The organism is Phenylobacterium sp., assembly GCF_041919955.1.
Taxonomy (GTDB): Bacteria; Pseudomonadota; Alphaproteobacteria; order Caulobacterales; family Caulobacteraceae; genus Phenylobacterium.
In genome coordinates this window covers 1-52,668 of sequence record NZ_JAYRSU010000012.1, presented here as the reverse complement: position 1 = coordinate 52,668, position 52,668 = coordinate 1, and the positions used below count along the sequence as shown (strand labels likewise).

Here is a 52,668-nt window from a genome sequence, read left to right as displayed (position 1 = left end):
TGTGGCCGCCGAGCGCGCGCGGGCGCTGTTCGCGCCGGTGGGAGCGGTGGTCGAGGTGGCCGACGAGGACCTGATGCACGCGGCGACCGGAGTGTCCGGATCGGCGCCGGCCTATCTCTACGCTTTCGTCGAGGCGCTGGAGGCGGCGGGGGCGGCGGCCGGCCTGCCGGCGGAAGACGCCGCGCGGCTGGCGCGATCGACCATTGTCGGGGCCGCGGCGCTGCTGGCCCAGAGCGGCGAGGAGCCGGCCGAACTGCGCCGCCAGGTCACCTCGCCGGGCGGCACGACCCAGGCGGCGCTGGAGGTGCTGATGGGCGAGGGCGGGTTCCCCGAGTTGCTGCGCGATGCGGTGGCCGCCGCAGCGCGGCGGTCGAGGGAACTGGGGGGGTAGGGCTCTCCAGATCCTCCCGCTTCGGGGGAGCATCTTTTGACGCCGTCTAGCTGGTCTTCTTCCAGGTCTGGGCCTGGCAGACCACCGCCACGCAGCCCTCGACCTTGAGCGTGCCGTCGGGATTGGCGGTGATCTTCGAGCCGTAGGTCTTGCCCGAGTTCGGATCGTAGATCTTGCCGCCGGTCCACTTGCCGGGGCCTGACGACTTGAAGTCGCGGATCATCAGCAGGCCCAGGACCGGGCGGCCGCGCAGCGATTCGTCGGGATTGTTGGCGTCCTTCGCCGCGGCGTTCTTCAGCCAGGCGATCTGGCCGCACATCCTGGCCTTGTCGGCGGCGCAGGGGGCGACACGGACCTTGGCGGTCCCAGCCTGGACCATCCAGAGGCCCTCGACAGGGTCGGCGGCGAGAGCTGGCGTGGACAGCAGGGCGAGCGCGGCGGCGGCCGCGGCGGCGCGTGTGATCGGCATGAATGGTCCTCCCGGAGCGCGAGCAAGACGCGTGAATACCGAGACTGGATGAACCGCGCTATCCAGGCAATCTCACGACCGCACGCAGGCCGCCCAGCGGCGAGCGGTCGAGGACGATGTCGCCGCCGTGGCTGCGGGCCACGTCGCGGGCGATGGCCAGGCCCAGGCCGACGCCCTTTTCGTTTTGGTTGCGGGCCTCGTCCAGACGGTTGAAGGCCTTGAAGGCGTCCTCGTAGCGGTCCTGAGGAATGCCGGGGCCGTCGTCGTCGACCACGATCTCAACGCCGCCGCCAGGGCGCGGCGTAGCCGCGACATTGACCTGCTCGCCATAGGCGGCGGCGTTCATCACCAGGTTGGAGAGGGCGCGCTTCAGCGCGTTGGGCCGCACCGCGGCCATCAGGTCGGGCGCGACATGGACCGCCACGGTCGCGCCGGCGCGGACGGCGCCTTCGCTGACCTCCTCGATGAGGTCCTTGAGGTGCACGGTCTCGACGGCCTCGCCGCCCTCGCCGCGGGCGAAGGCGAGGTATTCGTCGATCATGTGCTCCATTTCCGACAGGTCGCGCTTCATGTCGGCCGTGCGCGGCCCAGGGTCGGCGAGGGCCAGTTCCAGCTTTAGGCGGGTGAGGGGCGTGCGCAGGTCGTGGCTGACGCTGGCCAGCAGGGCGGTGCGCTGGTCGATGTGGCGCTGGATGCGCGACTTCATGGCCAGGAAGGCGTGTGCCGCCTGACGCACCTCGCGCGCGCCGCTGGGCTTGAAGGCCGGCATGTCGACGCCCTTGCCGAAGGCGTCGGCGGCGGCGGCCAGGCGCTCGATGGTGCGGGTCTGGTTGCGGATGAAGAGGATGGCGATCGCGGTCAGCAGGATTGTGGCCATGGCCATCCACAGCACGAAGATGTGGCCCTGGGTCGCGAAGGCGCGGTCGCGCGGGGCGAGGATGCGGATCACCCCCTGATCGACCTTCACGCGGATGTCGACATAGGCGGGGTAGCGGGTTGTGTCGAACCAATAGGGGACGTCCAGCCGCTGGGACAGCGCCCGGTCGATGGAGCGATCGACCACGGCGAAGGCGTTGGTCCGCCGCCGCTCGGGCAGGCTGCGGCCTGGCTGCAGGGCGATGGAGAGATTGAGCGACTTCTCGGCCCGCTCTGCGATCCGGACCATGGTCGCCTCGCGCGGGTCGTCCTGATAGCTCTCGACCGCCCATGCGACCTCGCCGGCCAGACCGTCGGAGAGGCGGCTGGTCACGGTCTGCCAGTGGGCGTCGAAGAAGATCCAGGTGACCGCGATCTGCATCAGCGCCACCGGCAGGACGATGATCAGCAGCGAGCGGCCGAACAGCGAGGTCGGCAGGCTGCGCTTGATCAGCCTCTGCGCCAGGCGCGGTTCGAGGCGGCGGGGGAGTTTCATGACGTAGATCCTCCCCCGCTGGGGGAGGTGGATCGATGACAAGTGGGGGGAGGGGAGGAAAGGACGTGAGCGTTCGTCATCAATCGGGCGCCAGGAGGTAGCCGACGCCGCGGACTGTCTGCAGATATCGCGGCGTCTTGGGATCGCTCTCGATCTTACGGCGCAGGCGGGTGACTTGCACGTCGACGGCCCGGCCGGAGGGGTCGACCGTCTCACGGGCCAACTCAAGGCGATCGACCGGCTCGTGCGGGCTGCGGGCGAGGCGCTTGAGCAGCGCGACCTCGGCCTCGGTCAGGCGGACCGGGACGCCGTCCCGGCTGAGTTCGCCGCGCTCGAGATCGAAGCTGCACGCACCGAGCGAGAGGGCCTTGCCCCCGGCCGCCGCGGGCCGCGCGTCGGCGCGGCGAAGGATCGCCTCGATACGCAGCAGCAGCTCCTCGGGCTCGAAGGGCTTGGCCAGGTAGTCGTCGGCGCCGAGCTTCAGGCCTTCGATGCGGTCCTCGGCCAGGCCGCGGGCGGTGAGCATGAGCACCGGGGTGCGGCCGGCTGCGCCTTTCTTCTCGCGCAGCCAGCGGGTGAGCGAGAAGCCGTCCTCGCCCGGCATCATCACGTCGAAGACGGCCAGGTCGAAGTCGATAGTGTCGAGCAGGCTGCGGGCGGCCGCGCCGCCGGGCGCTCCGGTGACGCGGAAGCCATGGCGCGAGAGGTACTGCTTGAGCAGGTCGCGGATGCGATCGTCGTCATCCACCACCAGCAGGTGACGATCGGCACTCTCCACTGCGGCCATCAGGCGCCTCCGCTCTTGGTCCGTCCGCCGGCCAGGGCCGACAGGATGCGCCTGGAGCCGGCGACGCCGTCCAGGCCGCCCATCCGATAAGACCGGGCGACGAGGGCGCGCAAGCGCTCGGATATGGCGCCCTCGAAGGCCTGGCCCGCCTCGGTCAGGGTGGCGGCGCGGCGGCGGCCGTCGAGATCGCCGGCGACCTTGGCGACCAGGCCGCGCGCCTCGAGGTCGGCCAGGACCTTGCTGGCGGCCTGTTTCGAGAGGCTGGTGAGGTGGGCCAGCTCCTGCACCCCGACCCCTGGCCGGCGCTTGAGCAGAAAGGCCGCGCGCCAGTGCGAGCGGCCCAGGCCGAGCCCCTCCTGGGCGGCCAAGCCCGCGTCCACCGCCTCCCAGACGGCCGCTTCGGCGAGCAGCAGAAGTTCCAGTCCGGCGTCGAGTTCATCCTCGCGCAGGATCAGCCGGGGATCGGCGGCGCTCATTACAATCGGAAACCCATTTTGTTTGACGCGGGGCCTGCGGGGGGCTGTAAGGGGGCCCTATTGAAAGGAGGACTTTCCCTCATGTCCCTAGTGCCCTTCGACGACCGCGACGGATGGATTTGGCTGGACGGCCAATTCGTGCCCTGGCGCGAGGCGAAAGTGCACGTACTGACCCACGGCCTCCACTACGCCTCGGCGGTGTTCGAGGGCGAGCGGATGTATGGGGGGGAGATCTACAAGCTGACCGAGCATACCGAGCGTCTGTTCAAGTCGGCGGAGATCCTGGACTTCGAAATTCCGTTCACGGTGGCCGAGATCGACCAGGCCTGCAAGGACACCTGCGCCAAGAACGGCCTGACCGACGCCTATATCCGCCCGATCGCCTGGCGCGGGTCGGAGATGATCGGCGTCTCTGCCCAGAACACCAAGATCCACGTGGCGATCGCGGTCTGGGACTGGCCGAGCTATTTCAGCCCCGAGGAGCGCGCCAAGGGCATCCGCATGTGCTGGGCCAAGTACAAGCGCCCCTCGCCCGAGACCGAGCCGGTGCACGCCAAGGCGACCGGTCTCTACATGATCTGCACCATCTCCAAGCACGCGGCGGAGAAGGACGGCTACACCGACGCGATGATGCTCGACTATCGCGGCTACATCGCCGAGAGCACCGGCTCGAACGTGTTCTTCGTGAAGGACGGGGCGCTGCACACCCCCACTCCGGACTGCTTCCTGAACGGCATCACCCGCCAGTCGGTGATTGCGCTGGCCAAGTCCAAGGGCATCGAGGTGGTCGAGCGCCACATCAAGCCGGAGGAACTGGCAGGCTTCACCGAGTGCTTCGTGGTCGGCACCGCCGCGGAGGTGACACCGGTCGGCCAGATCGGCGAGTACAGGTTCACGCCGGGCGCGCTGTCGCTGGGCCTGGCGGACGACTATGCCCGGATGGTGCGCCGCGAGCTGACTCCGGCCTGACCTGGCGGGTGATCGAGGTAAGGAAAACGCCGCCCGGAGCGATCCGGGCGGCATTTTTCTTGGTCTTGGGATGGCGATGGGGGGATCCGCCCTCCCGCCTCGTCGCCGGACGTCGCTTCTTGCGCTCCCCCGCAGCAGCGCCGGTCCGTGAACGAGGATACGAATCCCCCCGCGCCGTCGCCCCCCAAGCGTCGACGAGGCGGCATGCTGCCAAACGCGAGGGGGCCGGTCCAGGGGGCGGTATGGGAAATGACCCGGCGGCGTAAGGCCGCGCCGTCGTTTTGCGCGGACGGCGCGGCCTTTGCCGTCAAATCAACCAGGTGTCGGGGCGCGGATAGGCTTCGCCCTGGGACAGGTAGATCAGGCCGACCACGCAGCGGATGGCGAACCACACCCCGACCGCGCCCCACAGGAAGAGGAACAGCATCAGGAAGGGAATGCCGACCAGCACGATCGACAGGATGGCGCTGATCCCGATCAGGACGCCCAGGCCCAGGAACACAGCCAGGCCGATCCAGAAGGTGCGGATCAGGAAGGTGTAGTGACTGCGCATGACCGGGCCGGCCGTGTCGCGGTTCATGTGCGCGATGACCAGACCGACCAGAATGGTCAGGCCGTTGACGAGCCCCAGCAGATAGAGGCCGTAGACCACCGCGGGCAGCGTGCGGTCTTCGCTCGTCACGACGGAGGGGTTGGTTTCGCTCAATTCAGTCTCCCAAGAGGAAAGTTCTGAACGAAATGTGGCCCCGTCGCGCGCAATTGCCAGTTTAATTCGCGTTCATGAATGCCGGCCGGGGTGGGTTCAGCCGCGGACCACCGTAATCTCGACGCCGGCGGCGGCGGCGTGGGGCGCCAAGGCCTGAGGCTTTTCCACCCGCACGCGGGCGCGGGTGACGCGCGGATCGGCGAGGCACGCGCGGGCCAGGCGCTCGGCGAAGTCCTCGACCAGCAGGATATGGCCCTCGGCGGCGATGGCGCGGGCGGCTTCCCCGACGCTCTCGTAGTTGACCGTGTCGGCCAGGCGTGTGGCGCCAGAGATCGGCACGTCGAGCTCGACGTCGACGACCAGCGGCTGTCCCTTGCCCTTTTCGTGGGCATAGACGCCGATCTGCGCCTCGACCTTCAGGCCGGTGACGAAGATCTTGGTCATGACCACGCGCCCTTGCGGTTCGGGCGAAGGGGCCTGCGGCGAGTTGTCTTGCAGGGAGGGAAGAACCAAGGGCGCTCCGTTCCGGCGGAAGGCTGTGTCAGGCCAGATGCTGGCCCGCATCGACGGCGATCATCTGGCCCGTCACTGACCTTGCGTCAATCAGATAGCGCAGAGCGTGGCCGATCTCGGCCGGGTCGACCGCTCTTTTAAGCAGGGTGGTCGAAACTTCGTCGTCGAAATCGCCGCCGTCCTGATGGATCGAGGGCAGGGTGGGGCCAGGACCTATGCCGTTGACGCGGATGCGGGGGGCCAGTTCCTGGGCCAGCATCTGGGTGGCGGTCCAGAGCGCGCTCTTGGAGAGCGAATAGCTGAAGAAGTCGGGAGCCGGCGCGAAGACCCGCTGGTCGAGGATGTTGACGATCAGGCCCATGCGGTCGGCGGGCAGTCGCCGGGCGAAGGCCTGGGCCAGGACCAAGGGCGCGCGCAGGTTGGTCTCCAGATGCGCATCCCAGGAGGCGCGGTTCATGGAGGCGAAGCTGTCGTCCTCGAAGACCGACGCGCTGTTGACCAGCAGGGTGACGGGGCCGAGTTCGCTCTCGGCGTCGCCGATCAGGGGCGCGGTGGCGCCTTCGTCGCGCAGATCGCAGGCGTGAATCGAAGCCTTGCGGCCGCGGGCGCGGACGTCCGCCGCGGCGGCCTGGGCGTCGTCGTCGACCTGGCGGACGTGGATGGCGACGTCGTAGCCGGCTTCGGCCGCCGCCAGGGTCAGGGCCCGGCCGATCCGGCGCGAACCGCCGGTGACGAGCGCAGCCCCGCGGGTGGTCGCAGCCAAGACGGCTTAGTCGATCCGGCCGAACTCGAAGAAGTTCAGCGCGCCGATGACGACGATGAAGGCGAGGATGGTCAGGATCGCGGTCATGAAAAGCTCCGGCTTTGTGCGACCGGCTTTAGAGCGGGCGGGGATGGACCGCAAGGGCTGAGGGAACCGCCCGCGGTTTCAGGCTTTGCTTTGTCGGGGCGTCGCCCTGGGGCTTCGCCCGACGGCAGGAGCACAAAGATGATCAAAGACCAGGAGTCCTTCGAGGCGGCCCTTCAGCGGGTCGCGGACCTTCTGGAGCACCCGCCGGCCCACGGAACGGCCGAGGACGAAGAGTTCGGCAAACTGCTGCACGACATCGAGCTCTTCCATCCGACGATCCTGACGGCGCCGCCGGAATCGGACTTCGCGCGGCTGGGCCAGGAGGCGAAAGCCCTGATGTCCCGGGCCAACGACTTCCAGGCCAGGCGCGAGGCGCGCGAGAAGCAGGAAAAGTGGACCAGCTTCCCCGAAGACGGCCAGGGCATCGGCCCGACCACCGGGGTATAGACTCTCCTTGAACATCGGCGTTCGGGCGGGCCATGGTCGCGGTCAAAGAAAAGCCCGCCCGAGGAAACGCCATGCCGCTGTCGCCCATCGCGCCCGGCGACCTGACCAAGGTCGCCATCGGAATCGACCGTCCGGAGGACGTGGTGGTGGGGCGCGACGGCCGGGTCTTCGCCTCCGATCACCAGTGCGCGGTGGCCGAAATCCTCCCGGACGGATCGTTCACGCGGATGGGACCGCAGGGCGGCGCCCCCAACGGGATCAACATGGATCGCCAGGGACGGGTGCTGATCGCCAATTTCGGCATCTACGACCGTCAGGACGGGCCGTTGCAGCGGTTCGACCCGGCCAGCGGCGCGCACGAGACGTTGCTGAGCGAGGTCGGCGGGCGCCGGCTGACCAGCGCCAACTATCCGGTGGTGGACAGCGCGGGGAACATCTGGTGCGCCAACTCCACCCACGCCGAGACTTGGCCGCAGGCCTTGGACGGGCGCCCCGACGGCTTCATCTTCGTGCTGCGCCCCGACGGATCGAGCGCGGTGGTGGCGGAGGGCCTGAGGTTTCCCAACGGCCTGGCCCTCTCGGCGGACGAGCGCTACCTCTACTGTGCGCAGACCAGCGGCGCCGACGTGGTCCGCTTCCCGATCCACGAGGGCGGGACCCTGGGCGCAGGCGGCCGCTATGGGCCGGTGCTGGGCAAACTGCAGGCGCCGGGCGGCGAGCCGGTCGCCAAGGCCGACCTCGGCTATACGGACGGAATCGGGTTGGACGCCGAGGGCAATCTCTGGGTCTGCCTGCCGGGCGCCGACAAGATCGTGGCGATCACGCCCGAGCTCGAGGTGGTGACGGTGCTGCACGACCCGACCGGCGAGATCGTCAACCACCCGACCAACGTCACCTGGGGCGGGAGCGACCTGAAGGACCTCTATATCGGCTCGATCCGCGCCGGATACGTGCTGAAGGGGCGTAGTCCCGTCGCCGGCCAGCCGCATGTGCATCAGGCGGGCTGACGGGGATGCTTGCGACGATAGATTTATGATGTAAATAATCCGCCAGGCCCGTTGGGGACTAGGTTTCGACGGGTTGAACGGCTTTGGGGGCTTCCCCAGTTATCGTTGATCACTAAAATGCTTGTTTGAAGCCGTCGGGGATCTCGTCGGCGCGCCAAGAACCTAAACGAACGCCTCCGGGAGGACGCCATGCGCGAGTACCTGCAGTTCTATATCGACGGTCAATGGGTCGACCCGGTCGAGTCCAAGACGCTCGACGTCATCAACCCGGCGACCGAGCAGGTCGCGGGCAAGATTTCGCTCGGCGGCGCCGCCGACGTGGACAAGGCCGTCAAGGCCGCCCGGAAGGCCTTCGCCAGCTGGTCGCAGACCAGCCGCGAAGAGCGCCTGGACGTGCTGAATCGCATCCTGGCCGAGTACCAGAAGCGCTTCGGCGACCTGGCGACGGCCGTCAGCGAGGAAATGGGCGCCCCGGCCTCGCTGGCTCAACGCGCGCAGGTCCCGATCGGCATGGGCCACCTGGGCACCGCCGCCGCCATCCTCAAGGACTTCAAGTTCGAGGAAGATCGCGGCCCGACCAAGATCGTCAAGGAACCGATCGGCGTCTGCGGCTTCATCACCCCTTGGAACTGGCCGCTGAACCAGATCGTCTGCAAGGTGGCGCCGGCTATCGCGACCGGCTGCACCATGGTGCTGAAGCCGTCGGAAGTGGCGCCGTTCTCGGGCCATATCTTTGCTGAGATCATGCATGCGGCGGGCGTGCCGGCCGGTGTGTTCAACCTGGTCCACGGCGATGGGATCGGCGTCGGCGTGCCGCTGTCGAGCCACCCGGAAGTGGACATGGTCTCGTTCACCGGCTCGACCCGCGCCGGCATCGAGGTGGCCAAGAACGCGGCGCCGACCGTCAAGCGCGTGTCGCAGGAACTGGGCGGCAAGAGCCCGAACATCGTGCTGGACGACGACGTGCTGTCGAAGAGCGTCGCGGCCGGCGTGAAGACGGTGATGGTCAACTCCGGCCAGTCCTGCAACGCTCCGACCCGCATGCTGGTGCCCAGCAAGCGCATGGACGAGGCGATCGCCGCGGCCAAGGAAGCGGCCGCCCAGGTCACGGTCGGCGACCCGAACGGCAACGCCCAACTTGGTCCGGTTGTCTCCGAGGTGCAGTTCAACAAGATCCAGAAGCTGATCCAGGCCGGCATCGACGAGGGCGCGACCCTGGTGGCCGGCGGCGTCGGCAAGCCGGAAGGCCTGGAAACCGGCTACTACGTCAAGCCGACCGTCTTCGCGAACGTCACCAACGACATGACCATCGCCAAGGAAGAGATCTTCGGCCCGGTGCTGTCGATCCTCGGCTACGAGACCCTCGAGCAGGCGATCGAGGTCGGCAACGACACCGAGTACGGCCTGGCCGCCTACGTCAACGGCGCGGACCTGGCCAAGGCCCGCGAAGTGGCCTCCAAGCTGCGCGCCGGCCAGGTGTCGATCAACGGCGGCGGCGGCGACCTGACTGCGCCGTTCGGCGGCTACAAGATGAGCGGCAACGGGCGCGAGTGGGGCGACTACGGCTTCCACGAGTTCCTGGAGACCAAGGCCGTCCTGGGCTACGCGCCGAAGGAAGCGGCCGAGTAAGGCCGCCGAAAAGGCAATGACTGAGCGGGCCGGCAGGGGATGCTCTGCCGGCCCGTTTGCTTAAGCGACATACGCCGCCCGCGGGCGGTGAAGGGCCGCAACGCCGGCCCAAGGGAGGAGGAAGACCCATGCTGGACCCGAACTTCAAGGCGATGATCGACGCGACCGCCGAGCAGGCCGCCAATGCGCCGCCGCTGGACGCCGTGCCGCCGGCCATGATCCGCATGGGCTACCAGATGCAGCGCAAGGCGGCCGATCAGAGCCCGCCCCAGGACGTCGCCGCCAAGGACCTTGAGGTCGCCGGCGCGGCGGGTCCCATTCCCGCGCGGCTCTATACGCCCGCGGACGCCAAGACCCCGAGCGGGGGCCTCGTCTATTTTCACGGCGGCGGCTTCACCATCGGCGACCTTGAGACCCATGACGGCCATTGCCGGCGGCTGGCCGCGCTGGCGGGGGTGCGGGTGCTGGCCGTCGATTACCGGTTGGCGCCGGAGCATCCGTTCCCGGCCGGGCACGACGACGCCCTGACGGCGACCAAGTGGGCCTTCGACCATGCGGGCGAGCTGGGAATCGATCCGACGCGGATCGCGGTCGGCGGCGACTCGGCCGGCGGCAACCTGGCGGCCTCGGTCTCCATCGACCTGAAGGGCGACCCCAAGCGGAAGATCGCCTTCCAGCTGCTGCTCTATCCGGGCATCTGGCCGGAAGAGGAGACGGCCTCGCGCAAGGCGCTGGACGGCCCCATCCTGACCAAGGCCGCGATCGCCTGGTTCGACAAGTCTCTGGCTGCGCTTGGCCACGCGCAGGAGGCCCGCGCCTTCCTCGGCAAGGCCAGGCTGTCGGCCGGCCTGCCGCCGGCCCTGGTGGTGACGGCCGGGTTCGACCCGCTGAAGGACGAGGGGCGCGACTATGCCGCGCGGCTGACCGCGGCGGGCAATTCGGCGACCCATGTCGAGTACGCCGGACTGGTGCACGACTTCTACATCATGCCGGACGTCTCGCCGGCCGTGCACGACGCGGTGAAGGAAACCGCCGCGGCGCTGAAGGCGGCCATCGGCTGAAGTCTTGCGTGTCATCCCGGTTTTCGGCCTGCGGCCGAAACCGGGATGACACCTAGTTGTTCAGCAGCACCTTGCGGATCGCACCGGTGAGCTGGGCGAGTTCGGCGTCGGTCGTGACGTAGGGCGGGGTCAGGTAGACGACCTTGCCCATCGGGCGGATCCAGCAACCGTGCTCGACAAAGGCCATGCAGAGCGGGCCGCTCTCGACCGGGTGGTCGAACTCGACGACGCCGATGGCGCCCAGGGTGCGGACGTCGACGACCCCTGGCGCAGCGCGGCAGGGGGCGAGACCTTCAGCGAGGGCGGCGTTGATGCGGGCGACGTCGGCCTTCCAGGCGCCGGTCTCGAAGAGGTCGAGGCTGGCGTTCGCGGCCGCGCAGGCCAGGGGATTGGCCATATAGGTCGGACCGTGCATCAGGGCCGCGCCCGCGTCGTCCGACCAGAAGGCCTGGAAGACCGGGGTGCGGGCGATGGCGGCCGAGAGCGGCAGGGTGCCGCCGGTCAGGGCCTTGGACAGGGTGACGATGTCGGGCGTGACGCCCGAGCCCTCGCAGGCGAAGAGGTCGCCCGTGCGGCCGAAGCCGACGAAGATTTCGTCGAAGACCAGCAGCACGTCGTGCTTGTCGCAGAGCCGGCGCAGGGTGCGCAGCACCTCGTCGGAGTGGAACAGCATGCCGCCCGCGCCCTGCACGCGCGGCTCGACGATCACGGCGGCGATATCGCCGGCCTTCTCGCCCAGCAGCGCGTCGAGGGCGGCTTCGGAGGCGGCGTCGGTCGGCAGGTCGGTGACGATCTGGGCCGGCATGACCCCGGCGAACAGACTGTGCATGCCTTCGTCAGGATCGCAGATGGTCATCGTGGCCAGGGTGTCGCCGTGATAGCCGCCTTTGAAGCTGAGGAAGCGAGTGCGCCCCGCAACGCCGCGGTTGATCCAGTATTGCAGCGCCATCTTCATGGCGATTTCGACCGAGACAGAGCCGCTTTCGGCGAAGAACACGTGGTCCAGGTCGCCGGGTAGCAAGGCCGCCAGGCGCTGGGCCAGGCGATAGGCCGGCTCGTGCGCCAGGCCGCCGAACATCACGTGCGGCATGAGCTCGAGCTGGCGTTGGACGCCGGCGCGGATGTGGGGGTGGTTGTAGCCGTGGCAGGCTGTCCACCACGAGGCGATCCCGTCCACCAGTTCGCGGCCGTCCTCCAGCACGATGCTGGCGCCTTGGGTCTTGGCTACCGCCATGGGAGCCGGCGCAGTCTTCATCTGGCAGTAGGGGCGCCAGACGTTGCAGGCCCCTTGTGAAAGCCAGTCGGGCGTGGAGAAAGCCGGTGTCGGAATTGTCATGACGGGCGGCTTTAACGGAACGGCGGCCTCGTGCATACCGCACGCCGTGTCAGATAGTCTCACCGCGTTCGCCCAAGGCAAACTCGCCGCGCTGGAGGCCAAGAGCCTCAAGCGCACCCTGGTTCCGACCCAGCGCCTGGACGGGCTGTGGGTGGAGCGGAATGGGCGGCGGCTGCTGTCGTTCTCGTGCAACGACTACCTGAACCTCTCGCACCATCCGGCGGTGAAGGCCGCGGCGGTGGCTGCGGTGGAGGAGCATGGCGCGGGCTCGGGCGCCTCGCGACTGGTGACCGGCGACAATCCGATCTTCGGCCTGCTGGAGGCCAAGCTGGCGGCCCTCAAAGGCGCCGAAGCGGCCTGCGTGTTCGGCTCAGGCTACCTGGCCAACAGCGGCGTCATCCCGACCTTCGTCGGCGAGCGCGACCTGGTCCTGGTCGACGATCTGGCCCACGCGTGCATCTGGTCGGGCGCGCAGCTGTCGCGGGCCAGGATCGTGGCCTTCCGCCACAACGACCTGGCCGACCTGGCGCAGAAGCTGGCCCTGCACCGGGGTGAGGCCGAGCGGGCGCTGATCGCCACGGACGGGGTGTTCTCGATGGACGGCGACGTGGCGCCGCTGGACCAGATCAGCGCCCTGGCCCAGGCGCACGACGCCTGGCTGCTGGTGGACGACGCCCATGGGCTGGGCGTGGTCGGCGAGGGGCGCGGGACCGCGGCGATGTTCCCAGGCGCGAAGGTCGACCTGGCCATGGGCACCTTCTCCAAGGCGCTGGGCGGCTACGGCGCCTATGTCTGCGCCAGCAAGGCCGTGATCGACTTCATCAAGACCCGCACGCGCACGGTGGTCTACACGACCGGCCTGCCGCCGGCCAACGCCGCCGCCGCCGCCGCGGCCCTGGACGTCATCGCCGCCGAGCCCGAGCGGGTGACCGCGGTGCTGGCCAAGGCGCGGCGCTTCACCCGGGCGCTGAACCTGCCCGAGGCGACCAGCGCGGTGGTTCCGATCGTGCTGGGCGAGGCCGAACGCACCCTGGCCGCCGCCAGGGCGCTGGAGGACCAGGGCTTCCTGGTGGTGGCGATCCGTCCGCCGACGGTGCCGGCCGGCACGGCGCGGCTGCGGGTGGCGTTCACCGCGGGGCACCCCGACGCGGAGATCGATCGTCTGGCGGCGGCGGTGCGCCCGCTGATGGGCGGCTGATGCGCGCGCTGTTCGTTTCCGGCGCCCATACCGATGTCGGCAAGACCTGGGCCGCCTGCGCCCTGCTGCGGGCGGCGCGGGCCAAGGGGTTGTCCGTCGCGGCCCTGAAGCCGGCGGTCAGCGGCATAGACCCGGGTGACTGGAGCGACAGCGACCCTGGCCGGCTGCTGGACGCCATGGGGCGTGAGCTGACCGACGTGGCGCTGGACGAGATCGCGCCGCTGCGGTTCGCCGCCCCGCTGTCGCCGCCGATGGCCGCGCGGCTGGAGGGCGTGGACCTGCGGATTTCGCGGCTGGTCGCGTTCTGCCGGGCGGGGCTGGCGGCGAGCGACGCCGACCTGATGCTGGTCGAGGGCGCGGGCGGAGTGATGTCGCCCATGGCCGAGGACGGCACCTGTCTGGACCTGATGATGGCGCTGGGCCTGCCGGCGGTGCTGGTCGGCGGCTCGTATCTCGGGGCGATCAGCCACACCCTGACGGCGCTGGAGACCCTGCGCGCCCGCGGCGTTGCGGTGGACGCGGTCATCGTCAGCCAGAGCGCCGACCCGGACGCGCCCGACTTCATCCAGACGGTGGAAAGCGTGGCGCGGTTCGCGGGCGAGGTGCGGGTGGTCGCCGCGGCCAGAGGCGAAAGCGCCTGGGCGTCGGGGCTGGTCTAGATCGCCCCCATCGCTTCCCACATCGCCATGGCCAGGCCGAAGGCGCGCATGTCGCCGGTGGTGGTCGGGGCCATCTTGTTCATGGCGTAGGCGAAGGTGGTGCGGGCGTCCATGTCGATAATCACCAGCGAGCCGCCATAGCCGCCCCAGAAGATGGTGTTGGGATTGGGCAGCGGCATGGCGCCGGCCAGGCCGAAGCCCATGCCGAAGCGCGCGGGCATGCCGAGGATCAGGTCCTGGCCCTCGATCTGGACCTCCAGCGCCTTGCGGCAGCCCGCCTCCGACATGAAGCGCTTGCCCTGGGCGACCCCGCCATTGGCGAGGATGACGTGGACCTGGGCCACCGAGCGGGCGTTCCCCGTGCCCCCGGCGGCGGGAATCTCGGCGCCGCGCCAGGCGCGGGTACGGGTCTCGGCGACGTCGATCGGCGGGTTGCCCGACATGTTCTTCTGCAGCTCGCTCTCGGAGCGGTCGGCGATGGAGGCGCCGGGGGGCGGCGCGATCAGGTCGGCCACCCGATGGTCCTCCGACGCCGGCAGGCCGATGTGGAAGTCCGCGCCCAGGGGGCCAGCGATCTCCTCACGGAAAACCGTGCCCAGCGACTTGCCGGTAATGCGGCGCACGACCTCTCCGACCAGATAGCCCTGGGTCAGGGCGTGGTACCCGCTGGCCGTGCCCGGTTCCCAGAACGGCGCCTGGGCGGCGAGGAGGGAGGTCGCCTTGTCCCAGTCGTAGAGGTCTTCCTTGGTCAGCGGCTCCTTCCAGCCCGACAGGCCGGCCGAGTGGCTCATGAGGTGGCTGACCTTCACGTCCTGCTTTCCGGCGGCGGCGAACTCGGGCCAATAGCGGGCGACCGGGGCGTCGAAGTCGAGCTCGCCGCGGTCGGCGACCAGCAGGGCGGTCAGGGCGGTCATCGTCTTGGTGGTCGAGTAGACGTTGACGATGGTGTCGCGCTCCCACGGACGGCCCTCGTCCTCGTTGGCCCATCCGCCCCAAAGGTCGACGACGGTCTCGCCTTCGAGGGTGGCGCAGAACGAGGCGCCGACATCGGCGCCGCCGGCGAGATTGGCCTCGAACGCCTCGCGCACCTTGCCGAAGCGGTCGTGGGTGAATCCTTCGGCGACGTCCCTAGCCATGCGCTGTCCTCCCGAGCTTTTCGGGCAGCCTACGCCGGAGAGCGAGCCCTAGTCTTGCACTTCGTTGCGCTGGCGCTGGGCGAAGGCGAGCACGCTCATGCCGACCACGGCCGAGAGGATCGAGCCGGCGATGACGCCCATGCGCACCTCGGTCTGGGCAGTAGTGTCATGCGGGTCGAAGGCGAGGCCGCCGATGAAGAGGCTCATGGTGAAGCCCACGCCGCAGAGCAGCGCGACGCCGTAGAGCTCCAGCCACTTTGCGCCGGTCGGGCGGCGGGCGAGCTTGAGGCCGATGACCGCGGCCGAAAAGCCGAACACGCCGATCTGCTTGCCCAGGAAGAGGCCGAGCGCGATGCCCAGCGGCACCGGCGAGAGCAGGGTTCCGAGCGACAGGCCCGCGAAGGAGAAGCCGGCCGCAGCGAAGGCGAAGAGCGGCAGGATCAGATAGGCGACGTACGGGTGCAGGCTTTCCATGAAATGCTTGAGCGGCCCCTCGTGACCCGGCTTGCGCGGGTCGATCGGCACGGTCATGGCCGCGGCCACCCCAGCCAGCGAGGTGTTGACGCCGCTCTTCAGGCAGAAGGCCCAGGCCAGGGCGAAGAAGGCCGCGTAGAAGAGATAGGGCGCGCTCTTCCACTGGGACATCAACGCCATGACGCCGATGCAGGCGGCCGCTCCGCCCAGGGCGTAGAGGTTGACGTCCGAGGTGAAGAGGATGGCGATCAGCGCCACGGCGCCGAGATCGTCGGCGATGGCGAGGGTGAGCAGGAAGATGCGCAGCGACGGCGGCAGGCGCGGTCCGGCCACCGCGAGGGCGGCCAGGGCGAAAGCGATGTCGGTGGCGGTGGGCGTGGGCCAGCCCTGCGGCGCGCCGCCGGCGCCCGCGTTGACCAGCAGGTAAACGCCCGCCGGCGCCACCATCCCGCCGATAGCGGCCAGGACGGGCAGGGCCAGGCGCCTGGGATTGGAAAGCTCGCCGCGCAGGATCTCGTGCTTGATCTCAAGGCCGACGACGAAGAAGAAGATCGCCATCAGGCCTTCCTTGATCCACCGGTAGACCGGCTTCGTCTCGGCGAAGGCCCCGACCTGGATCGTGATCTCGTGCTTGATGAAGGCGAAGTAGTGGTCGGCCCACGGCGAGTTCGCCAGGGCCACGGCCAGCAGGGCCGCGGTGGTCAGGATCACGCCCGAGGCAGTCTCGGTCTTCAGGAAATCGAGGGTCAGTCTGCGCGCCATGGCCTCGGTTAGCATGGGCGGTGCGTGCGAAATACGTCAATCGGACGTTGCTGGCGCCGATGTGATCGCGCATCTGAGAGCCATGCCCGTTTCGCCCGACTACCGCCCCGAGCCGCACGTCCAGGAACTGGGGCCCGACTTCTTCGATCCCGTCGAGCCGGCCGATTTCCCGATGACCTTCCTGCGCTTCCGCAACGATCGCGCGGCGCGGACCCTCGGGCTGGACACTTTGAGCGACGACGAGTGGACGGCGCATTTCGGCCGTTTCGAGCCGCTGACCGGCAACCTGCCCCAACCGTTGGCCATGCGTTATCACGGCCACCAGTTCCGCGTTTACAACCCCGACCTCGGCGATGGCCGCGGGTTCACCTTCGCCCAGATGCGCGAGGCCGGGACGGGCCGCCTGCTGGAGCTCGGGACCAAGGGCTCGGGCCAGACGCCATGGTCGCGTCAGGGCGACGGGCGGCTGACCCTGAAGGGCGGTGTGCGCGAGGTGCTGGCCACCGCCATGCTGGAGGCGCTGGGCGTGCCGACCTCGCGCTCGTTCTCGCTGATCGAGACCGGCGAGCAACTCTATCGCGGGGACGAGCCAAGCCCGACGCGTTCGGCCGTGCTGGTGCGGCTGTCGCACAGCCATATCCGCTTCGGCACCTTCCAGCGCCACGCCTACTTCCAGGAGAAGGACCGGATCGCGCGGCTGATCGACCACGTGATCGCCTACTACTACCCCGAGCTGGCCGACGCGCCCGACCGCCCCGCCGCGCTGCTGGCCGCGGTCGCCGCCAGGGCCGCACGGCTGACGGCGCGGTGGATGGCGGCTGGGTTCGTGCACGGGGTGCTGAACACCGACAACATGAACATCACGGGCGAGAGCTTCGACTACGGGCCCTACCGGTTCCTGCCGCACAACGATCCTAACTTCACGGCCGCCTATTTCGACACCGCCGGGCTCTACAGCTTCGGCCGTCAGCCCGAAACCGTGTTCTGGAACCTGCAGCAACTGGCCGGCTGCCTGGCGCTGGTCACCGAGCAGGACCCGCTGGTCGAGGCGCTGAACGGCTTCGGCCCTGCCTATCGGCGCGAGCTGGCCGGGGCGTTGCTGAACCGCCTGGGGTTGAGGCGCGGCGAGGAGGCGGCCGAGGTCGCCTTCGCCAACGCGCTCTTCCGCGCCATCGCCGAAGGGGGAGACCGGCTGCGCTGGGAACCGTTCTTCTTCGACTGGTTCTGTGGCGACGAGGCCCGCGCGCTGGGCTCGGTGCGCGGCGACATCTATGCGGGCGAGACGTTCACCGCGTTCCGCGAGTTGCTGAAAGGGTTTGAGGCGGAGCGGCCGGGGCGGCTGGCCGACCCCTATTTCGCCGGACCCGAGCCGCAGGAACTGCTCTACGACGAAATCGAGGCCATCTGGGCGCCGATCACCGAGCGCGACGACTGGAGCGCCTTCCACGCCAAGCTGGCGGCGATCGAGGCTGCGCGAGTCGCCTACGCCCTGAGCTAGGCCCTAGGAACTTCGCCGGAGCGGGGCGGGTTGGCTTTCCAGTATCAGAGGAGAGCGACCATGCCCCGAGGGGACAAGTCCAAGTACACCGACAAGCAGGAACGCAAGGCCGACCACATCGCCGAAGGCTACGAGGCCAAAGGCGTGTCCGAGAAGGAGGCCGAGCGGCGGGCCTGGGCCACCGTCAACAAGGATGACGGCGGCGGTAAGGCGCCAGGTGGATCGGGCCGCGGCAAGCGCACCGGCCATCCGGCCGCGCACAAGGGCGGCAAGAAGGGCGGCGAGGCTTCGGCCCATCGATCCGCCGCGGCGCGCTCGGCCTCGGCCAAGAAGGCGGCCGCGACCCGCAAGCGCAACGCCGAGCATCACGCATCGCATTAGCCCGCGGGGCGTGACTTCCGCGAGGCGGCCTGGGCCAGGACGACGCCGGCGAGGGCCATGGCGCCGCCGAGGGCCTGGATAGGGCCGAGGGCCTCGGCGAACAGCAGCCAGCCGAGGATGGCGGCGACCACTGGCTGGATCAGCACCACGACCGAGGCGGTGGCGGGCGGCAAGCGTCCGAGCGCCCAGGCGATCGAACCCTGTCCGGCGACGTGCATGACGCCCAGCCCGACCAGGGCCGCCCAGCCGCCGGGGCCGGAGGGAAAGATCGGCTCGCCCAAGGCCAGGGCCGCGACCAGCAGGGCCGGGGCGCTGGCCAGGCTAGACCAGAACATCACCCGAGTGGCTCCGGTTGAGCGGCGCGCCGCGCTGATGGCCAGGAAGTAGAGCGCGTACCAAAAGGCCGTGGTGAGGGCGAGCGCGTCGCCCAGGGGCGGGTTGGCGCCAGCAGCGTGAGCTCCGCGCCCGACCGCCATCATCCAGGCCCCAGCCACCGCCAGGGCGACTGCGGCGACGAACAGCTTGGCCGGCCGCTGCTTGAGGAAGATCCACGCCGTCGCCGTGACCACCACCGGGGTCAGGTTGGTCAGCACCGTGGCGTTGGCGACCGAGGTGAAGTGGATGCTGTAGTGCCAGAAGCCGAGGTCGCAGGCGAAGGCCAGGCCGGCGGCCAGGGCGAAGCGGTTGGGCGGCCCGACCCCGCCGTCGCTCTTGAGGGCCAGCAGCCCCAGCAGGGGCAGGGCGAAGCCGACGCGCCAGAAGCCGATGGCGGCCGGGCCAGCGTCGGACAGACGCACCAGGATGGGGGCGAGGCCGATGACCGCCGCCCCGAAGACCAGGACCGCCAGGGCGCGGCCGCCAGCGGGATCGCGCGATGCATCACTCAAGGCCCATCTCCGCCTTCAACTGCGCGGGTGTGACGCCGCGGGCGCGCAGGTCGCGCAGGGTTTCGGCCTGATCGCGCTTGGCGAAGCGCCGGCCGTCCGGTCCGGTCAGCAGGCGGTGATGGCGATAGGTCAGCGTCGGCAGGTCGAGCAGGGCCTGGAGCAGGCGCTGGACATGGGTCGCCTCGAAGAGATCCTGGCCGCGGATCACGTGGGTCACGCCCTGCAGGGCGTCGTCGACGACGACGGCCAGGTGATAGGCGACGCCCACATCCTTGCGAGCCAGGACGATGTCGCCGCCCGAGAGGGCCGGGTCGGCGCGGATTTCACCCTGCTCGCCGTTCGGGCCGACGCCTTCTTCTAGAAAGCTGAGAGGGCGGCCAGCCAGGGCGGTCTCGGCGGCGTCGAGCGACAGACGCCAGGCGAAGGGATCGCCGGCGGCGAGGCGGGCGGCTTCCTGTTCGGCGGACAAGGGCGCGCCGCGATAGGCCTCGGCTGCGCCGTGCGGGGCGCTGGCCGCGGCCTGGGCAAGCTCCTTGCGGGTCTTGAAGCAGCGATAGGTGAGATGATCGGCGGTCAGGGCGGCTAGAGCCGCCTGGTAGTCGTCGAGATGGTCGGACTGGCGGCGGACAGGCGTTTCCCACTCGATCCCCAGCCAAGCCAAGTCCTCGTAGATCGCCTCTTCGAACTGGGGCCGGCAGCGGGTGGCGTCGATATCCTCGATGCGCAGGATGAAGCGCCCTGCCGCCGCGCGTGCGGCCGTAAACGCGGTCAGGGCCGAGAAGGCATGGCCGCGGTGCAGGTAGCCGGTCGGGGAGGGGGCGAAGCGGGTGACGAACACCCGAACAGCTTTAGTCGGGCGCGGTGCGCGCGAAAATGCCCATGTGCTCGAAGACGCCGCGCAGGAACGCCTCGTCGCCGCCGAGCGCGTCCTTCAGGTGATCGAACTGCTTGAACGAGAACATCTCCGCCAGGCCGTGGGCGGCGCACCAGGCCGCAGTGGTGGCCAGTTCCAACTCCTGCTCGTCCATGGGCGCGGCGCCGGCCTCGACCAGCGTGTCGCGCACCTGGCAGTAGGCGCTGTCGTTCTCGGCGTGGACGTGTTCGGGCAAGCTGTCCTTGTCGCGCGAGCAGTCGTACATCACCCGGTAGAGCGCCGGGTTGTCGCGGGCGAAGCGGACATAGGCCACGCCCAGCGAAGTCAGCTTGTCGCGCACCGAGGTCTGGCGGGCGCGCGCCTCCGTCATCAGGGCGTTGAGCATGTCCCAGCCCTCGTGCGCGACGGCGTCGAGCAGTTCGCCCTTGTCCTTGAAGTGGTGATAAGGCGCCGCCGGGCTGACCCCGGCCTCGCGCGCGACCGCGCGCAGGGACAGAGCGGTGGGGCCCTCGGTCTCCAGCAGGCGGCGGGCGGCGTCGATCAGCGCGCGGCGCAGGTCGCCGTGGTGATAGGGCCGGTTCTCGGCGGCGGCAGTTTCCTTCATACCGTTCACTCTAAATCTGAATCTGGACGGCGTAAAGATCATCTTGACGGCGTTCAGATCGGTGTTATCTTAGCGCTGTTCAAATAGATAACGCCCTCGCTCCCCCGAGGGTCCAACTTGAAAGGTGTGTGTCATGTCTCTCGCTCGTCTCACCCATTTCGAACGGCTCTTCGACCGCATCGCTCCGGTCGTGCTGATCGCGCTCAGCGTCAGCCTGGCGGCGGCTACGGTTGTGGTTGGCGCGTAACGCCCGACCCTCTCCAGTTTATCGAGCCTTCCTGCGAGGGGCCGGATTTTTCCGGCCCCTTTTCCTTTGCGCGCCCTCTGGATTTCCCAAGAACGTCGATATGCATTTTTGCATGGCGTACATTGTAAAATGAATCTGTACATCGTTCAGATGGCTTGCTATCTAAACATTGTCCAGATGGACGCGGGGCGGCGGAGGGCCGCACCGGACCCACAAAGGAATGACTGACATGACTGCTCTGACCCAACTCGGCCGCTTCTTCGACGCCACCGTCGCCGTGGCTTTCGTCTTCATCAGCCTGAGCCTGGCCGGCGCCACCGCCGTCGTCGGCGCCTGATGTCCGCCCAAGCGCCTCCGTCCGGCGAAAAGTGATCTCCGGACGGAGCCGCCCGGCTTCATTTCATGGAGCTGTCGTGGAAATCGGCCTATAATTCCCCTGCTGCGGGAGTTGGCCCCAAGGTCGATTCGCCGAGCGCTCGGATCGCGAAAGGGGGCCTGTCTTCAGTCTCTACGCGTACGACATAAGAGCCCTGGGGCTCACCCGGAGGACCGGCCATGCAGGTGCTTAGCCGCCCGCCTTCCGGCTGGCCTTGCCTCGTGCTGAACGCCGACTTCCGTCCGCTCAGCTACTATCCCCTGTCGCTTTGGCCGTGGCAGGAGGTGATCAAGGCGGTGTTCCTGGATCGCGTCGACGTGGTGTCGACCTACGACCAGGAAGTCCACTCGCCATCCTTCGCGATGAAGCTGCCCAGCGTGGTCTCGCTGAAGCATTACGTGCCTCAGGACCGTCCGCCGGCCTTCACGCGCTTCAACCTCTTCCTGCGCGACGCCTTCACCTGCCAGTACTGCACCGCACCGGACGATCTGACGTTCGACCACGTGGTGCCGCGCTCGCGCGGCGGGCGCACGACCTGGGAGAACATCGTCACCGCCTGCGCGCGCTGCAACCTGATGAAGGGCGGGCGCACCCCGCACGAGGCGAACATGCACCCGTTCCACAAGCCGCGGCGGCCGACCGCCCACGAGCTGCAGGAGCGCGGTCGCCGTTTCCCGCCGCACCACCTGCACGAAAGCTGGCTCGACTACCTCTACTGGGACATCGAACTGGAGGCTTAGGAACCGGGCGCGCAGGCCGGAAGTTGGCGGCAAGGGGGCCATTGGAGAGCTCCTTATGGCGAACCCGAGAGACACCCTGACCAACGCCGCCGATTCTGCGCCGGGCGTGGACGATGGCCGCGCCGGCGCAAAGGCGCCGCGCATCGACAGCAAACCGGGCGGACGCAAGGCGATCTTCTGGATCGTCGGCCTGGCCCTGGCCGTGCTGATCGTCGTATTCCTGACCAGCCCGAACCGGCTTTCGACGGGATCGCGCACCCAGCTCGAAGAGCGGGCGGGAGAACCGGCGCCGGCCACCGCCTCGCAGACCCAGAACCCGGCCGCGCAGTAGCCGCCGCTATTCCAGGACGAACATGGCCATCAGGCAGACGGCGGCGACCGCTTGCAGCGCCACGATCGTCAGCAGCCAGTTCGCGAAGGGCTGCTTGCGGGTCTTGTGACGGAAGACCTGCTGGGCCGCGACCGCGCCCACCGAGCCGCCCACGGCAGCCAGGGTCAGCAAGGTGCGTTCGGGAATCCGCTCGACGCCGCGCACGGCGCTGGACTTGTCCCAGCCCATGGCCGCGAAGGCGATCAGGTTGATCACCACCAGATAGAGAAGGATCACTCCGGCGCCTGGGCCGGCCGCCACATGGCCCACATGGGCGGGGCGTCGGGCCTCGCGCGCAGCACCTCGACCACCTCGAAGCCATGGCGGCGATAGAGCGGCACGTTGGCCTCGTTGGAGGACTCCAGATACGCGGGCAGGCCGCGGGCGTCGACGCTCGTGAGCCCCGCGGCCAGCAGGCGCGAGCCGACGCCGTGGCCTTGCGCCTCGGGACGCACGCCGAGGAACCACAGATAGGCGTGCGGCTCCTTCGGGTGATGGGCGTCCATCATGGCGCGCAGGGCGGCCATGCGCGGCAGGCGGCGCATGGCGGTGGCGTGCAGCAGGGTCGGCAACGCGCGCAGTTCCTGCAGAAGGGGCGTGGGGCCGAGGCTCTCCGAGGGGAGCCAGATCGCCGCCGCGCCCCCGGTGGCCGGGCGCGTGACCTGGCCATCGGCCAGGCCCATGCCGATCAGCAGGTGGAAGAGCTTGAGGCGGGCGGAGGCATGGCGCCTGTCGTCGCGCAGGAACCAGTTGAAGACCGGATCGGTCGCGAAGGCGGCGGAGAGGTCGTCGGCGACGCGGGAGAGGTCGGCCATCGAGGCGCTCACAGGCGCCTCGGCGGCGCGGCGCAGGGCGACGATCTCTTCGTCGGTCATATCTTCTCGCTGATCCTGATGGCGGCGCGGCAGCCGGCGCGGATGACGGCGGCCAGCAGCGGATAGCCCGGCGCCTCGCGTGCGCCTTCTTCCAGCGCATGGTCGCGGTGGGCGATCTCCTCGTCGCGGAACTTGGTCAACTCGGCGGCGAGCTCTGGCTCGCGGCCTTCCAGTTCGGCGATCTGGCCCGCGTAATGCTGCTCGATCACGTCCTCGACGGCCTCGGTGCAGGCGTGGGCCGCCTTCTCGCCCAACAGGGCGGTGCCGGCGCCGAGCGCGAAGCCGGCGACCCGCCAGAGCGGGGCCATGGCGGTGGGTCGCACCTTGCGCTCGTTGAGCAGCTTGTCGAAGCGGGTGAGGTGGTCGAGCTCGTCGGCCTCCATCTCCGCAAGCTGGCCCGCGATGCGCTCGCGGCCCTTGCCCGCGCGAAGCACGGCGAGTTGGCCGCGATAGATGTGGACCGCGCCCAATTCGCCGGCGTGGTCGACGCGCAGGATCTCGGCCAGCCGCTGGCCGGTCGCGCCCATGCCGGGGCGCGGAGGGAGAGGCTTGCCGCTCATCGGGTGGGTCTCCGTTCGTCGGCGAGCGCCATGAAGCTGAGCACGGTCAGCCCCAGCGACACCAGGGCGTTCCAGCCGGCCATGGACAGGCCGAGGAACACCCAGGCGGCCTTGTCGCAGGCCGGCGGCCTGATCTTGGCGCCCTGCAGCAGATCGGCCATCTGACCGGCGCTGACCGCGCCCGCCCCGCCGCCGGAGCAGGAGGTGGGGCCGGGCCAGAACTTCCACTCGGCGCCGGCATGGTAGACCGCCAGGGCCACGCCAGCGGCGAAGACCAGGCCCAGCGCGCCGTCGAAGGCCCAGCGGAACTTCTCGCCGCCGCGCATGCGCGTGATCAGCATACCGGCCAGGGCCAGGCCCGCGGCGACCCAATAGACCTCTCGCGCCCGCAGGCAGAGGGTGCAGGGGGCCAGGCCGCCGAAGGTCTCGAACGCATGGGCGATGGCCAGCATGGCGAGCGAAGCGACCAGGGCGCAGAGCCGCCAGCGCTGGAGGAAGGGTTTGAGGAACGCGCTCATCGCCGTCGATATGACCTCAAAAGCTGCGCCGTCCCAAGCCTAGGTAAGCATCTTCACGGCGACCACCAGGGCAACCAGGGCAAGGACGCCCAGCGTGCCGTAGAGCGCCATGCGCTTTTCGAACTCGGCCAGCATGGCGGGGCCGAAGTACTTCAGGATCGCCGCCACGGCGAAGAAGCGCAGGCCGCGGGTCAGGACCGAGGCCCAGATGAAGGTGACGAGCGAGAATTGGGCGAGGCCCGCGGTGATGGTCACCAGCTTGTAGGGGATCGGCGTCGCGCCCTTGATCAGGATCACCCACAGGCCCCAGTCGGCGAACCACGCCTCGAACGCGGCCTTGCCGTCCGGATGGCCCATCAGGGTCAGCAGCCACATGCCGACGGGCTCGAGATAGAAGCCGATGGCGTAGCCGAGCAGGCCGCCGATCACCGAGGCGGCGGTGCAGATGCCGGCGTAGACGAAGGCGCGGTCCGGGCGGGCCAGGACCATCGGCGCCAGCATCACGTCCGGCGGGATCGGGAAGAACGAGCTCTCGGCGAAGGACACCACGGCCAGGCTGGCGGGGGCGTGGCGCGAGCCGGCCAAGCCCATCACCCAGTCGTACATCTTGCGAAACATGGCGCCCCGACTTGCGATTTGCGCCTTGCTAGCAGGCGAGAGGGCGCTTGTCTCCGTCCGCGGGCTGGGGCAATGGCATGCCCCATGGACCGGCCCGCGCCGGTCCAGCTTTCTACGAAAAACCCGCGGGCCTGCCCGAACCTTCCACGGAGGAACCATGCGCGTCCTCGCTCTTGCCGCTGCGATCGCTTTGCTCATGACCAATCCCGTCCAAGCCGCGCCGAAATGGGCCATCGTCGTGCACGGAGGCGCCGGCGTGATCGAGCGCAGCCACCTGACGCCCGAGCAGGAGAAGGCCTATCGGGCCGCCATGACCCGGGTGACCGAAGTCGGCGCCAAGGTGCTGAAGGACGGCGGCAGCGCCATGGACGCGATCGAGGCGACCATCCACCTGCTGGAGGACGATCCGCTGTTCAACGCCGGGCGCGGCGCGGTCTTCACCGCCGAGGGCCGCAACGAGCTGGACGCGGCGATGATGGACGGCAAGACCCTGAAAGCCGGTGCGGTGGCGGGCGTGACCCGCACGCGCCACCCGATCTCGCTGGCCCGCGCGGTGATGGAAAAGTCGCCGCACGTGATGCTGATCGGGGCCGGGGCGGACGCGTTCTCGAAGGCCCAGGGTCTGGAGCAGGTCGATCCCAGCTACTTCTTCACCGAGCGCCGTTGGAAGAGCCTGGAGAACTTCGCCAAGGCCAACAACCTGCCCGTTCCGGCCAAGCCCGCCGGCGCGAAGGAGCCGGACCCGGCCGAGGGCCTGGCCCACGACGAGGGCAAGCACGGCACGGTCGGCGTGGTCGCCCTGGACAGCCACGGGAACGTGGCGGCCGGCACCTCGACCGGCGGGACGACCGGCAAGCGCTGGGGCCGCGTGGGCGACAGCCCGATCATCGGCGCCGGCACCTACGCGTCGAACGCCTCGTGCGCGGTCTCGGCGACCGGGACGGGCGAGTACTTCATCCGCCTGACCGTGGCGCGCGACGTCTGCGCCCTGGTCGAGCTGAAGGGCATGAGCCTACAGGCCGCGGCCGACGAGGTGGTGCAGAAGAAGCTGACGGCGCTGGGCGGCGACGGCGGAATCATCGCCGTGGCTCCCGACGGCCAGATCGCCTGGAGCTACAACACCTCGGGCATGTACCGCGCCAGCATGGCCGACGGCCGCCCGCTGAGCGTCGGCATCTACAAGGACGAGCCTTGAGTTGTTCCTCCCCCATCGCGATGGGGGAGGAAATGGAAGTTCCGCGACCGGCGCGATAGACTTGCGCGCATGGCCTATATGGATCCCCAGCTCGACCTGACCGAAGCCGCGCAAGAGGAGCTTGAGCGCGCCTGCGCGCTGAGCCGGCGCGACATGGCCGCCTGCACGCCCTGGGGCGACACCTATGAGGGCTACACGCCCGCCGGCCGCGAGGTGTGCTTCGAGCGCAATTATCTGTGGGTCGGCGAACAGGGCGGAGACATCTGCGTCGAGGTCGTGGTCTATTTCCCCGAGGCCTACGAGCAAGGCGTGCGCGTGACACGCAGCGTGGGCGCGGAGGAATGAATGAAGCTCGCGTCGCTGAAGGGTGGACGTGACGGCCGTCTGGTCGTCGTTTCGCAGGATCTGGCCTGGTATGCGGACGCGGGGAGCATAGCTCCGACATTGCAGGGCGCCCTCGACGACTGGGAGCGCGTCGAGCCGCTGCTGCGCGGCCTGGCCGAAAGTCTCGAGCACGGCTCGATCCCCCGCGAGCGTTTCCACGAACACGAGGCGGCGAGCCCCTTGCCGCGCGCCTATCAGTGGGCGGACGGCTCGGCCTATGTGAACCACGTGGCCCTGGTGCGGAAGGCGCGCGCCGCCGACATGCCGCAGAGCTTCTGGACCGACCCGCTGATGTATCAGGGCGGCTCGGACGGCTTCCTGGCGCCCCGCGATCCGATCCCGCTGGCCGACGAGGGCTTTGGTTGCGACATGGAGGGCGAGATCGCGGTGATCACCGGCGATGTGCCGATGGGCGCGAGCCGCGAGGAAGGCCTGGCCGCGATCCGGCTGGTGATGCTGTGCAACGACGTCTCGCTGCGCAACCTGATCCCCGGCGAACTGGCCAAGAGTTTCGGCTTCTTCCAGTCTAAGCCGGCCTCGGCGTTCTCGCCGGTGGCGGTGACGCCGGACGCTCTGGGCGAGGCCTGGCGCGACGGGCGGCTGCACGGCGCGCTGGACGTGGAACTGAACGGAGCGCCGCTCGGCTGCGCCGACGCCGGGGTCGACATGACCTTCGACTTTGGGACCCTGATTGCGCACGCGGCGCGCACGCGGGCGCTGGGCGCGGGCACGATCGTCGGCTCGGGCACGGTGTCGAACCGCGGGCCGGACGGCGGCCCGGGCAGGACCGTCGCCGAGGGCGGGGTGGGCTATTCCTGCCTGGCCGAACTGCGCACCGTCGAGACCCTGGCCCAGGGCGCCCCGAAGACACCGTTTCTGAAGCGCGGCGACGTGGTGCGCATCGAGATGCGTGACGGACGGCGCCATTCCATCTTCGGGGCCATCGAACAGGAGGTCGCGCCGGCATGACGGGGGCGGGCGAGGCTGCGCAGGACGTCGCCGGCGAGCTGCAGCTCGACGCCTATCTCCCCTATCGGCTGTCGGTCGCCTCCAACGCGGTCAGCGGCCTGATCGCGCGGGCCTACGAGGACCGCTTCGGCCTGTCGGTGCCGCAGTGGCGGCTGGTCTGCGTGCTGGCCGAGGACGGCGGCAGGACCCAGCGCGGCATTGTCGCGCGCACCGGCATGGACAAGGTGACGGTCAGTCGCGCCGCCCGGGGCCTGACCGCCCGGCGCCTGATCGGGCGGACCGCCAACAAGGCAGACGGGCGCTCGCACGTCCTGGCGCTGACCGCCGAGGGGCGGGCGCTGCATGCGCAGATCGCACCTCTGGCGCTGGCTTATGAGGCGGCTCTGATCGCCGGGCTGGCGCCAGGTGAGGTGGCGCAGATGAAGCGGTTGCTCATGCGGCTGCAGGCGGCGGCGGATGCGCTGGCCGGCGGGCAGACGCCGACCGTGAGGATCTAGGGCTAGTGCGCCGTGGCGGGCTTCAGGCCCCAGCGGTGCGAGCCCTCGCCGAAGCGCAGGTGAAAGCCGTAAAGGGCGCGGCGGGCCTCGTCGCGCCAGGTTTCCTCGAACGAGACGATGATGGCGTGTTCGAAGTCCTCGGGGATGTTCTTCACATCGACGCCGACCTCGCGCGCGACATTGGCGATGACGTCGCGGCGATGCGCTTCGCCTCCGAAGTAGACGAGCGTCTCCCGGATTCGCTCGACCAGCATTTCCGTGGTCGGACGCGGCGCCGACCGGCGGCGAGATTTCTTCTGAGCTTGGTCCATTCTAGCCCCCACCCAATGGTGGAACGCTAGGACTTGCGCATTTAGCGGAGAGTTAATCGCCGGGGTTAAAGCGTTTTCAGGCTTTGAGCGCTCAGCCTGCGCCGAGCGCCACGGCCGCGTGGTAGACGACGAACGAGGCGGCGTAGGCGAGCGTCACCATGTAGCCGAACATCACCGCCGGCCAGACCCAGCTGTTGGTCTCGCGCTTCACCACGCCCAGGGTCGGGGCGCACTGGGGCGCGAAGACGTACCAGGCCAGGAACGAAAGGCCGGTGGCCAGCGACCAGTGGCCTGCCAGGGTGGAGGCGAGCGTCCCGACGTTGTTCTCCGCATCGCCGACCGCATAGACGGTGCCCAGGGTGGCGACCGCGACCTCACGGGCGGCCATGCCGGGCACGAGGGCGATCGACATCTGCCAGTTGAAGCCGATCGGGGCGAGCAGCGGCTGGATCGCGTGGCCGATCATGCCGGCGAAGCTGTAGTCGATGGCCGGGCCGGTGGCGCCTTCCGGCGGATAGGGGAAGGTCGACAGCACCCAGATCAGGATCATCAGCGGCAGGATGATCCGCCCGGCGCGGCTGATGAACATCTTGGCGCGGAGGCCGAGATTGCGGACCACGTTCATCGGGTCGGGCAGCTTGTAGGTCGGCAGCTCCATCAGGAACGGCTCGACGGCGCTGCGCCAGAAAACGCGGCGGATGACGAACGAGACGAGCAGGGCGCTCAGGATGCCGCTGGCGTAGAGGCCGAACATCACCAGGCCCTGCAGGCTGAATGCGCCCCCCACCTTGGTGTTGGGGATGAAGGCGCCGATGATCAGGGTGTAGACCGGAATCCGCGCCGAGCAGGTCATCAGCGGCGCGACCAGGATGGTGGTTATGCGGTCGCGTTTGTTGTCGATAACCCGCGTCGACATGATGCCCGGGATCGCGCAGGCGAAGGACGACAGCAGTGGGATGAACGCGCGGCCGTGCAGGCCCGCCCCGCCCATGATCTTGTCCATCAGGAAGGCGGCGCGGGACATGTAGCCCAGGTCTTCCAGCATGATGATGAAGAAGAACAGGATCAGGATCTGCGGCAGGAACACCAGCACGCTGCCGACCCCGGCGATCAGGCCGTCGGAGATCAGGCTGTGCAGCAGCGGGTTTGGAATGTAGTCGCCCACGAAGGCGCCGAGCGCGGCGAAGGCGGCTTCGATCCCGTCCATGGCGGGCGTGGCCCAGGTGAACACCGCCTGGAACATCAGGAACAGCAGGCCGAGCAGGATGACCAGCCCCGCGACCGGATGCAGCAGGACGGAGTCGATGCGGCCGGTCCAGGTGTCCGGATGCTCGGGCGGACGCACATAGGTGCGCACCAGCCGCTGGGCCTCGGCGTGGGCCTTGCGGATCTCGGCGGCGTTCGGCTCGCGCCAGGTGTTCTCGGCGGCCAGATGGCCGGCTTCGATCAGGCCGTCGACCTGTTTGAGCAGTTCCTCGATCCCGCGCTTGCGGGTGGCGACCGTCGTGACGATCGGAGCGCCGATCTCGCGCGAAAGACCCTCAAGGTCGATGCGCAGGCCCTGGCGCTGGGCGATGTCGTACATGTTGAGGGCCAGCACCATAGGGCGGCCGACCTGCTTGAGCTCCATGGCCAGGCGCAGCACCAGACGCAGGTTGGTGGCGTCGGCCACGCAGACGACGATCTCGGGCGGAACCTCGCCGGCCAGGCGGCCGAGCACGGCGTCGCGGGTGACGACCTCGTCGGGACTGCGCGCGCGCAGCGAATAGGTGCCCGGCAGGTCGAGCACGAAGAGATTGCGGCCGGCGGGCGAGACAACGACGCCTTCCTTCCGCTCGACGGTGACGCCGGCGTAGTTGGCGACCTTCTGGCGCGAGCCGGTGAGGGCGTTGAAGAGGGCGGTCTTGCCGGAATTGGGATTGCCGACCAGGGCGACCCTGGCCGGGGAAAGCACTTCACTCATGTCACGCGCGGTCCAGCAGGATGAACACGTCCTCGGCGTCGCGGCGACGCAGGGCGATCCGCATGTCGTCCAGTCGCACGGCGATCGGGTCGCGGCCGATCGCGCCCTCGTGGATCACCTCGATGCGGGCGCCCTCGACGAAGCCGAACTCGAGCAGGCGGCGTTGCAGTTCCTCGACATCGACCCCGTGGGCGCCGGGCTTGCTTTCGGCCCGCACGTCCACCACCACGCCGGCGTCGCCGACCGACGCGTCGCTCAGCCGGACCACGACACCGTCGGCGGGAAGGGCGTCAGTCTCGGGGCGGAGCGACAGGTTGTTCATTCGCGGGACTTCCTGGGAGCACTATTTGCGAACGATTATCAGTTTGAGGAGGCCGCGTCGAGAGCGCGGCCATGCGTAATTTCCCCTAGACAGGCCAGGGCCCGCGAAATACCTGACGCTCTCCACGTGCGGGCGTGGTGAAACTGGTAGACGCGCCGGACTCAAAAGGCGATGTCTTCAGGAAAATGTAATAAAATCAAAGAATTGGGTGATTTTCGGCGTTTCACATGGCTTGCACATGTGGCCGATTTTCGCGGCTGGCTCGGCGGGCGGCCCGATAAGCTCGCTTCAAAGTCCGATGAGTTGGCCTTGCGCGTCGATCATCGGACTTTTGCGCTCGCAAGTCTCTGGACACAAAAGAGTTTGTGCGAGGGGCTGCTTGCACAGTTTGTTGCACATAGCGGCGCTGGTCCGCTGGACGACGTAGGCTTACGCGCTCCGCCCGCCGGGCTGACTGCGCTAGACCTGCCGGCTCGTCGGAGGGCGGGTCGATGACCACGCAGAGCCCATCGGCCGCGGCCGAAAGCCACACGATCATGGACGGGCGCGTGCACGTCTATCGGCGACCCAACAGCCGCTTCTGGCAGTGCTCGGTGTTCCTGGGCGGCCGCAATCACCGCGTCACCACCCGGCAGGACAACATCGTGCTCGCGCTGGAGTTCGCGCGGGACTGGTCGCTGGATCGGTTCGCCGAGGATCGGATCCGGCGGCGCGGTGGCCAGGTCGTGGATAGCGGCGGAGCGTCGGGGCAGGCTGACCCCGAGCGCCGTCCCGCCAGTACGCCGCGCCGCCCCGGCGCGCGAACCTTCCGCGAGGCGGCGAGCGCCTTCGTCGCCGAGTACGAGATCATGACGCTCGGTGAGCGCAACGCCGAACATGTCGCCCAGAAGTCCAGGCACCTGGACCTCTACCTGCTGCCGTTCTTCGGCGATTGCGCCCTGGAGGAGGTGAGCGCCGGACGCATCCAGGACTACCGGGTCCATCGCCTCAAGCCGCCGCCGGGACCTGACGAGCGCGCTCGCGCCCCCAAGGGCCGCAAGCGCGTCTACAAGAAGCCGGCGCGCAGCACCCTGCACAAGGAGCTCGTCACCCTTCGCCAGGTGCTCAAGAGCGCCAACCGCAAGGGCTGGATCTCAGCGCTGCCCGACATGTCGGCGCCCTACAAGGCCTCAGGCAAGATCGCCCATCGCGCCTGGTTTTCGCCCGAGGAGTACAAACGTCTCTACGAGGCGACGCGCGACCGCGCCCGCAATCCGAAGAGCGAGCGCTGGCGCGGCGAGTGCGAGCAGTTGCACGACTATGTGCTCTTCATGGTCAATACCGGCCTGCGCCCCGACGAGGCCTGCCGTCTTGAGTTCCGCGACGTGCAGGTCGTGGTGGATGACGACACCGGCGAGCGCATCCTGGAGATCGAGGTGCGCGGCAAGCGCGGCGTCGGCTTCTGCAAGAGCATGCCGGGCGCGGTGCTCCCGTTTCAGCGGGTGAAGAAGCGCAAGGTCGGGAACCCGACGGAGCTGGTGTTCGGGAAGGTGCAGCGCGAGCTCCTGAACGCGGTGCTCGAGGACCTCGACCTGAAGACCGATCGCGAGGGCAATCCCCGCACCGCCTACAGCCTGCGCCACACCTACATCTGCCTGCGGCTGATGGAGGGCGCCGACATCTATCAGATCGCCAAGAACTGCCGCACCAGCGTGGAGATGATCGAGAAGTTCTACGCCGTCCACATCAAGAGCACCCTGGATGCGGCGGCGATCAACGTGCGCAAGGCTGCCAAACCGCGGAAGGACCCTTCCGCGCAAAAGCCCAGGCGAACGCCTGAGGGCTGACACGCGAACGCGTCTCAACGGCGCGAGGCGCATCGCTCGCCAAGCGGCGCCGAAGGGGCGATCTTCCCGATCGGGAAGAATTGGTCCGAAGCGACTTGTCTGGTGTTGGAATCTTCCCGCTCGGGAAGATGTCCGTACCGTTCACCACTGCTGCTGAATTCGGCGCTGCGCTGACCCGGACCGGAAAGGGGCTGGGGTTACTCGGCGCCAACTCGACCTGGCCATAGGCGGTGGCGAGCGCTTCATCGTCGAGCTGGAGGCAGGAAAGCCGACGGCCAGCTCGGCAAGGCGCTCGCTGCGCCAAGGCGGTGACCCTGCCGATCTTTCACGAAGACCGGCCGGTCGCACGTCATGTTGTCGGACGCGCCGCAATCCGTGCCGTCGGGCGGCGGCGGCGCGCCGCCGCCCGTGCGCACCTAGGTCTGTTCGACGTAGGGTGTGAGGAGCCCGCTGTCTTCGTCGCCGAAGGTCACGAAGCGTCGCGGCGTCAGCGACAGCGCGCCGTAGGTTCCACGGTTCGGCAGGCTCGCATTCCACTCCGACAGGGGGCCGGCGTAGGCGAGCTGGTTCTGCCCCCAGGGACCCTCGCCGTGACCGCCCCAGTCGGCGTCATGGGCGAACTGCGGGCCGGTGAAGTCGGCCGGCAACGGCAGGGTCGCATCGCCCCAACCCAGCGTGAACTCCTGGATCGAGCCGTTCAGCGGTGAACTGCCTGACCCCGTCGCATGGGTGAAGAGGCCGCCCGTCAGGAAACTGGCGATGTCGCCGTCCGAAACCGTCGGGAGCGTGCCCACCGAAGAGCTGACATTGACGTTGTTGTTCCCGCCGCCGGCCCACACCACCGCCAGCTTCTTGGCCGCCGACTGGCTAGTCTGGTCCAGGTCGAGGAAGAAGTGGAGCGTGACCAGCGTGTCCGGCGTCAGCAGTGAGAGCGCGTTGGGGCCGCGGATCTGCTGAGGCGCCGAGGCCGGGCCCAGCAGGATGCGCACGTCGCTGCCGGTCGCCGTGTAGATCCGGAACGAGCCTGTTGAGCCCGACGAGCTCGAGACTAGCGTATCGTTCGGGGCGATCGCGCCGTCGACTTTGAAACGTAGCGATCCGCGCAGTCGCCGGAACGCGCCGGCTCGAAGCGGCGCTGTGCCGCTGTATTGCCGGCTCGCGGCGGTCGGGCCGGAATAGGCGTTGGCTTTCGACGCGGGCGGCGGCGGCAGTTCGCCCGTCCGGTTCGTCGAGGCGGCCGAGCCGATGCTCGGGGCGGCGACGCCGCCCAGGTTTCGCACATAACCGCTACTGGGCGCGGTGTAACCCATGGTCACCGCCTGGGCCGCGCTCACGAGCGGCGTCGGCAGCACCGCCACCAGCGACCGCCCCCAGACGAAAGTGTCGTGGAAGCTGACGGGCTGGCCGCTGAAGGTCGCCGGCACCCAGGAGGTGATCCCGATCGTGGTCCCGGACACGCTGACCACAAAGGTGTCCGGCTCGAGCGCCGGGCTCTCCGCGCGCTGGCCGATGCGAACGCCGCTCGCGCTGGCGACGGTGATGACCGGCAGGTAAGTGTTGGTCGAGCCGGTCGAGCGCGTACCCGAGGCCGTGGTTGAAACCGACCCGAGGCTCACGGCCGATCCGGCGACGCTCACCGAGACGTCGGCCGGGGCGGGTTGCGCCTGAAGGTCCAACGCTTTGTCGAACTCGAACCAGGCGTAGCGCCCGCGCGCTTCTCGGCGGGCCAGCGTCGGCGCCGTCCCATCCAGGTAGGCGGGCGAATAGGCCGGGTAGTAGTCGCGCACGAAGCTGTAGCAATACGGATAGAAATAGGGGTCGGTGTCGTAGTTCCGGCGGACCCAGCGGTTGTGCCAGGTGTCGCACCACTCGAAGAAGCGCGGATTGTTCCAGAGGCGCTCGGCGCCCATCATCCGCGCGACCAGAGCGGCGCTTATGTAGGGATAGGAGTTGGTGCCCTGGTAGGCGATCTCGGCAGTCACCCCGCCATAGCCCTTGTTGCTGGGCTTGGCGGCGTAGCCCGTCGCGTTCTCGCTCCAGTCCGGCCAGCCCTGGGGCTGGGGACGGGTCTGGATCGATTCGAGCGCGTTGCTTTCGATGCGTTCGCGATCGATCGGAAAGACGGTCATGTCGTTGCCGAAGATCGCATTGAGCGTGCCGTCGCACCACTTCAGCAGCTTGCGGCGCTCGACGACGTCGGCCGCATTGCGCAGCAGGCGCGCGGCGTAGACGAGCGTCGGCTTGAGCCACTGATGGGCGCCGCCGAAGCTGAAGCTGGGGCCGGACCACCGACGGCCGGCCTCGGTGGCGTCATAGAGGTCCAGGCCGATCTGGATCAGCTTGTAGGCGACGGCCTTGCGGTCCTCCAGGCTGACCCCTTGGGTCATGGTGAAGAACATGGCCTGCAACATGTCGTTGGCCATGTTGCCGCCGTACCGCGACTGGACGCCGTCCGGATTCACCCCGCGGGAGAATAGCATCTGGCCGACCAGGGTGTTGATCGGACCGAGCTTGGCGATCAGGGCCGACGCCGTGGGCAGGGTCGCCGAGGCTGGTTTCGCCACGAGCGGAAGCACGCTCCAATCGATGTCCGAAGCGAAGAAGATCGGGGTCTTCGAAATCGCGCCGGCCCAACGCCGGAAGGCGCCCTCGGGCGGAACCGCATCCAGCAGGGTCAGTAGCGAGGTGTTGGCCAGCTTGTGGCGGCTGTCCGCCTCGGGGGCGGTGAGGATCGAGACCGCCTTGCTCAGCGTCTTGACGCCGCTGATCGGCGCGCCCGTGGCGCCGGGATCCTTGTTCAGGGCGTTGTCGTGTCCGACTTCGGTCGGTGAGCCGGCCGAAGGAGCCGGTGGGAGGCCGTCCCATCCTTGCGGGGTGGTGCTTGGGTCCGCGCCGGTGACGCCAGGGCCCAGACGACCGTAGTCCACCATCAGACCGTGAACCCAGCGGCCGGTGAAGGCTTCACCGCTGTCATAGGTTCCGGACTGTTGGAAACTGGCCGGGAGCGCGGCGTTGACGGTCGCCCCGACCGCGAAATAGTCGCCGCTGACGAACCGGCCGACGGGGGCAGCAGCGTCCAGTTTCCAGGTCACCTCCCGATCGACGATCGTATCCAGGCTTTCGGTCGCGGTCAGGGGGGCGGGGGCCGTCGCCGGGTTTTCGATATAGAGCCGCAGGTGGCGCAGCTGCATCTTCTCCCCGGCGATCGCCGTCTGAAACGTCAGGGTGAAGGTCCGATCAGCGGTGAAGTCGTAGGTCTTGCGGGCCAGCACTCCCTCGACGGCGCCGACGTCATTGCGTTCGGCCGGCAGCGTGTCCCAGGCGTTGCGGGCGCCGGCCGACCAGAGGCGCTTCTTGAACTGGCCCCCGGCGGTCCCGGCCGCATCGAGTGCGGCGAAGCTGTTCCCGTCGATCTTGGCGCGGAGGGATTTTGCATTCGCCGTGTCGGTGCAGTCGGTCAGGAGCTCGAGGACGATGTTGGAGTGCCGTCCGATCTTGTCAGCCGGGATGGTCACCTCGCCGAGCACGTCCTGCTCGGCGGTTGACGCGGCGGCGGCCGCGTCGAAGACCGGATCGCTGCTGATCTCATAGATGATGTGGATGGGGGTGTCGGAAGACATTCTTCGCCTTTGTTCTGAGGTGAAGTTCTGGCGTCATGCAGGGCATGACGGCCGGTGGTGACGGGTGCATGGGCCGTCGCGACGCGCCCGGCACTTCGCAGAGCACGGGCGCGAGGCGGGCCGACGCGTAAGGAGAGCGCCGTTTCGCCGTGAGCCGTGCGAGCGACAGGACCGACGCCGTCACGGACGTCGAAAGGGCCGCAGCAGGCCTGCGGCCGGTTGGACTTGATCGTAAAGGACGGTTTGCGAACGCTCGCCTGACCGGTGGCGGCGCTAAGGCGCAGCAACCACCAATGACGAAAATCTATTGAACCTTCCGGGCGATGTCAAGAACAAATAGAGAACAAATTGGCCGTGGCGCGGGGCGGGGCGGCCCCGGGGCGACCAGGGCGCGGTCCGAAATTCTCCCCGCGGGCGGCTATCGGCTCGAGGCCGGGTTCGGCGGGAGCAGCGTCATATCGGCGAGCGCCCGGAACGAGACTGGCGCAATTGCGGGCGGGCCCAGCCCAGCCCAGCTTAGCGGCGACCTTCGCAGGGCAAAAAGGGTCGGGAGCCCCTTCCCGCCGGCCGCCGGCATGCAAAGGGGACCTGACGGCTTCGCAGTCTGTGAGAATCGTCGCCTGCTGAGCGCGGGGTGCGGGAGGCTGGCATGGACGAGGGGATCGAGACGGCGCGGCTGAGCGTGGCGGAGATCGACGATCAGGCGATCGCCGAGATTGGTGATCTGATCGGGGAACCGGCATGTCGTTTCCCGGGGCGGGCTGGGAAACTGTGACCTTCGGATACGATGCGACCGGCGCCGGCAATAAAGGGCGAGGGCGGCTGACAAGCGTCACCGAGGAGTCCGGCTCGAGCAACTTTGCGTATGACGAGCACGGGCGGATCACCGTCGATGCGAAAGTGATCAAAGGCCAATCCTATTCCGTGGCCTACGCTTATGACGCCAACGGCAAGATCATTCAGATGACCCTGCCTTCGGGGCGCCTGGTGACGTTCACCAGGGCGATCGATGGTCTGGCGACCGCTGTCTCGACCAAAGCGCCTGCCGGCACCGTGCAATCCATCGCTAATAGCGTGACGTATCTGCCGTTCGGCCCTGTCAAGCAACTCGCCTATGGGAATGGGCTAACGCTGACTCGGACCTACGATCGGAACTATTGGCTGACGGGAACGAAAGTTTCCGCGACGGGCGTCATTCCCCTGGATCTGACCTTCCAGCGCAATGAGAACGGGCAGCTGACCAACGTTATTGATAACGCAGCGACCGGACGAGGAGCTGTTTTCGGTTACTACGACTCCGGTCGTCTGCAGTACGGTGTCGGTCCGTGGGGAAACCATAGCTACGCATATGACGCGGCGGGTAACCGGACGGATTTTCGGACGGATGTCGGGGGTGTTGTCGCCTATGAGTTCGCAATCAACTCAGGGGCTAGCAACCAAGTCACTCAAGTCCAGGATACCAATGGAGCGGTGCTCCGCAATCTGATCTATCGAGATGGCGGCGACCTCTATGAGGACGCCCATGTGGGTGGCTCGACCTACCAATTCTACTATAGCGCCAGGAAGCGCCTTGTCGTGGTCAACAAGGATGCCGTCGACCTGGCCTATTACGGCTATGATTTTCGGAACCAGCGGGTGTCGCGACAGATCATGTCGCCGAGCTACAGTTCGGTTCACTACATCCACGATCAGCAAGGTCATCTTATCGCAGAACATAACGGGGATACCGGCGCGGCGATTAAGCAATACGTCTGGCTTGACGACATGTTGTTGGCTGTCATCGATAGTTCGTCCGGCTCCGAGGTGTTGTACTACGTGCACACGGGTCAACTCGATGAGCCGCTCGTGATGACGAACTCAGCCAAGTCTAAGGTCTGGGACGTAAGTATCGAGCCCTTCGGTCAGGCACAGTTGCTTGGGACGGTGAGCGCAGATCTCGATCTCCGCCTACCCGGACAATGGAGCCAGATGGAGAGCGGTCTTAGTCAAAACTGGAACCGGGACTACGATCCCACCCTCGCGCGCTATATCCAGGCTGATCCCATTGGTCTCGCTGGCGGCCAAAACCTCTATGGCTATGTCGACGGTCGGCCGCTTGAATGGGGCGACCCAACTGGCGAATGTCCCATGTGCGTCAGCGCGGGCATTGGAGCGGCGCTTGGAGCCGGTTCAGACTTGGCGGTCCAGGCCATGATCCACGGAGCAGATTGGGGCGCTTACGACCTAAACAGCGTGCTGCGGAGCGGCATTGCAGGCGGCGTCACCGGCGGACTCATGATGTTGCCGTTGGGCTATACGTGGGGTGGGGCGATGCTATCGGGAGCTATCGGGGGGATCACGGGAGAAATGTTTAACCCGGATATGACCGAGTGCAGCCTGTTCAAAGCGGCGGCGTTCGGGGTTCTGGGTAGCGCCCTCGGTGGGCCGACGAAGTCTCTTCAGCCAGGCCGACGTCCGCTGCCTCTGCATGTCACCGACTTCTCCTTGGTCTGGAAGCAAGCCGCTCCGCAGCGCCCCGCCGCTTGGATCCGGGCAGCCGGGGCCAACCTTCCCGGGCCTATTTGGGACCATGGGCCGAAATGAACGCGCTGATCGGATTTGTCGCAGCGGTCTTCTTGCAAGGCATGCTGGGTAGCGCGTGCTTTAGGAGCGCTCGCGTGAACGTACGTTGTGCGCTTATCGTGGGTGCACTTGTTGCTGCGGCAAACCTTGCGCCCATATCACGCCAGGCTGCATCAAAAGCAGGGCTGAGCATTGTGCTTTTGGCTGGCGTCGCGTCGCTTGGCTGGAAGCTGTTTCACGACCTTCGAGGTCGCTGATCGATCTCAACTGGCTAGCCGAGCCGATCATTTTTGCCCCGCTTTCGCAAGGGAGCGGGGCTTTTTCTGTCGGCATGTGCGATCGCCGTTGAAGGTCGAAATAGCCTGACCATGGCCGGGAGCCGTGGGGCGACGGGGGCCGCGTGTCGCCGGTCCGCAACGATCGGCGCCGACCCACACTTGAGTTGGAGAATACAAATGACGACTCGCGACCTTGTCGGCGAGGCGGGTGCGGCTGCCTGGAAGGCGGGCGCAGGCGCGGGTGTTTCTGCCTGGTCGGCCGCGGACGGCCAGTTGGCGATCAGCATGATCGTCGGGGCGCTCACCGCGATGTTTCTCGCGGTGCAGACGGCTTACTTGATCTGGAAATGGCGCCGTAACGCCAGAACGCCCGGAGTGCTGCCATGAGCCGTCCGGAAGCCCCCGGTGAAGATCCCACGCCGCCTGAGCGCGGCTGGTTGTTTCGCCGGCTATATACCTACTTCGGAACCCTGCTGAACCTTTGCGGCGTGGGCGCGGCCCTGGCCAAGCTCGACGATCCGCAGGGGCTGAAATGGATCGCCCTGTCGCTGATCGGCTCGAATGTGGTGCTGGCGACCCTCTATCTGGCGGGCGCCACCGTCACCGACTGGGCCAAGCTCGCGGCCGCGGCGCGCGGCCTGCGAAGCGGGGCGGGCGAGTCGCCCGTCGACCAGCAGGTGCGTCGATGAGCCGGCTACTCGCCCTCGCCGAACTGGCGAAGATCAAGGCCTCCGCCGATGCGCTGGAGGCCTTTTTCATGTGCGAGCGGCCGGCGACGCCTGCTCGGGCGCGGGGCCTGGTCGAGCCGGCGTTGTTCTTCGATCGCGTGCGCAGCCGTCCTCCGCTCGGCCCGACCCTCTCCCAGGGCGAGGTGGCGGGCTGCGAGCGAATCCTGACCGCCTGCGCCGCGGCGGGCTTTCCACTCGCGTGGGCGGCCTATGCGCTGGCGACTGCGGTCCACGAGACGGCCGGGGCGATGGCGCCGGTGCGCGAGTACGGCAAGGGCGTAGGCAAGACCTATGGCGAACCCGGCCGCAACGGCGGGCAGGTCGCCTATGGGCGCGGCGACGTGCAGCTGACCTGGGACGAGAACTACGAGCGGGCGGACCGCGAACTGGCGCTGAACGGCGCGCTGGTCGCCGATTACGACCTGGCGCTCGATCCGAAGATCTCGGCGCGCATCCTGGTCGCGGGAATGGAGGGCGGCTGGTTCACCGGCAAGGGGCTGCGGCTGTTCCTGCCGCAGATCGCCCGGCGCGAGCAATTCGTCGCTGCCCGGAAGATCGTCAACGGAACCGACAACGCCGAGCTGATCGCAGGCTATGCCGAGACCTTCCAGGGGGCGCTTCAGGCCGGCGGCTGGCGCTGAAGCCGACGGTAGGTCCGCTCGCCCACGATCAGCCGTTCAAGCGGCGCGATCCCACCCGCCAAAAAGTCCCTTCTAAAGGCTGCGCTTCGGAAGCCGAGCGAGGCGATCACCCCCAGGCTGTAGACCGACGGAGACGCTTTGGGTTCGGGGTGCGCGTCCTGAGCGCCGCCGAGCGGAGCCATGTCGTCGCGACTCAATATCTTGTGCGAATGAACAGTCGTCGCATCATTCTATAGATATGCAGGCGTTTTTGACGTCCAAAGAAGTGGTAATTTTCTTGATTTCGCCCAAGGGTTATGTGTCACCTTCGAAAATCCAAGGTTGCGTTTCGGCGGGATAAGAAGATCTTTATTGAATCTTATCTCAGATGTAGTTCGTAATTTACTGTAATTATGTCGAAATGTTTACCACGATTTATTGAGTGGAGGTGCTGGTTCGTGTATGGCTCCTGGCACGTGCAGTGCGACAGATTGACCCATATCGGGTCGCTAGGAGCGGAGATGAACAAGCGCTTGATGAGCGCCCTGGCGGGCGCAGCGGCCGCAGCCCTCTGCCTGGGTGCGGCTTCCGTGGCGAATGCGGCGCAGACCGTATCCGTCGATGGCTACACCCTGGACGATACGCAGTTCGGCGCGCAGACCGGTGTCCACTCGAACTCGACCCAGACCGGCTCGACGGTCTTCGGCTTCGTCAATCAGGACAATTCGCTGGTGACCTTCAGCACCGGCAGCGGCAGCCTGAACCTGGACACCAACGGGCAGGGGGAAGCGACGATCCTCGGCGATCCGCTCATGGAGAACCTCAATGTTCTCTTTGAGAAGAGTTGGGATCGCGTGACCTTCAACCTGATTTCACCGAAGGGCTCAGGCGGCGGGTTCAGTTCGGACTTCACCCTGCTGGTGAACGGTTCGGCGCTGTTTTCCGCCAGCCCCAATCCCGGCGACGCCGCCTGCACCTTCTGCATCGTGGACAACGGCGAGAACAAGTTCACGGTGACGGGGCCTGGAATCTACAATTTGGCGTTCACGTTCAATCCGGCGATCGGCGCGGGCAAGCAGTTCCGGGTGGAGGGGCTCAGTTCGGTCGTCCCTGAGCCCGCGACCTGGGCGCTGATGATCGCAGGCTTCGGCATCGCCGGTGTTGCGATCCGCCAGCGTCGGCTGCGCAGCGCGTTTGTCTGACGCCAGCTTGCCGAAAGCATATCCAGGGGCGAATTTTTTAGTTGTACGCCCGTGGGTGTAGGGCAAACTGCGCGGGCATCCCAAATGCAGCGATCCCATGAACCCTGCCGACTTCGGTCGGCGGGGTTCTTCGTTTTGGCCTTGTTGAAGCCGTAAAGAGATTTACATTAGGTCGAAATTTTGATGAGGCGTGACATGGCCAATGCAGCCTTGAGGATCGAGCCGGACGCCGGCTACGGCGCCGATGCGCTGCGCGATCCGGAACATCGGCGGCGGCTGTCGGGGCCGGCCATGGCGCTGTTCCTGCGCACCTGCGATCTCTGGGACCTGAAGGTCGAGGCGCGGATGGCGATCCTGGGCGGGGTGTCGCGCCAGACCTATCACAACTGGAAGTCCGGCAAGGTGGGCGCGCTGGGCCGCGACCAGCTTGAGCGGATTTCGCTGGTCCTGGGCATACTCAAGGGGCTTCGCCTGGTTTTCGCCGAGGACGGCCACGGCGTGCGCTGGCTGAAGGCGGCCAATGACGAGCCGGTGTTCGGGGGGCGTTCGCCGCTGGAGGTGATGAGCGACGGCGGCATGGCCGGCCTCATCGAGGTCCGTCGCTACCTGGACGCCTGGCGCGGCGTGAAATGAGCTTTCCGCGGTCGCGCGTGCAGGCGCGCACGCATCGCTTGATCGCCTCGCGCTTTCCCACCATCGGCGTCTTCGACGACATCGCCGCGAGTGAAGAAGAACTGCGGGTCGCGTTCCTGCTGGAGGACCTGACCAATGTGCGTAGTCACGCGCGCCTGAACGCCCTGCCGGCCGGCGGAGTCGCCAGCGGCGCCACCGCTTCGCTGGCGATGGCGGCGTTTCTGCACTGCGCGCCTGAAGGCGGCCGATTTTCCGACGGCGACCTTGGCGCGTGGTACGCGGCGACGGACCTTTCGACGGCCATCGCCGAGACGGTCTATCATCATGAGCGCCGGCTGCGGGCGTCGGCGGCCGGCTTTCCGGCGCGGATCCAGATGCGCGAGCTGGTCGTGCGGCTGAACGCCGGCCTGCTGGACCTGCGCGGCGCCCAGGCCTCGCATCTGGAGCTCTACGACCTCGCCGACTATGGCCGCTCGCAGGCCTTCGCCCGCGCGCGCCGCTGGCCCTACGCCCAGCCCGGCGAGGACGGCTTCGTGTTCGACAGTGTGCGGCGCGATGGTGGGGTGAACGTGGTGATCTTCCGGCCGGCGGCGCTGGGCCTGCCGATCGGGCAGGGCGACCATTACGAATATGTCTGGGACGCCAGCGGCGACCTTGCGGTGCTCAAGCTCAGCTTGATGACGCGCTGAGACGGCCGTCTCGGGCGGCGGGCGGGAAACTGGGCGCGGCCAGCTTTTGAACATATGCGCGCACGTCCGCCGGCCAAGGCGAGGTGAGACCCTGGAACCGGCTCGCGTCCGCGGCGTAGAGCGCCCGCAGCGCCTCTTCGTAGCCGGCGAGGTGGCCAGCCAGCGCATACATCACGCGATAGGCGGCGGTCTGGGCGGCCCGCCGCTTGTCGATCTCGGCATTGTCCTGCTGGGCCTGCTCGACGAGGCGGCGGAGCGCCGCCGACGCGCCGCCCGGCTGTTGCTGCAACCAGTCCCAATGCCTGGGCAGGAGCGTCACTTCGCGAGCGGTGACGCCCAGTTTCGGGCGTCCGCGGCCGCGCGGCGCCGGGGCGGCGGGTGAGGCCGGCAGGGCCGCTGTCGCGCGCAGCCGCGCTGCAAGGTCCTCCGGCGAGCCGCGCAGATCGAGATCGACGACCGTTCCGCTCGCGTCCTCGAACACGATCGGCATCTCGGCCTGCCGGTCCTGGGCGGCGTGGGCGGCGCGCGCAACGGTCTGCAGATCGCCCTGTGCGAGCCGTTCCGGTCCAACGAATGCGGTGTAGGTGAGCGCCATCGAAAGCCGTCCTCTTTGCGGCTTCGCCCATTCGGTCGATGCGCGGCGTTTGTCAATCTGCCCGGGTATAAATGCGGGGTAGAGGCCCAGCCGCGCACAGATCCGTCGCCAGGGCCCCAAGCGGGTCTGGCAGGTGCGGGCCGAGGGGAGGTCCGGGCAGGCGTCGATCGCCGCCCGCGTCAGGCCCCCCGCCTGGGCGGCGCGCGCGGAGAGGCGGCGCAGGATCTCGGCCCGCGGCAGGAACAGCATGCGCCGGCGCCGCCTCTGTACGGCGGCGGCGAGCCAGGCGGCCGGAACGATGGCCGGCCAGGCGTTCTCGACCTGGAGCGCCGCGTCCGGCGGGCTGTCGAGGCGTTGACCCTCAAGCGTCCGGCGCCGGCGTCCGAACCGATAGGTCCCGGCGTATTTCGGGTTCTCGAGCAGATTGCCCACCGTCCAGCTCGCCCAGGGGCGTGCGCCCTCGCCGGCGATGCGCTCGGCGTTGAGGGTCTCGGCAATCGCGCCTTGGCCCATCCCGTCCTCCAGAAACATCCGGAAGATGCGCCGCACCGTGGCGACTTCGTGCGCCGGACCGGGGACGAGGCGAATGCGCTCGCCCCGGAGCAGCGGCTGCTCACCAGCTTCGAGCACCCTCCGGACCTCGCCATCCGCCCCGACGATGGCGCGGCGCAGGCCATAGCCGGCGAGACCGCCCATCTTCCAGCCGGCGCGCGCGTGATGGAACTGGGCGGCGCGGACCTTGGCCGAGAGCTCGCGGCTGAAGTCGGCGGCCATCAGCCGCTTGACCGCCTTGACGAGGTCGCCCGAGCGTCCGGCCTCGAACGGCTCGCGGCAGTAGCAGATCTCCACCCCGGCGGCGCGGCAGACATATTCGTAGTGGGCCGCCTCGTCGGTGTCCTGGAACCGGCCCCAGCGGCTGACGTCCTGCACCAGCACCGCCTCGAAGACCGCCTCACCCGAGACGATGTCGGCCAGCAGCGCCTGCAGGGCGGCCCGCCCCTTCAGGCGCAGGCCGCTGCGGCCCCGATCCTCATAGCTGCGGACGATCTGGTAGCCATGCGCGGCGGCGAAGTCGGCGATCTGAGCCGATTGCGCCGAGAGGCTGTGCTGCTGGTGGTCGCTGGAGACCCGCAGATATTGCGCCGCGGGCGTCATGGCCGCGCGCGGGCCGGGCGGTAGCCGATCCGGCGATAGGCCTCGGAGAGGCCGCCGAAGCGGCGGTCATAGGTGCCCGAATGGGCCATGTAGGGCCACCGATCGATCAGGTCTGCGTCGAGGCGGCCCTCCTGGACCAGCAGTTCGCGCAGGTCATCGAGGAGTTCAGCGTCGGTCCGCCGGCGGCGAGCGTCCAGCAGACGGTTGGCCAGGTCGAACACGGCCCGCTCGATGATCGGCGGGAAGGCGTTCTCGACGCGCTTCCAGTCCTGCGGCGCCATTTTCGAGGCGCGGCCCAGACTGTAGCGCACCCGGCCGTAGACATAGGTTCCGACATAGGCCTCGCAACGCAGGACCCTCTGCACCCGATCGCCGGTCCAGCCGCGCCCGGTCGGGCTTGGGGCGCCCGCCGCGTTCAGCGTCTTGGCGATCGCGCCCCGCGACAGGCCGGTGAGCGCATACAGGCGGAATATCCGGCGGACGGTCGCCACCGCCTGCGGCGGTCCCGGGACGAAGACGATCCGGTGCGCCTTCGAGGCCTTGGTCTGCCCCCGCGACAGGAGGCCGATCGGACGGCCGGCGCCGTCGATCGCCTGGCGCAGCAGGCCGAACGGCGGCGGCGTGACCATGAAGCCCTGATCGACCATGTGCCGGCGCGCCAGCGTCAGGCGCTCGGACAGGGCCCGGCTGTATTCGGCGGCCATGGCGCGCTTGACCTGCTTGATCAGGTTGGCCTCGGGCGAGCCGGCATTCTCGAACGGCTCGGCGCAGTAGTGGACCGCGACGCCCGCCCGCCGGCACAGGAATTCGTAGTGCGCGCCTTCGTCGATGTCCTGGAAGCGCCCCCAGCGGCTGACATCGTAGACGAGGATCGCCTTGAAGCGGCGCGCCGGGGAGAGCGCCTCGGCCAGCAGGCGTTGCAGCGCCGGACGCTGTCGAAGCGTCAGGCCGCTGGCGGCCCCGTCCGAATAGGTGTCGAGGATTTCAAAGCCGCGCAGCGCCGCATAGGCGGCGTTGGCGAGGGCCTGCTGATCTAGCGAGCAGGCCTGCAGGCCGGTGGAGGCCCGGACATATTGCACCGCGGGCGTCATGGCCGAACGCTAGGCGCTTGGCGACTTAAGGCAAGCGCGGCCGCAGCGGACACGCGTGTCCGGCATGGGGCTCCGCCGCGAGGCGCCGGAGGCCTGGGGCGGATTCTAGCCGGCGACGGCGTCCTTCAGCGCCTTGGCGGCGGTGAATGCGACCTTCTTGCTGGCGGCGATCTCGATGAGCAGGGTGTGGACGGCGTCCTTGGCCTCCATGGATTTTATATTTCGTATGTTATCATAATAATTGTTATTTAAATTGGGAGCGCGTCAGGGTTTGACCCTGGCGGCGTGCGGCGGTCTTCGCCCGAGCAGGAGGATGGGCTCATCATCACGGTGGCGCAGATCGGGGTGGCTTTCGTCAAGGCGACGCAGCTGCTCGAGAAGACGACAATCCCCGTCACGCCAGCCGGACTCAGGTGGGATCGTGACTTTTGCCTGCTGGAGGAAAACGGTCAGGCCGTCAGCCCGGCCAACCATAGCCAGTTCATCCCCCTGAGGTTCGACTACGACGAGGCGAGCGATCGGCTCATCCTCAGCATGCCGGACGGCGAGGTGATCGAAGGCGCCGCAGCCGGTTCGGGGCGTCCCTGCGAGCTTGCCGTCTTTGGAGGGCGGACCGTGCCCCTGCGGGAGGTCGAGGGACCGTGGGCCGAGCGATTGTCCGCCTTCGCCGGGCGGCCCATCGGCTTGTTTCGCTGCGAGAAGGCTGGCGGCGGCATCGATATCCTGCCCATCACGTTCGTAACGACAGGGTCCATTCGGCGGCTGTCGCGCGAACTCGCGACAGACGTCGATCCGGCCCGTTTCCGCGCCGGCTTTGTGTTCGACAATCTTGTGGAGCACGAAGAGGACGCCTGGAACGGGAAGCTCCTGCGCGTGGGCGAGGTCTTGCTGCGGGTGCGCTCGCCAGTTCCGCGCTGCCTCATCACGGGGTTCGACGCCCGAACGGGCGAGCGCGGCCTAAATGTCATGCAGGGTCTGGTTCGATATCGCGAGAAGGGCGGGCTTCCTCCGGAGTTCAAGGTCGATCTCTCGCTGCCGACGTTCGCGTCCTATGCGGAAGTCGTCACGCCGGGCACAGTCAAGGTCGGTGATCCGGTCGCGCTTGCTGAATAGGGCGCATATCCACCAAGCGCATCTTAAGACCGTTGAGGGCTGGCGTGGTCGATCGGCTCGCCCCAGGCCGTTTGGTCTGGCGTCTGCGGGCAACGATCGGCCTGAACGGCGAGCGGCTGGCGGCGAACACTGTGCAGGTGCCGCCCGACATGACGCCCGCTGTCCTCCGCGCAGCAAAGGACAGGGGCGAGGGCGGACGAGCTGGGGACCGCCCGCCCCTAGCGAGCGACCGCGTCCTTCAGCGCCTTGGCGGCCGTGAAGGCGACCTTCTTGCTGGCGGCGATCTCGATGGCGGCGCCCGTGGCCGGGTTGCGGCCGGTGCGCGCGGGCTTGTCCTGCACCTTGAACTTGCCGAAGCCGGGCAGATTGACCTCCTCGCCGGCGACGAGGGCGTCGCGGAGCGCCGCGAGCAGGGTGTCGACGGCGTCCTTGGCCTGGGCCTTGGTGCGCTGGCCGTCGGCGGCGAGGCGGTCGACGAGATCAGACGTGTTCATGCGCTAGGGTTCCTTGGAGAATCGGACCCAAAGCCTTCCTCATGCGGCGGGGCGGAGTCCAGACGGCTGGCGGCCGGTTCCCCGCTGGAGCCGAAGGGGTTGATCGAACGATGCGCGCGCTTGTCCTGCTGACCGGCCTGTTCCTCGTCGCGCCGGCGCTCGCCGCCGCCGATCCCTGCACCGCGCCGCTTCCGAAGCCCGGGACGAGATTTTCAGGCGCCGTCCGCTATGTCGGCGACGGCGACAGCCTCTGCGTGGGGCGCTCCGGCGATCCGGCGACCTGGGTGGAGGTCCGGCTCGCCGACTTCTACGCGCCGGAACTCTCCGCGCCGGGCGGGCGGGAGGCCAAGGCCGCCCTGGAGGCCATCGCCCGGGGCCGCGCCGTCGCCTGCCGGGCCGGGCGGCGCTCCTACGACCGCGTCGTCGCCCACTGCAGCCTGAACGGCGCGGGGCTGGGGGACCTGATGCGCAGCCGGGGCGTCGTGGAGGGCGGACGAGGACGGTGAGGCGGGCGGCGGTTGACGCCTCGGGCGACCCCCTCCAGATAAGCCCCGTCGGCACGATCGACCGGCGCGCTGCCTGCCTGATCACCAGGCATCGCCGGTTCCACTCTGCACGACCGCCCAGAACGCCCGGCAGCGGCCTTGGAACCGCCCCGTCCCTTTCCCGGGGATGCCGGCGTTCTGGTCTTCCCGTCGAAGCTGCTGAGCCCGTCGCCGATGTCGGAGGTGGCCGTACGATGATCGTGGTCGGGGCTTCGGCGGCGCGGCTTGCGGCTCTAAGCCGGCGGCTTTCGGAGCCGAAGATTGGTGCGGGCGGTCGGGCTCGAACCGACACTCCTTGCGGAACTGGATTTTGAGTCCAGCGCGTCTACCAGTTTCACCACGCCCGCACGGCTAAGGGCGATCCGTTTAACAAGCCCGGGATTCAAAGGCTAGAGGCGGCGAGAGGTCGGCGCTTACGATCCTCCCGCAGCCTTGCGGCGCAACCGCTTCTCTTCCGGTTTGCTATGGCTCAGAGCGCTTCTAGCCTGGAAGCCGGAAGCTGATCGGCAGCCGCACACGGGCGCCGGCCTGGGCGGGAACGACCTTGGCGCGGTAGCGACGGGCGAGCTCTATCGCCGCCCCGCCAAAGCCGTGGCCCTCGGGCGTCTCGGAGATCACTTCGCAGGCCCGCGGCTCGCCGCTCGCCGCGACCAGGCAGTCCAGGACGACGTCGCCACCGACGCCGGCGCGCTGGGCCTGGTCCGGATAGAGCCGCGCGAGGTCGTGCGCGCTGGGGCGCCGAAGCCAGATCGGTTGGATCAGGATCGCGCCGCTCGCCGCCAGGTCGGCGTCATCCGCTTCGTCCTCGGCGGCGACGCTCAGCGCCGCCAGCGTCGGCGCGTCTATGAGCCCCGTGCCGGGCAGGTCCGTCGCCGCCTGGAACTGCGCCAGGGCCGCGCGCGTCCGGGGCCCGATGCGGCCGTCGGCGGTTCCAGGGTCATAGCCCTCGCTCGCCAGTCTTATTTGCAGGCGCCGGACGATCTCGACGCGCTCGGCAAGCGCCAGGCCGTCGAGGCCAGGGTCCGGGCGCCCGGAGCTGGGCTCTGACGAGCGGGTGATCGCTGGCCGCCGATAGCCGCTCGATGCGCCCAAAAGGCCAAGGGCCGTCCCGCCGGTGCTCATCTCCAAGTTACGGCGTCCGCCGCCACCGGTCTCGCAGGCCACGCCATCTCCGTCGCGGTCGAGGTGTGGGCCATATCCCGGCTCGCCGCGGCGGATCGGGGCGGCGCCGGCGGCGCGCGCCGCCGAGCAGTTGGGGAAGGCCCGGCCGGAGAAGAGGGCGGCGGGCGCCGTGCGGCTGGCGCCCGAGCTTGGAGCGCGGTGGCAATGATAGCCGCCGCGCTTGCGGTCATTGTGGCAGCCCTCGGCGTTGAGACCGCCGGGGTGGGCGGCGGCCGCGTGCGGCAGGGCCACCCCAATCGCGCCCGCGAGTCCCAGGGCGCAAAGGCTAAGCCGTCGTCCAACCATGCGCCGTCCCCCGACCGCGGTTTCGTCAATGTTGCATACATCGACCGCCAAACCCCCGGATGTAAATGGCTGAGCTTTCAGGGGGCAGGCCCCGAGCGCTCGACGGGTCCTGAGGCCGCGAGCGCGGGTCTGCGCGCGTCTTCGCCGAGGCGGGGAAACGGCGAGCGGCCGGCGCTCGCGCTCGGTCCCGCCGCGACGCGGCTCCTACGGGCGCGCCGCAGGGCGCGGCCTTGGGCCGCCGCCGGCCGCTCGTCGGCGCGTCCCGCCGCGCTGGCGCGCGGCTACTTGCAGCCTCACATGGGGATTTTAGTGTCAAGGCAGTCCCGCGACGGCCCATGTTCCGCATAGAGGGATTGGATCAGCGGACAGCCGGGGTCCTGCCCAGCGTCGCAGGCCCGCACGGAGTCAGCCAGGACCCGCTCCATACGCCTAAGGTCGGCGATCCGCGCTCGGACATCCGTCAGGTGCGATGCGGCGAGGGTTCTCACCTCGGCGCAGGAGGCTTGCCCACCACCGGCCAAGCCCAGCAGGGCGCGAACCTCATCCAGCGTAAAGCCTAGCTCACGGGCTCGCCGGACGAAGCCCAGCCGGCCAACGTGTTCACCGTCATAGCTGCGGTAGCGGCCGCGTCGCGGTGGGGGCGGCATCAGGCCGATCCGCTCGTAGTAGCGGATCGTCTCGATGTTGCAGCCCGTGCGGCGTGAGAGTTCGCCGATCTGAATCGCCTGTTCAGCCATGGAGCGCAGCTTTCGATTAGGGCTTGAGTCTGTAGTCACTACAGATGGCATGATGGTTCCTGTTGGACCAGGAGACGATCCCATGACGGCGAGCAGCGGGATTCAAGCCCGACGAGATGGACAGGGTCGGACGCCCGCCGAGACGGCTCTGAGCTGGACGGCGGTCGCCGCCGGGGCCGGCGCAGTCTTCGCCTGGGCTGCATGTTGCGTCCTGCCGATGTCGCTCGCGCTGGCGGGGCTAGGCCTGGGGGGCATGAGCCTGATCGCGGAGCAGCGCAGTTGGATCACCTTCGCCGCGTTGGCGGTGATCGGCGTGGGCTGGACCCTTACCTGGCGGCGGGCTCGGCGGTGCCGGGTCGACAGCGCCTGCGCTGCGCCGTCGCGGCTCGGGATCGGCCTGCTCGGCGCGGCCACCGTGCTGGTGCTCCTCGCCTTGATCTGGCAGCCAATCATCGAGCCCTGGGCTCTGACGCTGATCAGGAGCGCCCGGTGATGGACGCCGTGCAGATCCTGGCGCGCTCCACGCTCACCTGTCCGCACTGCGGCCATAAGGCGACAGAGACCATGCCGACCGATGCCTGCCAATATTTCTACGACTGCCAGGGCTGCGGCGCCGTCCTCAAGCCCAAGGCAGGCGACTGCTGCGTCTACTGTTCCTACGGCGACGTGCCATGTCCGCCGATCCAGGAGGACGGCGGCAAGGCATGCTGTGGCTGACAGGCGCCGCGGCGCTAGTTTGGCATCGACATTTGGAATCCAAGTCCAAGCCCGGTCCACGACCTGGCCGCTACCGCGCCAGATCAACCTCACATTCGGTCGCCACGTCACCGCGGCTGCACCCATATCCCGCATTCGCAGGTGTCGGGCTCAGAGGACGAGACCATTCTTCATTCCGGCTGATTAGGCCATGGCTGCAATCGGTTCGTCCGCCTGGATCCGTCAGGGTCGACTAGCCCTGCGGATTTCGTCGAGAGCGTCGTCTCTAGGCCTGTTGCACGACAGCTCCCTCGATGACGACGCCCTGCGTCACGTACTTCCAGAACGCCACCAGAAGCTTGCGCGCCAGCGCCACGATCGCGGACTTGCGCATGCGCCCGCCGTTGCGCTGAACGCGGTCTAGGAACCAGACGCTTAGCGCCGAGCCTGGCTGGTGCCGCGGCCACAGCCAGGCGACCTGGATCATCGTGGTCCGCAGTCGGGGATTGCCCGCTTTCGATACACCCTGTTCGTGGTCGATCGACCCGCTCTTCCAAGGGGTTGGGGCTAGCCCTGCGTAAGCTGCGAGCTGCCTTCTGTTGTCGAAGCGCCGATACAGCGCCTCCGACCAGAGTACGGCGGCGAACTCCGGCCCGATGCCCTTCAACCGGGCAAGCATTGTCGCCGGCGTCGGCGCCTCTGAACTCGCTGGCTCGACGAGCGCGTCGCGCTCCGCCTCCACCGCCTTCAGCTGGGCCAGCAAGATCTCGAGCCGGTCGAGTTCGCGTCTGATCTGGGTTTTAAGGCGGGCCGGCATCGGTCGGCCATCGCCGGTCGTCAGTTCCTCCAGCCGGGTCCGGCGGTTCCGGCGCAGGGGATCGTAGTCGAAGATTCCCTGGGCGCAGAGCAGGCCCTTGATCCGATTGGTGTGCTCGATCCGCTCGATCACCAACGTCTTGCGCTCGCGGCAGAGACGGCGGCGGTCTTCTTCTTCTGGCGTCGGCGCCCGCACCATTGAGCAGACGCGCGGCTCGCCACGCTTGTAGGCCATCAGCGTTCGGACCAACGTCTCGCCGTCGATCCGGTCGGTCTTGGCCCGCCGCCGCCGGCGGGAGGTCAGGATCGAGGCGGCATCGACCACGTGGCTCTCGATCCCTTCGTCCTCCAGCACGCGGTGGATCCAGAAGCCGTCCAGCCCGGCCTCCTGGATGGCGATGATCGGAAAGCTGCGGCCCAGCCGCGCGCTGGCCTTCTCGTTGAGCTGGGCGAACCGCCCCAGCAGTCCCGCGAGGTCGCCGGCCGGCACGACGTGCTTGGACAGCTTCTCCCCAGCGCCCGGCGACAGGGACGTGATCAGCCAGGTCGATCGGCTGAGTTCGAGAGATACGAAGATCGCGCCGAGATCGGTGCGGATGGCGCTGTGCTCGGGCGGGGAGTGATCGTGCATGGGTCGGGCTCCAAAGGGGTGAGGGTTCGGCGACCTCACTCTGCTGGAGCCAGAGCGGAGCGCACTACCCGCCCCATGGGATCTTCATTCCCCCATGGCCGCGGACGGGCGTCCGCGACGCGGCTTAGTCCGTATGTCCTTCCTCCCGGCGGCGAGCCGTCCGGATCGCGGTGCTGCATTCTGAGCTGATGCAGCAGCATCGGAGGAAGGCATGGACACGCTCTACGTCGGTCTCGACGTTCACAAGGTCAGCATCTCAGTCAGCGTCGCGGAGGACGGCCGGGATGGCGCCGTCCGGTTCCTGGGCGAGGTGCCCAATACACCAACGGACCTCGCCAAGTTGGCCAAGCGGCTGGCCAAGGCCGGCGACCGGCTGGAGTTCTGCTATGAGGCCGGCTGCTGCGGCTACGGCATCTATCGCCAGCTGACCGAGCTCGGGCACGGCTGCATGGTGGTGGCGCCGTCGCTGATCCCAAAGAAGGCCAGCGACCGGGTCAAGACCGACCTGCGCGACTCCCAGAAGCTGGCGATCCTGCATCGCTCAGGAGACCTTACCCGGGTCTGGGTGCCGGATCCTGTGCACTGTCTGTCGTCAGAACATTTGGCGCAGATCGCGGCGTAGATTAGCGGAGCGCGGGCCTCGTCCTGGGGTTGATATTAAGCGGCGAGCTTGCGGTGCTGCAAGCGTCGGTGTTCGATG

58 protein-coding genes, 1 tRNA gene and 1 pseudogene (1 of these 60 only partly in view) are annotated in these 52,668 nt (G+C 68.3%); 30 read left to right on the top strand and 30 right to left on the bottom strand.

Annotated elements, in window-relative coordinates; translation table 11 throughout:
• On the top strand, positions 1 to 391 hold the 3' portion of the coding sequence (gene proC, locus ACE3T2_RS11730; protein ID WP_374657492.1) for a pyrroline-5-carboxylate reductase. The gene continues 404 nt to the left of window position 1, outside the view; only the last 391 of its 795 coding nucleotides appear in the window; the start codon falls outside the window, past its left edge; the stop codon is at positions 389 to 391.
• 46 nt (positions 392 to 437) lie between these two features.
• Here proC and ACE3T2_RS11725 read toward each other — a convergent pair whose 3' ends face one another.
• The 4 genes from ACE3T2_RS11725 to ACE3T2_RS11710 form a co-directional block, all read right to left on the bottom strand.
• Complete coding sequence (locus tag ACE3T2_RS11725) at positions 438 to 860, bottom strand: DUF2147 domain-containing protein (protein ID WP_374657490.1); 423 nt, start codon at positions 858 to 860, stop codon at positions 438 to 440.
• A gap of 58 nt (positions 861 to 918) precedes the next feature.
• Positions 919 to 2,271, bottom strand: a complete 1,353-nt coding sequence (locus ACE3T2_RS11720) for an ATP-binding protein (RefSeq protein WP_374657488.1) — start codon at positions 2,269 to 2,271, stop codon at positions 919 to 921.
• A gap of 79 nt (positions 2,272 to 2,350) precedes the next feature.
• Positions 2,351 to 3,058, bottom strand: a complete 708-nt coding sequence (locus ACE3T2_RS11715) for a response regulator (protein WP_374657486.1) — start codon at positions 3,056 to 3,058, stop codon at positions 2,351 to 2,353.
• Entirely contained in the window at positions 3,058 to 3,534 is a 477-nt protein-coding gene (locus ACE3T2_RS11710; protein ID WP_374657484.1) for a MarR family winged helix-turn-helix transcriptional regulator, read from the bottom strand. The genes ACE3T2_RS11715 and ACE3T2_RS11710 overlap by 1 nt, the downstream gene beginning before the upstream one ends.
• An 81-nt stretch (positions 3,535 to 3,615) precedes the next feature.
• Here ACE3T2_RS11710 and ACE3T2_RS11705 point away from each other — a divergent pair, with 81 nt between their 5' ends.
• A complete protein-coding gene (locus ACE3T2_RS11705; RefSeq protein ID WP_374657482.1) occupies positions 3,616 to 4,503 on the top strand; it encodes a branched-chain amino acid aminotransferase in 888 nt (295 codons plus the stop codon).
• Between the two features lie 307 nt (positions 4,504 to 4,810).
• Here the strand turns inward: ACE3T2_RS11705 and ACE3T2_RS11700 are convergent, their stop codons facing one another.
• The 4 genes from ACE3T2_RS11700 to ACE3T2_RS11685 form a co-directional block, all read right to left on the bottom strand.
• The gene (locus ACE3T2_RS11700) at positions 4,811 to 5,209 is read right to left on the bottom strand and encodes a DUF4870 family protein (RefSeq protein WP_374657480.1); all 399 of its coding nucleotides are present in this window, start codon (positions 5,207 to 5,209) and stop codon (positions 4,811 to 4,813) included.
• Between the two features lie 96 nt (positions 5,210 to 5,305).
• The gene (folB, locus tag ACE3T2_RS11695; RefSeq protein WP_374657478.1) at positions 5,306 to 5,653 is read right to left on the bottom strand and encodes a dihydroneopterin aldolase; all 348 of its coding nucleotides are present in this window, start codon (positions 5,651 to 5,653) and stop codon (positions 5,306 to 5,308) included.
• 97 nt (positions 5,654 to 5,750) lie between these two features.
• Positions 5,751 to 6,485, bottom strand: a complete 735-nt coding sequence (locus ACE3T2_RS11690; RefSeq protein WP_374657476.1) for an SDR family oxidoreductase — start codon at positions 6,483 to 6,485, stop codon at positions 5,751 to 5,753.
• Between the two features lie 6 nt (positions 6,486 to 6,491).
• The gene (locus ACE3T2_RS11685; protein WP_374657474.1) at positions 6,492 to 6,626 is read right to left on the bottom strand and encodes a hypothetical protein; all 135 of its coding nucleotides are present in this window, start codon (positions 6,624 to 6,626) and stop codon (positions 6,492 to 6,494) included.
• 84 nt (positions 6,627 to 6,710) lie between these two features.
• Between ACE3T2_RS11685 and ACE3T2_RS11680 the strand changes: the two genes are divergently transcribed.
• The 4 genes from ACE3T2_RS11680 to ACE3T2_RS11665 all read left to right on the top strand — a co-directional run bounded on the left by ACE3T2_RS11680 (position 6,711) and on the right by ACE3T2_RS11665 (position 10,716).
• Positions 6,711 to 7,019, top strand: a complete 309-nt coding sequence (locus tag ACE3T2_RS11680; RefSeq protein ID WP_374657472.1) for a hypothetical protein — start codon at positions 6,711 to 6,713, stop codon at positions 7,017 to 7,019.
• 71 nt (positions 7,020 to 7,090) lie between these two features.
• On the top strand, positions 7,091 to 8,026 hold the full coding sequence (locus ACE3T2_RS11675) for an SMP-30/gluconolactonase/LRE family protein (RefSeq protein ID WP_374657471.1): 936 nt from the start codon (positions 7,091 to 7,093) through the stop codon (positions 8,024 to 8,026).
• 189 nt (positions 8,027 to 8,215) lie between these two features.
• Positions 8,216 to 9,655 (top strand): aldehyde dehydrogenase family protein, encoded by a 1,440-nt coding sequence (locus ACE3T2_RS11670; protein WP_374657469.1) that lies wholly within the window; start codon positions 8,216 to 8,218, stop codon positions 9,653 to 9,655.
• 128 nt (positions 9,656 to 9,783) lie between these two features.
• Complete coding sequence (locus ACE3T2_RS11665; RefSeq protein ID WP_374657467.1) at positions 9,784 to 10,716, top strand: alpha/beta hydrolase; 933 nt, start codon at positions 9,784 to 9,786, stop codon at positions 10,714 to 10,716.
• A gap of 52 nt (positions 10,717 to 10,768) precedes the next feature.
• On the opposite strand, the gene ACE3T2_RS11660 is transcribed toward ACE3T2_RS11665, so the two are convergent.
• On the bottom strand, positions 10,769 to 12,052 hold the full coding sequence (locus ACE3T2_RS11660) for an adenosylmethionine--8-amino-7-oxononanoate transaminase (protein ID WP_374657465.1): 1,284 nt from the start codon (positions 12,050 to 12,052) through the stop codon (positions 10,769 to 10,771).
• On the opposite strand from ACE3T2_RS11660, the gene bioF reads away from it, so the two are divergent.
• Positions 12,051 to 13,250, top strand: a complete 1,200-nt coding sequence (bioF, locus tag ACE3T2_RS11655) for an 8-amino-7-oxononanoate synthase (protein WP_374657463.1) — start codon at positions 12,051 to 12,053, stop codon at positions 13,248 to 13,250. The genes ACE3T2_RS11660 and bioF overlap by 2 nt on opposite strands.
• The gene (bioD, locus tag ACE3T2_RS11650) at positions 13,250 to 13,909 is read left to right on the top strand and encodes a dethiobiotin synthase (protein ID WP_374657461.1); all 660 of its coding nucleotides are present in this window, start codon (positions 13,250 to 13,252) and stop codon (positions 13,907 to 13,909) included. Before bioF ends, bioD begins: the two co-directional genes overlap by 1 nt.
• Here the strand turns inward: bioD and ACE3T2_RS11645 are convergent.
• Together ACE3T2_RS11645 and nhaA are read right to left on the bottom strand one after the other, a co-directional pair.
• Entirely contained in the window at positions 13,906 to 15,045 is a 1,140-nt protein-coding gene (locus ACE3T2_RS11645) for a serine hydrolase domain-containing protein (protein WP_374657459.1), read from the bottom strand. The genes bioD and ACE3T2_RS11645 overlap by 4 nt on opposite strands.
• A 48-nt stretch (positions 15,046 to 15,093) precedes the next feature.
• On the bottom strand, positions 15,094 to 16,281 hold the full coding sequence (gene nhaA / locus ACE3T2_RS11640; RefSeq protein ID WP_374657457.1) for a Na+/H+ antiporter NhaA: 1,188 nt from the start codon (positions 16,279 to 16,281) through the stop codon (positions 15,094 to 15,096).
• 82 nt (positions 16,282 to 16,363) lie between these two features.
• Here nhaA and ACE3T2_RS11635 point away from each other — a divergent pair, with 82 nt between their 5' ends.
• Positions 16,364 to 17,779 carry a protein adenylyltransferase SelO gene (locus tag ACE3T2_RS11635; RefSeq protein WP_374657455.1) on the top strand — a complete coding sequence of 472 codons (1,416 nt, stop codon included), beginning with the start codon at positions 16,364 to 16,366 and terminating at the stop codon, positions 17,777 to 17,779.
• A 60-nt stretch (positions 17,780 to 17,839) separates the two neighbouring features.
• Entirely contained in the window at positions 17,840 to 18,160 is a 321-nt protein-coding gene (locus ACE3T2_RS11630; protein ID WP_374657453.1) for a plasmid stabilization protein, read from the top strand.
• Here the strand turns inward: ACE3T2_RS11630 and ACE3T2_RS11625 are convergent.
• From ACE3T2_RS11625 to ACE3T2_RS11615, 3 genes are read right to left on the bottom strand one after another with little or no spacing between them, the layout of a single operon-like run.
• Complete coding sequence (locus ACE3T2_RS11625; RefSeq protein ID WP_374657451.1) at positions 18,157 to 19,047, bottom strand: DMT family transporter; 891 nt, start codon at positions 19,045 to 19,047, stop codon at positions 18,157 to 18,159. The genes ACE3T2_RS11630 and ACE3T2_RS11625 overlap by 4 nt on opposite strands.
• A complete protein-coding gene (gluQRS, locus tag ACE3T2_RS11620; RefSeq protein WP_374657449.1) occupies positions 19,040 to 19,885 on the bottom strand; it encodes a tRNA glutamyl-Q(34) synthetase GluQRS in 846 nt (281 codons plus the stop codon). Before gluQRS ends, ACE3T2_RS11625 begins: the two co-directional genes overlap by 8 nt.
• Positions 19,886 to 19,895: 10 nt before the next feature.
• Positions 19,896 to 20,525 carry a TetR/AcrR family transcriptional regulator gene (locus ACE3T2_RS11615; protein ID WP_374657447.1) on the bottom strand — a complete coding sequence of 210 codons (630 nt, stop codon included), beginning with the start codon at positions 20,523 to 20,525 and terminating at the stop codon, positions 19,896 to 19,898.
• A gap of 802 nt (positions 20,526 to 21,327) precedes the next feature.
• Here ACE3T2_RS11615 and ACE3T2_RS11610 point away from each other — a divergent pair.
• Positions 21,328 to 21,888 (top strand): HNH endonuclease, encoded by a 561-nt coding sequence (locus ACE3T2_RS11610; protein WP_374657445.1) that lies wholly within the window; start codon positions 21,328 to 21,330, stop codon positions 21,886 to 21,888.
• A gap of 55 nt (positions 21,889 to 21,943) precedes the next feature.
• Entirely contained in the window at positions 21,944 to 22,219 is a 276-nt protein-coding gene (locus ACE3T2_RS11605; protein WP_374657443.1) for a hypothetical protein, read from the top strand.
• A 6-nt stretch (positions 22,220 to 22,225) separates the two neighbouring features.
• On the opposite strand, the gene ACE3T2_RS11600 is transcribed toward ACE3T2_RS11605, so the two are convergent.
• Genes ACE3T2_RS11600 through ACE3T2_RS11580 form a run of 5 tightly spaced genes read right to left on the bottom strand, consistent with a single transcriptional unit; the run spans position 22,226 to position 24,829 of the window.
• Positions 22,226 to 22,495, bottom strand: a complete 270-nt coding sequence (locus ACE3T2_RS11600; protein WP_374657441.1) for a DUF1294 domain-containing protein — start codon at positions 22,493 to 22,495, stop codon at positions 22,226 to 22,228.
• Complete coding sequence (locus ACE3T2_RS11595) at positions 22,492 to 23,133, bottom strand: GNAT family N-acetyltransferase (RefSeq protein WP_374657439.1); 642 nt, start codon at positions 23,131 to 23,133, stop codon at positions 22,492 to 22,494. Before ACE3T2_RS11595 ends, ACE3T2_RS11600 begins: the two co-directional genes overlap by 4 nt.
• Positions 23,130 to 23,693 (bottom strand): demethoxyubiquinone hydroxylase family protein, encoded by a 564-nt coding sequence (locus ACE3T2_RS11590; protein WP_374657437.1) that lies wholly within the window; start codon positions 23,691 to 23,693, stop codon positions 23,130 to 23,132. The genes ACE3T2_RS11595 and ACE3T2_RS11590 overlap by 4 nt, the downstream gene beginning before the upstream one ends.
• Positions 23,690 to 24,211, bottom strand: a complete 522-nt coding sequence (locus ACE3T2_RS11585) for a disulfide bond formation protein B (RefSeq protein ID WP_374657435.1) — start codon at positions 24,209 to 24,211, stop codon at positions 23,690 to 23,692. The genes ACE3T2_RS11590 and ACE3T2_RS11585 overlap by 4 nt, the downstream gene beginning before the upstream one ends.
• A gap of 39 nt (positions 24,212 to 24,250) precedes the next feature.
• A complete protein-coding gene (locus ACE3T2_RS11580) occupies positions 24,251 to 24,829 on the bottom strand; it encodes a YqaA family protein (protein ID WP_374657433.1) in 579 nt (192 codons plus the stop codon).
• Positions 24,830 to 24,986: 157 nt separating this feature from the next.
• Between ACE3T2_RS11580 and ACE3T2_RS11575 the strand changes: the two genes are divergently transcribed.
• The 4 genes from ACE3T2_RS11575 to ACE3T2_RS11560 all read left to right on the top strand — a co-directional run bounded on the left by ACE3T2_RS11575 (position 24,987) and on the right by ACE3T2_RS11560 (position 27,874).
• Complete coding sequence (locus ACE3T2_RS11575; protein ID WP_374657431.1) at positions 24,987 to 26,024, top strand: isoaspartyl peptidase/L-asparaginase family protein; 1,038 nt, start codon at positions 24,987 to 24,989, stop codon at positions 26,022 to 26,024.
• Between the two features lie 69 nt (positions 26,025 to 26,093).
• Complete coding sequence (locus tag ACE3T2_RS11570) at positions 26,094 to 26,369, top strand: hypothetical protein (RefSeq protein ID WP_374657429.1); 276 nt, start codon at positions 26,094 to 26,096, stop codon at positions 26,367 to 26,369.
• Complete coding sequence (locus ACE3T2_RS11565; RefSeq protein ID WP_374657427.1) at positions 26,370 to 27,377, top strand: fumarylacetoacetate hydrolase family protein; 1,008 nt, start codon at positions 26,370 to 26,372, stop codon at positions 27,375 to 27,377.
• Positions 27,374 to 27,874: a MarR family winged helix-turn-helix transcriptional regulator gene (locus ACE3T2_RS11560; RefSeq protein ID WP_374657425.1), complete on the top strand. Its 501-nt coding sequence runs from the start codon at positions 27,374 to 27,376 to the stop codon at positions 27,872 to 27,874. The genes ACE3T2_RS11565 and ACE3T2_RS11560 overlap by 4 nt, the downstream gene beginning before the upstream one ends.
• 2 nt (positions 27,875 to 27,876) lie before the next feature.
• Here the strand turns inward: ACE3T2_RS11560 and ACE3T2_RS11555 are convergent, their stop codons facing one another.
• The 3 genes from ACE3T2_RS11555 to ACE3T2_RS11545 form a co-directional block, all read right to left on the bottom strand.
• Positions 27,877 to 28,185 (bottom strand): hypothetical protein, encoded by a 309-nt coding sequence (locus tag ACE3T2_RS11555; protein WP_374657423.1) that lies wholly within the window; start codon positions 28,183 to 28,185, stop codon positions 27,877 to 27,879.
• A gap of 91 nt (positions 28,186 to 28,276) precedes the next feature.
• Positions 28,277 to 30,148: a ferrous iron transporter B gene (locus tag ACE3T2_RS11550; RefSeq protein WP_374657421.1), complete on the bottom strand. Its 1,872-nt coding sequence runs from the start codon at positions 30,146 to 30,148 to the stop codon at positions 28,277 to 28,279.
• Position 30,149: 1 nt separating this feature from the next.
• Positions 30,150 to 30,470 (bottom strand): ferrous iron transport protein A, encoded by a 321-nt coding sequence (locus ACE3T2_RS11545; protein ID WP_374657419.1) that lies wholly within the window; start codon positions 30,468 to 30,470, stop codon positions 30,150 to 30,152.
• Between the two features lie 491 nt (positions 30,471 to 30,961).
• Here ACE3T2_RS11545 and ACE3T2_RS11540 point away from each other — a divergent pair, with 491 nt between their 5' ends.
• Entirely contained in the window at positions 30,962 to 32,296 is a 1,335-nt protein-coding gene (locus ACE3T2_RS11540) for a site-specific integrase (protein ID WP_374657417.1), read from the top strand.
• A gap of 416 nt (positions 32,297 to 32,712) precedes the next feature.
• Here the strand turns inward: ACE3T2_RS11540 and ACE3T2_RS11535 are convergent, their stop codons facing one another.
• Positions 32,713 to 35,916 carry a hypothetical protein gene (locus ACE3T2_RS11535; protein ID WP_374657415.1) on the bottom strand — a complete coding sequence of 1,068 codons (3,204 nt, stop codon included), beginning with the start codon at positions 35,914 to 35,916 and terminating at the stop codon, positions 32,713 to 32,715.
• A gap of 649 nt (positions 35,917 to 36,565) precedes the next feature.
• Between ACE3T2_RS11535 and ACE3T2_RS11530 the strand changes: the two genes are divergently transcribed.
• The 8 genes from ACE3T2_RS11530 to ACE3T2_RS11495 all read left to right on the top strand — a co-directional run bounded on the left by ACE3T2_RS11530 (position 36,566) and on the right by ACE3T2_RS11495 (position 42,628).
• Positions 36,566 to 36,691: a hypothetical protein gene (locus tag ACE3T2_RS11530; RefSeq protein WP_374657413.1), complete on the top strand. Its 126-nt coding sequence runs from the start codon at positions 36,566 to 36,568 to the stop codon at positions 36,689 to 36,691.
• Positions 36,688 to 38,499 (top strand): RHS repeat domain-containing protein, encoded by a 1,812-nt coding sequence (locus ACE3T2_RS11525; RefSeq protein WP_374657411.1) that lies wholly within the window; start codon positions 36,688 to 36,690, stop codon positions 38,497 to 38,499. The genes ACE3T2_RS11530 and ACE3T2_RS11525 overlap by 4 nt, the downstream gene beginning before the upstream one ends.
• A 434-nt stretch (positions 38,500 to 38,933) precedes the next feature.
• The gene (locus ACE3T2_RS11520) at positions 38,934 to 39,143 is read left to right on the top strand and encodes a hypothetical protein (protein ID WP_374657409.1); all 210 of its coding nucleotides are present in this window, start codon (positions 38,934 to 38,936) and stop codon (positions 39,141 to 39,143) included.
• Positions 39,140 to 39,445, top strand: coding sequence for a hypothetical protein (locus tag ACE3T2_RS11515; RefSeq protein ID WP_374657407.1), 306 nt, complete (start codon positions 39,140 to 39,142; stop codon positions 39,443 to 39,445). Before ACE3T2_RS11520 ends, ACE3T2_RS11515 begins: the two co-directional genes overlap by 4 nt.
• Positions 39,442 to 40,125, top strand: a complete 684-nt coding sequence (locus ACE3T2_RS11510; RefSeq protein WP_374657405.1) for a hypothetical protein — start codon at positions 39,442 to 39,444, stop codon at positions 40,123 to 40,125. The genes ACE3T2_RS11515 and ACE3T2_RS11510 overlap by 4 nt, the downstream gene beginning before the upstream one ends.
• 500 nt (positions 40,126 to 40,625) lie before the next feature.
• On the top strand, positions 40,626 to 41,306 hold the full coding sequence (locus ACE3T2_RS11505) for a PEPxxWA-CTERM sorting domain-containing protein (protein WP_374657403.1): 681 nt from the start codon (positions 40,626 to 40,628) through the stop codon (positions 41,304 to 41,306).
• A 195-nt stretch (positions 41,307 to 41,501) separates the two neighbouring features.
• Positions 41,502 to 41,939: an antitoxin Xre/MbcA/ParS toxin-binding domain-containing protein gene (locus tag ACE3T2_RS11500; RefSeq protein ID WP_374657401.1), complete on the top strand. Its 438-nt coding sequence runs from the start codon at positions 41,502 to 41,504 to the stop codon at positions 41,937 to 41,939.
• A complete protein-coding gene (locus ACE3T2_RS11495) occupies positions 41,936 to 42,628 on the top strand; it encodes an RES family NAD+ phosphorylase (protein WP_374657399.1) in 693 nt (230 codons plus the stop codon). Before ACE3T2_RS11500 ends, ACE3T2_RS11495 begins: the two co-directional genes overlap by 4 nt.
• On the opposite strand, the gene ACE3T2_RS11490 is transcribed toward ACE3T2_RS11495, so the two are convergent.
• Together ACE3T2_RS11490 and ACE3T2_RS11485 are read right to left on the bottom strand one after the other, a co-directional pair.
• Complete coding sequence (locus tag ACE3T2_RS11490; protein WP_374657397.1) at positions 42,609 to 44,378, bottom strand: DUF2239 family protein; 1,770 nt, start codon at positions 44,376 to 44,378, stop codon at positions 42,609 to 42,611. The genes ACE3T2_RS11495 and ACE3T2_RS11490 overlap by 20 nt on opposite strands.
• Complete coding sequence (locus tag ACE3T2_RS11485; RefSeq protein WP_374657395.1) at positions 44,375 to 45,469, bottom strand: recombinase family protein; 1,095 nt, start codon at positions 45,467 to 45,469, stop codon at positions 44,375 to 44,377. The genes ACE3T2_RS11490 and ACE3T2_RS11485 overlap by 4 nt, the downstream gene beginning before the upstream one ends.
• A gap of 330 nt (positions 45,470 to 45,799) precedes the next feature.
• On the opposite strand from ACE3T2_RS11485, the gene ACE3T2_RS11480 reads away from it, so the two are divergent.
• Positions 45,800 to 46,582 (top strand): MOSC domain-containing protein, encoded by a 783-nt coding sequence (locus tag ACE3T2_RS11480; protein ID WP_374657393.1) that lies wholly within the window; start codon positions 45,800 to 45,802, stop codon positions 46,580 to 46,582.
• A 218-nt stretch (positions 46,583 to 46,800) separates the two neighbouring features.
• Here the strand turns inward: ACE3T2_RS11480 and ACE3T2_RS11475 are convergent, their stop codons facing one another.
• The gene (locus ACE3T2_RS11475; protein WP_374657391.1) at positions 46,801 to 47,076 is read right to left on the bottom strand and encodes an HU family DNA-binding protein; all 276 of its coding nucleotides are present in this window, start codon (positions 47,074 to 47,076) and stop codon (positions 46,801 to 46,803) included.
• A 110-nt stretch (positions 47,077 to 47,186) separates the two neighbouring features.
• On the opposite strand from ACE3T2_RS11475, the gene ACE3T2_RS11470 reads away from it, so the two are divergent.
• Positions 47,187 to 47,582 carry a thermonuclease family protein gene (locus ACE3T2_RS11470; RefSeq protein WP_374657389.1) on the top strand — a complete coding sequence of 132 codons (396 nt, stop codon included), beginning with the start codon at positions 47,187 to 47,189 and terminating at the stop codon, positions 47,580 to 47,582.
• 301 nt (positions 47,583 to 47,883) lie between these two features.
• Here ACE3T2_RS11470 and ACE3T2_RS11465 read toward each other — a convergent pair.
• The 3 genes from ACE3T2_RS11465 to ACE3T2_RS11455 all read right to left on the bottom strand — a co-directional run bounded on the left by ACE3T2_RS11465 (position 47,884) and on the right by ACE3T2_RS11455 (position 49,825).
• Positions 47,884 to 47,968, bottom strand: a tRNA-Leu gene (locus tag ACE3T2_RS11465).
• A gap of 133 nt (positions 47,969 to 48,101) precedes the next feature.
• Positions 48,102 to 49,034 (bottom strand): TonB family protein, encoded by a 933-nt coding sequence (locus ACE3T2_RS11460; protein WP_374657387.1) that lies wholly within the window; start codon positions 49,032 to 49,034, stop codon positions 48,102 to 48,104.
• A 347-nt stretch (positions 49,035 to 49,381) separates the two neighbouring features.
• Positions 49,382 to 49,825 (bottom strand): helix-turn-helix domain-containing protein, encoded by a 444-nt coding sequence (locus ACE3T2_RS11455; protein WP_183772278.1) that lies wholly within the window; start codon positions 49,823 to 49,825, stop codon positions 49,382 to 49,384.
• A 253-nt stretch (positions 49,826 to 50,078) separates the two neighbouring features.
• Here ACE3T2_RS11455 and ACE3T2_RS11450 point away from each other — a divergent pair, with 253 nt between their 5' ends.
• A complete protein-coding gene (locus tag ACE3T2_RS11450; RefSeq protein ID WP_312165948.1) occupies positions 50,079 to 50,318 on the top strand; it encodes a hypothetical protein in 240 nt (79 codons plus the stop codon).
• On the top strand, positions 50,318 to 50,542 hold the full coding sequence (locus ACE3T2_RS11445) for a GDCCVxC domain-containing (seleno)protein (protein ID WP_183772282.1): 225 nt from the start codon (positions 50,318 to 50,320) through the stop codon (positions 50,540 to 50,542). Before ACE3T2_RS11450 ends, ACE3T2_RS11445 begins: the two co-directional genes overlap by 1 nt.
• Before the next feature lie 265 nt (positions 50,543 to 50,807).
• Here the strand turns inward: ACE3T2_RS11445 and ACE3T2_RS11440 are convergent, their stop codons facing one another.
• Positions 50,808 to 51,968 (bottom strand): IS110 family transposase, encoded by a 1,161-nt coding sequence (locus ACE3T2_RS11440; protein WP_267231309.1) that lies wholly within the window; start codon positions 51,966 to 51,968, stop codon positions 50,808 to 50,810.
• Positions 51,969 to 52,179: 211 nt separating this feature from the next.
• On the opposite strand from ACE3T2_RS11440, the pseudogene ACE3T2_RS11435 reads away from it, so the two are divergent.
• Positions 52,180 to 52,545 (top strand): annotated as a pseudogene (locus ACE3T2_RS11435) (transposase); the annotation flags it as partial.
• Positions 52,546 to 52,668: the final 123 nt, after the last annotated feature.

Coding starts and splice junctions, on each gene's coding strand:
- ACE3T2_RS11635 (WP_374657455.1), top strand. CDS start 16,364: ATGCCCGTTTCGCCCGACTACCGCCCCGAGCCGCACGTCCAGGAACTG.
- ACE3T2_RS11500 (WP_374657401.1), top strand. CDS start 41,502: ATGGCCAATGCAGCCTTGAGGATCGAGCCGGACGCCGGCTACGGCGCC.
- ACE3T2_RS11725 (WP_374657490.1), bottom strand. CDS start 860: ATGCCGATCACACGCGCCGCCGCGGCCGCCGCCGCGCTCGCCCTGCTG.
- ACE3T2_RS11645 (WP_374657459.1), bottom strand. CDS start 15,045: ATGGCTAGGGACGTCGCCGAAGGATTCACCCACGACCGCTTCGGCAAG.
- ACE3T2_RS11515 (WP_374657407.1), top strand. CDS start 39,140: ATGAGCCGTCCGGAAGCCCCCGGTGAAGATCCCACGCCGCCTGAGCGC.
- folB (WP_374657478.1), bottom strand. CDS start 5,653: ATGACCAAGATCTTCGTCACCGGCCTGAAGGTCGAGGCGCAGATCGGC.
- ACE3T2_RS11715 (WP_374657486.1), bottom strand. CDS start 3,058: ATGGCCGCAGTGGAGAGTGCCGATCGTCACCTGCTGGTGGTGGATGAC.
- ACE3T2_RS11605 (WP_374657443.1), top strand. CDS start 21,944: ATGGCGAACCCGAGAGACACCCTGACCAACGCCGCCGATTCTGCGCCG.
- ACE3T2_RS11520 (WP_374657409.1), top strand. CDS start 38,934: ATGACGACTCGCGACCTTGTCGGCGAGGCGGGTGCGGCTGCCTGGAAG.
- ACE3T2_RS11545 (WP_374657419.1), bottom strand. CDS start 30,470: ATGAACAACCTGTCGCTCCGCCCCGAGACTGACGCCCTTCCCGCCGAC.
- ACE3T2_RS11565 (WP_374657427.1), top strand. CDS start 26,370: ATGAAGCTCGCGTCGCTGAAGGGTGGACGTGACGGCCGTCTGGTCGTC.
- bioF (WP_374657463.1), top strand. CDS start 12,051: ATGACGGGCGGCTTTAACGGAACGGCGGCCTCGTGCATACCGCACGCC.
- ACE3T2_RS11710 (WP_374657484.1), bottom strand. CDS start 3,534: ATGAGCGCCGCCGATCCCCGGCTGATCCTGCGCGAGGATGAACTCGAC.
- ACE3T2_RS11630 (WP_374657453.1), top strand. CDS start 17,840: ATGCCCCGAGGGGACAAGTCCAAGTACACCGACAAGCAGGAACGCAAG.
- ACE3T2_RS11580 (WP_374657433.1), bottom strand. CDS start 24,829: ATGTTTCGCAAGATGTACGACTGGGTGATGGGCTTGGCCGGCTCGCGC.
- ACE3T2_RS11590 (WP_374657437.1), bottom strand. CDS start 23,693: ATGAGCGGCAAGCCTCTCCCTCCGCGCCCCGGCATGGGCGCGACCGGC.
- ACE3T2_RS11705 (WP_374657482.1), top strand. CDS start 3,616: ATGTCCCTAGTGCCCTTCGACGACCGCGACGGATGGATTTGGCTGGAC.
- nhaA (WP_374657457.1), bottom strand. CDS start 16,281: ATGGCGCGCAGACTGACCCTCGATTTCCTGAAGACCGAGACTGCCTCG.
- ACE3T2_RS11485 (WP_374657395.1), bottom strand. CDS start 45,469: ATGACGCCCGCGGTGCAATATGTCCGGGCCTCCACCGGCCTGCAGGCC.
- ACE3T2_RS11615 (WP_374657447.1), bottom strand. CDS start 20,525: ATGAAGGAAACTGCCGCCGCCGAGAACCGGCCCTATCACCACGGCGAC.
- ACE3T2_RS11720 (WP_374657488.1), bottom strand. CDS start 2,271: ATGAAACTCCCCCGCCGCCTCGAACCGCGCCTGGCGCAGAGGCTGATC.
- ACE3T2_RS11680 (WP_374657472.1), top strand. CDS start 6,711: ATGATCAAAGACCAGGAGTCCTTCGAGGCGGCCCTTCAGCGGGTCGCG.
- ACE3T2_RS11490 (WP_374657397.1), bottom strand. CDS start 44,378: ATGACGCCCGCGGCGCAATATCTGCGGGTCTCCAGCGACCACCAGCAG.
- ACE3T2_RS11540 (WP_374657417.1), top strand. CDS start 30,962: ATGACCACGCAGAGCCCATCGGCCGCGGCCGAAAGCCACACGATCATG.
- ACE3T2_RS11470 (WP_374657389.1), top strand. CDS start 47,187: ATGCGCGCGCTTGTCCTGCTGACCGGCCTGTTCCTCGTCGCGCCGGCG.
- ACE3T2_RS11440 (WP_267231309.1), bottom strand. CDS start 51,968: ATGCACGATCACTCCCCGCCCGAGCACAGCGCCATCCGCACCGATCTC.
- ACE3T2_RS11475 (WP_374657391.1), bottom strand. CDS start 47,076: ATGAACACGTCTGATCTCGTCGACCGCCTCGCCGCCGACGGCCAGCGC.
- ACE3T2_RS11570 (WP_374657429.1), top strand. CDS start 26,094: ATGGCCTATATGGATCCCCAGCTCGACCTGACCGAAGCCGCGCAAGAG.
- ACE3T2_RS11560 (WP_374657425.1), top strand. CDS start 27,374: ATGACGGGGGCGGGCGAGGCTGCGCAGGACGTCGCCGGCGAGCTGCAG.
- ACE3T2_RS11675 (WP_374657471.1), top strand. CDS start 7,091: ATGCCGCTGTCGCCCATCGCGCCCGGCGACCTGACCAAGGTCGCCATC.
- ACE3T2_RS11665 (WP_374657467.1), top strand. CDS start 9,784: ATGCTGGACCCGAACTTCAAGGCGATGATCGACGCGACCGCCGAGCAG.
- ACE3T2_RS11535 (WP_374657415.1), bottom strand. CDS start 35,916: ATGTCTTCCGACACCCCCATCCACATCATCTATGAGATCAGCAGCGAT.
- ACE3T2_RS11455 (WP_183772278.1), bottom strand. CDS start 49,825: ATGGCTGAACAGGCGATTCAGATCGGCGAACTCTCACGCCGCACGGGC.
- ACE3T2_RS11555 (WP_374657423.1), bottom strand. CDS start 28,185: ATGGACCAAGCTCAGAAGAAATCTCGCCGCCGGTCGGCGCCGCGTCCG.
- ACE3T2_RS11670 (WP_374657469.1), top strand. CDS start 8,216: ATGCGCGAGTACCTGCAGTTCTATATCGACGGTCAATGGGTCGACCCG.
- bioD (WP_374657461.1), top strand. CDS start 13,250: ATGCGCGCGCTGTTCGTTTCCGGCGCCCATACCGATGTCGGCAAGACC.
- ACE3T2_RS11550 (WP_374657421.1), bottom strand. CDS start 30,148: ATGAGTGAAGTGCTTTCCCCGGCCAGGGTCGCCCTGGTCGGCAATCCC.
- ACE3T2_RS11495 (WP_374657399.1), top strand. CDS start 41,936: ATGAGCTTTCCGCGGTCGCGCGTGCAGGCGCGCACGCATCGCTTGATC.
- ACE3T2_RS11450 (WP_312165948.1), top strand. CDS start 50,079: ATGAGCCTGATCGCGGAGCAGCGCAGTTGGATCACCTTCGCCGCGTTG.
- ACE3T2_RS11585 (WP_374657435.1), bottom strand. CDS start 24,211: ATGAGCGCGTTCCTCAAACCCTTCCTCCAGCGCTGGCGGCTCTGCGCC.
- ACE3T2_RS11530 (WP_374657413.1), top strand. CDS start 36,566: ATGGACGAGGGGATCGAGACGGCGCGGCTGAGCGTGGCGGAGATCGAC.
- ACE3T2_RS11660 (WP_374657465.1), bottom strand. CDS start 12,052: ATGACAATTCCGACACCGGCTTTCTCCACGCCCGACTGGCTTTCACAA.
- ACE3T2_RS11510 (WP_374657405.1), top strand. CDS start 39,442: ATGAGCCGGCTACTCGCCCTCGCCGAACTGGCGAAGATCAAGGCCTCC.
- ACE3T2_RS11505 (WP_374657403.1), top strand. CDS start 40,626: ATGAACAAGCGCTTGATGAGCGCCCTGGCGGGCGCAGCGGCCGCAGCC.
- ACE3T2_RS11575 (WP_374657431.1), top strand. CDS start 24,987: ATGCGCGTCCTCGCTCTTGCCGCTGCGATCGCTTTGCTCATGACCAAT.
- ACE3T2_RS11610 (WP_374657445.1), top strand. CDS start 21,328: ATGCAGGTGCTTAGCCGCCCGCCTTCCGGCTGGCCTTGCCTCGTGCTG.
- ACE3T2_RS11445 (WP_183772282.1), top strand. CDS start 50,318: ATGGACGCCGTGCAGATCCTGGCGCGCTCCACGCTCACCTGTCCGCAC.
- ACE3T2_RS11595 (WP_374657439.1), bottom strand. CDS start 23,133: ATGACCGACGAAGAGATCGTCGCCCTGCGCCGCGCCGCCGAGGCGCCT.